The 56137-nt window shown below is 50.9% G+C and carries 59 protein-coding genes (1 of these 59 cut by a window edge); 29 read left to right on the top strand and 30 right to left on the bottom strand.

Annotation, left to right across the window (positions count from 1 at the left end):
- The first annotated feature begins 130 nt into the window (after window positions 1-130).
- Window positions 131-607, top strand: coding sequence for a transposase (locus ABYP33_RS02310; protein WP_373088060.1), 477 nt, complete (start codon window positions 131-133; stop codon window positions 605-607).
- A gap of 207 nt (window positions 608-814) precedes the next feature.
- Here ABYP33_RS02310 and ABYP33_RS02315 read toward each other — a convergent pair whose 3' ends face one another.
- Complete coding sequence (locus ABYP33_RS02315; RefSeq protein ID WP_373087917.1) at window positions 815-1639, bottom strand: alpha/beta fold hydrolase; 825 nt, start codon at window positions 1637-1639, stop codon at window positions 815-817.
- A gap of 169 nt (window positions 1640-1808) precedes the next feature.
- On the opposite strand from ABYP33_RS02315, the gene ABYP33_RS02320 reads away from it, so the two are divergent.
- A complete protein-coding gene (locus tag ABYP33_RS02320) occupies window positions 1809-2036 on the top strand; it encodes a hypothetical protein (protein WP_373087920.1) in 228 nt (75 codons plus the stop codon).
- A 99-nt stretch (window positions 2037-2135) separates the two neighbouring features.
- Here ABYP33_RS02320 and ABYP33_RS02325 read toward each other — a convergent pair whose 3' ends face one another.
- The 3 genes from ABYP33_RS02325 to ABYP33_RS02335 all read right to left on the bottom strand — a co-directional run bounded on the left by ABYP33_RS02325 (window position 2136) and on the right by ABYP33_RS02335 (window position 4365).
- Window positions 2136-2777 carry a DUF2959 domain-containing protein gene (locus ABYP33_RS02325; protein WP_373087922.1) on the bottom strand — a complete coding sequence of 214 codons (642 nt, stop codon included), beginning with the start codon at window positions 2775-2777 and terminating at the stop codon, window positions 2136-2138.
- Window positions 2778-2858: 81 nt separating this feature from the next.
- Window positions 2859-3998, bottom strand: a complete 1140-nt coding sequence (locus ABYP33_RS02330; protein WP_373087924.1) for a CNNM domain-containing protein — start codon at window positions 3996-3998, stop codon at window positions 2859-2861.
- Window positions 3999-4110: 112 nt separating this feature from the next.
- A complete protein-coding gene (locus ABYP33_RS02335) occupies window positions 4111-4365 on the bottom strand; it encodes an EamA family transporter (RefSeq protein WP_373087926.1) in 255 nt (84 codons plus the stop codon).
- Window positions 4366-4405: 40 nt separating this feature from the next.
- Between ABYP33_RS02335 and ABYP33_RS02340 the strand changes: the two genes are divergently transcribed.
- Complete coding sequence (locus ABYP33_RS02340) at window positions 4406-4609, top strand: hypothetical protein (RefSeq protein WP_373087928.1); 204 nt, start codon at window positions 4406-4408, stop codon at window positions 4607-4609.
- On the opposite strand, the gene ABYP33_RS02345 is transcribed toward ABYP33_RS02340, so the two are convergent.
- Window positions 4604-4864, bottom strand: a complete 261-nt coding sequence (locus tag ABYP33_RS02345; protein WP_373087931.1) for a hypothetical protein — start codon at window positions 4862-4864, stop codon at window positions 4604-4606. The genes ABYP33_RS02340 and ABYP33_RS02345 overlap by 6 nt on opposite strands.
- Window positions 4865-5117: 253 nt before the next feature.
- On the opposite strand from ABYP33_RS02345, the gene ABYP33_RS02350 reads away from it, so the two are divergent.
- Window positions 5118-5954: a peroxiredoxin family protein gene (locus ABYP33_RS02350; protein WP_373087934.1), complete on the top strand. Its 837-nt coding sequence runs from the start codon at window positions 5118-5120 to the stop codon at window positions 5952-5954.
- 25 nt (window positions 5955-5979) lie between these two features.
- Here ABYP33_RS02350 and mtgA read toward each other — a convergent pair whose 3' ends face one another.
- From mtgA to ABYP33_RS02375, 5 genes are all read right to left on the bottom strand, one after another.
- Window positions 5980-6675, bottom strand: coding sequence for a monofunctional biosynthetic peptidoglycan transglycosylase (gene mtgA, locus ABYP33_RS02355; RefSeq protein ID WP_373087937.1), 696 nt, complete (start codon window positions 6673-6675; stop codon window positions 5980-5982).
- A gap of 360 nt (window positions 6676-7035) precedes the next feature.
- Window positions 7036-7761: a spermidine synthase gene (locus ABYP33_RS02360; protein ID WP_373087940.1), complete on the bottom strand. Its 726-nt coding sequence runs from the start codon at window positions 7759-7761 to the stop codon at window positions 7036-7038.
- Between the two features lie 89 nt (window positions 7762-7850).
- Window positions 7851-8648: an SDR family oxidoreductase gene (locus tag ABYP33_RS02365; RefSeq protein WP_373087943.1), complete on the bottom strand. Its 798-nt coding sequence runs from the start codon at window positions 8646-8648 to the stop codon at window positions 7851-7853.
- Window positions 8649-8720: 72 nt separating this feature from the next.
- A complete protein-coding gene (locus tag ABYP33_RS02370) occupies window positions 8721-9086 on the bottom strand; it encodes a DUF3703 domain-containing protein (protein ID WP_373087945.1) in 366 nt (121 codons plus the stop codon).
- Window positions 9079-9588: an RNA methyltransferase gene (locus tag ABYP33_RS02375; protein WP_373087947.1), complete on the bottom strand. Its 510-nt coding sequence runs from the start codon at window positions 9586-9588 to the stop codon at window positions 9079-9081. The genes ABYP33_RS02370 and ABYP33_RS02375 overlap by 8 nt, the downstream gene beginning before the upstream one ends.
- Window positions 9589-10102: 514 nt before the next feature.
- On the opposite strand from ABYP33_RS02375, the gene ABYP33_RS02380 reads away from it, so the two are divergent.
- Entirely contained in the window at window positions 10103-11551 is a 1449-nt protein-coding gene (locus ABYP33_RS02380) for a DASS family sodium-coupled anion symporter (RefSeq protein ID WP_373087949.1), read from the top strand.
- A gap of 203 nt (window positions 11552-11754) precedes the next feature.
- On the opposite strand, the gene ABYP33_RS02385 is transcribed toward ABYP33_RS02380, so the two are convergent.
- The 4 genes from ABYP33_RS02385 to ABYP33_RS02400 are packed head-to-tail and all read right to left on the bottom strand — an operon-like array spanning window position 11755 to window position 16877.
- Window positions 11755-13515, bottom strand: a complete 1761-nt coding sequence (locus tag ABYP33_RS02385; RefSeq protein ID WP_373087951.1) for a SulP family inorganic anion transporter — start codon at window positions 13513-13515, stop codon at window positions 11755-11757.
- Window positions 13516-13556: 41 nt separating this feature from the next.
- On the bottom strand, window positions 13557-14450 hold the full coding sequence (locus ABYP33_RS02390) for an MBL fold metallo-hydrolase (RefSeq protein ID WP_373087954.1): 894 nt from the start codon (window positions 14448-14450) through the stop codon (window positions 13557-13559).
- Between the two features lie 60 nt (window positions 14451-14510).
- Window positions 14511-15503 carry a cytochrome d ubiquinol oxidase subunit II gene (locus ABYP33_RS02395; protein WP_373087957.1) on the bottom strand — a complete coding sequence of 331 codons (993 nt, stop codon included), beginning with the start codon at window positions 15501-15503 and terminating at the stop codon, window positions 14511-14513.
- A 3-nt stretch (window positions 15504-15506) separates the two neighbouring features.
- The gene (locus ABYP33_RS02400; RefSeq protein ID WP_373087959.1) at window positions 15507-16877 is read right to left on the bottom strand and encodes a cytochrome ubiquinol oxidase subunit I; all 1371 of its coding nucleotides are present in this window, start codon (window positions 16875-16877) and stop codon (window positions 15507-15509) included.
- Between the two features lie 238 nt (window positions 16878-17115).
- Here ABYP33_RS02400 and ABYP33_RS02405 point away from each other — a divergent pair, with 238 nt between their 5' ends.
- The 4 genes from ABYP33_RS02405 to ABYP33_RS02420 all read left to right on the top strand — a co-directional run bounded on the left by ABYP33_RS02405 (window position 17116) and on the right by ABYP33_RS02420 (window position 19515).
- A complete protein-coding gene (locus ABYP33_RS02405) occupies window positions 17116-18432 on the top strand; it encodes a sigma-54 interaction domain-containing protein (RefSeq protein WP_373087961.1) in 1317 nt (438 codons plus the stop codon).
- Complete coding sequence (locus ABYP33_RS02410) at window positions 18429-18698, top strand: hypothetical protein (protein ID WP_373087964.1); 270 nt, start codon at window positions 18429-18431, stop codon at window positions 18696-18698. Before ABYP33_RS02405 ends, ABYP33_RS02410 begins: the two co-directional genes overlap by 4 nt.
- 223 nt (window positions 18699-18921) lie before the next feature.
- Entirely contained in the window at window positions 18922-19128 is a 207-nt protein-coding gene (locus ABYP33_RS02415) for a hypothetical protein (RefSeq protein WP_373087966.1), read from the top strand.
- A 21-nt stretch (window positions 19129-19149) separates the two neighbouring features.
- The gene (locus ABYP33_RS02420) at window positions 19150-19515 is read left to right on the top strand and encodes an STAS/SEC14 domain-containing protein (protein ID WP_373087969.1); all 366 of its coding nucleotides are present in this window, start codon (window positions 19150-19152) and stop codon (window positions 19513-19515) included.
- A gap of 20 nt (window positions 19516-19535) precedes the next feature.
- On the opposite strand, the gene ABYP33_RS02425 is transcribed toward ABYP33_RS02420, so the two are convergent.
- Both ABYP33_RS02425 and ABYP33_RS02430 read right to left on the bottom strand, forming a co-directional pair.
- Window positions 19536-20036, bottom strand: coding sequence for a trans-aconitate 2-methyltransferase (locus ABYP33_RS02425; RefSeq protein ID WP_373087971.1), 501 nt, complete (start codon window positions 20034-20036; stop codon window positions 19536-19538).
- 93 nt (window positions 20037-20129) lie between these two features.
- Complete coding sequence (locus ABYP33_RS02430; RefSeq protein WP_373087973.1) at window positions 20130-20288, bottom strand: hypothetical protein; 159 nt, start codon at window positions 20286-20288, stop codon at window positions 20130-20132.
- A gap of 369 nt (window positions 20289-20657) precedes the next feature.
- Here ABYP33_RS02430 and katG point away from each other — a divergent pair, with 369 nt between their 5' ends.
- Window positions 20658-22868 (top strand): catalase/peroxidase HPI, encoded by a 2211-nt coding sequence (gene katG, locus ABYP33_RS02435; RefSeq protein WP_373087975.1) that lies wholly within the window; start codon window positions 20658-20660, stop codon window positions 22866-22868.
- A gap of 40 nt (window positions 22869-22908) precedes the next feature.
- On the opposite strand, the gene ABYP33_RS02440 is transcribed toward katG, so the two are convergent.
- The 4 genes from ABYP33_RS02440 to ABYP33_RS02455 form a co-directional block, all read right to left on the bottom strand.
- The gene (locus ABYP33_RS02440; protein ID WP_373087978.1) at window positions 22909-24117 is read right to left on the bottom strand and encodes a CaiB/BaiF CoA transferase family protein; all 1209 of its coding nucleotides are present in this window, start codon (window positions 24115-24117) and stop codon (window positions 22909-22911) included.
- A 15-nt stretch (window positions 24118-24132) separates the two neighbouring features.
- Window positions 24133-24519 (bottom strand): hypothetical protein, encoded by a 387-nt coding sequence (locus ABYP33_RS02445; protein ID WP_373087981.1) that lies wholly within the window; start codon window positions 24517-24519, stop codon window positions 24133-24135.
- A 106-nt stretch (window positions 24520-24625) separates the two neighbouring features.
- Complete coding sequence (locus ABYP33_RS02450; protein ID WP_373087983.1) at window positions 24626-25900, bottom strand: dicarboxylate/amino acid:cation symporter; 1275 nt, start codon at window positions 25898-25900, stop codon at window positions 24626-24628.
- A gap of 156 nt (window positions 25901-26056) precedes the next feature.
- On the bottom strand, window positions 26057-26677 hold the full coding sequence (locus ABYP33_RS02455) for a class I SAM-dependent methyltransferase (RefSeq protein WP_373087985.1): 621 nt from the start codon (window positions 26675-26677) through the stop codon (window positions 26057-26059).
- Between the two features lie 435 nt (window positions 26678-27112).
- Here ABYP33_RS02455 and ABYP33_RS02460 point away from each other — a divergent pair, with 435 nt between their 5' ends.
- The gene (locus tag ABYP33_RS02460; RefSeq protein ID WP_373087987.1) at window positions 27113-27928 is read left to right on the top strand and encodes a Stp1/IreP family PP2C-type Ser/Thr phosphatase; all 816 of its coding nucleotides are present in this window, start codon (window positions 27113-27115) and stop codon (window positions 27926-27928) included.
- Window positions 27929-27956: 28 nt separating this feature from the next.
- Entirely contained in the window at window positions 27957-28601 is a 645-nt protein-coding gene (locus ABYP33_RS02465; protein WP_373087989.1) for an FHA domain-containing protein, read from the top strand.
- 643 nt (window positions 28602-29244) lie between these two features.
- Here ABYP33_RS02465 and ABYP33_RS02470 read toward each other — a convergent pair.
- On the bottom strand, window positions 29245-30615 hold the full coding sequence (locus ABYP33_RS02470) for an FAD-dependent oxidoreductase (RefSeq protein WP_373087991.1): 1371 nt from the start codon (window positions 30613-30615) through the stop codon (window positions 29245-29247).
- 252 nt (window positions 30616-30867) lie between these two features.
- Here ABYP33_RS02470 and ABYP33_RS02475 point away from each other — a divergent pair, with 252 nt between their 5' ends.
- The 3 genes from ABYP33_RS02475 to ABYP33_RS02485 are packed head-to-tail and all read left to right on the top strand — an operon-like array spanning window position 30868 to window position 33478.
- A complete protein-coding gene (locus ABYP33_RS02475) occupies window positions 30868-31380 on the top strand; it encodes a chorismate lyase (protein WP_373087994.1) in 513 nt (170 codons plus the stop codon).
- Between the two features lie 60 nt (window positions 31381-31440).
- The gene (ubiA, locus tag ABYP33_RS02480; RefSeq protein WP_373087997.1) at window positions 31441-32322 is read left to right on the top strand and encodes a 4-hydroxybenzoate octaprenyltransferase; all 882 of its coding nucleotides are present in this window, start codon (window positions 31441-31443) and stop codon (window positions 32320-32322) included.
- Between the two features lie 10 nt (window positions 32323-32332).
- Window positions 32333-33478 (top strand): GNAT family N-acetyltransferase, encoded by a 1146-nt coding sequence (locus ABYP33_RS02485; protein ID WP_373088063.1) that lies wholly within the window; start codon window positions 32333-32335, stop codon window positions 33476-33478.
- A 45-nt stretch (window positions 33479-33523) separates the two neighbouring features.
- Here ABYP33_RS02485 and ABYP33_RS02490 read toward each other — a convergent pair whose 3' ends face one another.
- Together ABYP33_RS02490 and yegQ are read right to left on the bottom strand one after the other, a co-directional pair.
- Window positions 33524-33907 carry a hypothetical protein gene (locus ABYP33_RS02490; RefSeq protein ID WP_008252939.1) on the bottom strand — a complete coding sequence of 128 codons (384 nt, stop codon included), beginning with the start codon at window positions 33905-33907 and terminating at the stop codon, window positions 33524-33526.
- Between the two features lie 49 nt (window positions 33908-33956).
- The gene (yegQ, locus tag ABYP33_RS02495; protein WP_373087999.1) at window positions 33957-35294 is read right to left on the bottom strand and encodes a tRNA 5-hydroxyuridine modification protein YegQ; all 1338 of its coding nucleotides are present in this window, start codon (window positions 35292-35294) and stop codon (window positions 33957-33959) included.
- Window positions 35295-35439: 145 nt separating this feature from the next.
- Between yegQ and ABYP33_RS02500 the strand changes: the two genes are divergently transcribed.
- Window positions 35440-36726, top strand: coding sequence for an OmpA family protein (locus ABYP33_RS02500; RefSeq protein WP_373088001.1), 1287 nt, complete (start codon window positions 35440-35442; stop codon window positions 36724-36726).
- A 207-nt stretch (window positions 36727-36933) separates the two neighbouring features.
- Window positions 36934-38502 (top strand): OmpA family protein, encoded by a 1569-nt coding sequence (locus tag ABYP33_RS02505; RefSeq protein WP_373088003.1) that lies wholly within the window; start codon window positions 36934-36936, stop codon window positions 38500-38502.
- A gap of 77 nt (window positions 38503-38579) precedes the next feature.
- Here ABYP33_RS02505 and ABYP33_RS02510 read toward each other — a convergent pair whose 3' ends face one another.
- Entirely contained in the window at window positions 38580-39185 is a 606-nt protein-coding gene (locus ABYP33_RS02510; RefSeq protein WP_373088005.1) for a DUF938 domain-containing protein, read from the bottom strand.
- Between the two features lie 101 nt (window positions 39186-39286).
- On the opposite strand from ABYP33_RS02510, the gene ABYP33_RS02515 reads away from it, so the two are divergent.
- On the top strand, window positions 39287-39745 hold the full coding sequence (locus tag ABYP33_RS02515; protein WP_373088008.1) for an EVE domain-containing protein: 459 nt from the start codon (window positions 39287-39289) through the stop codon (window positions 39743-39745).
- A 7-nt stretch (window positions 39746-39752) separates the two neighbouring features.
- Here ABYP33_RS02515 and yaaA read toward each other — a convergent pair whose 3' ends face one another.
- From yaaA to ABYP33_RS02530, 3 genes are all read right to left on the bottom strand, one after another.
- Window positions 39753-40529 carry a peroxide stress protein YaaA gene (yaaA, locus tag ABYP33_RS02520; protein ID WP_373088010.1) on the bottom strand — a complete coding sequence of 259 codons (777 nt, stop codon included), beginning with the start codon at window positions 40527-40529 and terminating at the stop codon, window positions 39753-39755.
- Window positions 40530-40551: 22 nt separating this feature from the next.
- On the bottom strand, window positions 40552-41055 hold the full coding sequence (locus ABYP33_RS02525) for a DUF4265 domain-containing protein (protein ID WP_373088012.1): 504 nt from the start codon (window positions 41053-41055) through the stop codon (window positions 40552-40554).
- 90 nt (window positions 41056-41145) lie between these two features.
- Complete coding sequence (locus ABYP33_RS02530; protein ID WP_373088014.1) at window positions 41146-41793, bottom strand: hypothetical protein; 648 nt, start codon at window positions 41791-41793, stop codon at window positions 41146-41148.
- Between the two features lie 76 nt (window positions 41794-41869).
- Here ABYP33_RS02530 and ABYP33_RS02535 point away from each other — a divergent pair, with 76 nt between their 5' ends.
- The 3 genes from ABYP33_RS02535 (at window position 41870) to ABYP33_RS02545 (ending at window position 44258) form a co-directional block, all read left to right on the top strand.
- On the top strand, window positions 41870-42388 hold the full coding sequence (locus ABYP33_RS02535; protein WP_373088016.1) for a TRAP transporter small permease subunit: 519 nt from the start codon (window positions 41870-41872) through the stop codon (window positions 42386-42388).
- On the top strand, window positions 42378-43751 hold the full coding sequence (locus ABYP33_RS02540; protein ID WP_373088018.1) for a TRAP transporter large permease subunit: 1374 nt from the start codon (window positions 42378-42380) through the stop codon (window positions 43749-43751). The genes ABYP33_RS02535 and ABYP33_RS02540 overlap by 11 nt, the downstream gene beginning before the upstream one ends.
- A 117-nt stretch (window positions 43752-43868) precedes the next feature.
- Window positions 43869-44258, top strand: a complete 390-nt coding sequence (locus ABYP33_RS02545; RefSeq protein ID WP_008252927.1) for an acyl-CoA thioesterase — start codon at window positions 43869-43871, stop codon at window positions 44256-44258.
- A gap of 776 nt (window positions 44259-45034) precedes the next feature.
- On the opposite strand, the gene ABYP33_RS02550 is transcribed toward ABYP33_RS02545, so the two are convergent.
- From ABYP33_RS02550 to ABYP33_RS02560, 3 genes are all read right to left on the bottom strand, one after another.
- Window positions 45035-46168 carry a TRAP transporter substrate-binding protein gene (locus ABYP33_RS02550; protein WP_373088020.1) on the bottom strand — a complete coding sequence of 378 codons (1134 nt, stop codon included), beginning with the start codon at window positions 46166-46168 and terminating at the stop codon, window positions 45035-45037.
- Between the two features lie 24 nt (window positions 46169-46192).
- A complete protein-coding gene (uvrD, locus tag ABYP33_RS02555) occupies window positions 46193-48367 on the bottom strand; it encodes a DNA helicase II (protein WP_373088022.1) in 2175 nt (724 codons plus the stop codon).
- Between the two features lie 354 nt (window positions 48368-48721).
- Window positions 48722-50347, bottom strand: a complete 1626-nt coding sequence (locus ABYP33_RS02560; protein ID WP_373088024.1) for a hypothetical protein — start codon at window positions 50345-50347, stop codon at window positions 48722-48724.
- 220 nt (window positions 50348-50567) lie between these two features.
- Here ABYP33_RS02560 and ABYP33_RS02565 point away from each other — a divergent pair, with 220 nt between their 5' ends.
- From ABYP33_RS02565 to ABYP33_RS02600, 8 genes are all read left to right on the top strand, one after another.
- Entirely contained in the window at window positions 50568-51431 is an 864-nt protein-coding gene (locus ABYP33_RS02565) for a MurR/RpiR family transcriptional regulator (RefSeq protein WP_373088027.1), read from the top strand.
- A 48-nt stretch (window positions 51432-51479) separates the two neighbouring features.
- Window positions 51480-52901, top strand: a complete 1422-nt coding sequence (locus tag ABYP33_RS02570) for a hypothetical protein (protein ID WP_373088029.1) — start codon at window positions 51480-51482, stop codon at window positions 52899-52901.
- A gap of 12 nt (window positions 52902-52913) precedes the next feature.
- Window positions 52914-53297, top strand: coding sequence for a YcfL family protein (locus tag ABYP33_RS02575; RefSeq protein ID WP_373088031.1), 384 nt, complete (start codon window positions 52914-52916; stop codon window positions 53295-53297).
- 12 nt (window positions 53298-53309) lie between these two features.
- Window positions 53310-53912, top strand: a complete 603-nt coding sequence (gene lpoB / locus ABYP33_RS02580; RefSeq protein ID WP_373088033.1) for a penicillin-binding protein activator LpoB — start codon at window positions 53310-53312, stop codon at window positions 53910-53912.
- A 385-nt stretch (window positions 53913-54297) separates the two neighbouring features.
- Complete coding sequence (locus tag ABYP33_RS02585) at window positions 54298-54726, top strand: response regulator (protein WP_373088035.1); 429 nt, start codon at window positions 54298-54300, stop codon at window positions 54724-54726.
- A 585-nt stretch (window positions 54727-55311) separates the two neighbouring features.
- Window positions 55312-55677: a YajD family HNH nuclease gene (locus tag ABYP33_RS02590; RefSeq protein ID WP_373088066.1), complete on the top strand. Its 366-nt coding sequence runs from the start codon at window positions 55312-55314 to the stop codon at window positions 55675-55677.
- A gap of 16 nt (window positions 55678-55693) precedes the next feature.
- Window positions 55694-55864, top strand: a complete 171-nt coding sequence (locus ABYP33_RS02595; RefSeq protein WP_373088037.1) for a hypothetical protein — start codon at window positions 55694-55696, stop codon at window positions 55862-55864.
- Between the two features lie 38 nt (window positions 55865-55902).
- Window positions 55903-56137: the 5' portion of a DUF805 domain-containing protein gene (locus ABYP33_RS02600; protein WP_373088039.1), read on the top strand. The gene runs 122 nt beyond the window's last position; only the first 235 of its 357 coding nucleotides appear in the window; its start codon is at window positions 55903-55905; the stop codon falls past the right edge of the window.

Here is a 56137-nt window from a genome sequence, read left to right on the forward strand (position 1 = left end):
ACACCATCCTTGCCGGTGAGGTCTTGACCTTCACGCAGAGCAGCGATGGCGGCATCGATATCGAAAGTCGGTTTTTGCTTGGACATGAGTCATTCCTTTTTGCTACAGGATAAAGAAATGACACAGAAATCTGAACACTACTGCGACGTATGCGTATTGGTTAGGTGAAGGGGCTCAAAAGTATGATGTAGCCATACATGCCTTCGTATTTATGACTAACCATATCCATCTGCTCGTTACGCCTGAGAGTGGAATTCAGATTAGCCGGTTGATGCAATTTATCGGAAGGCGGTATGTACCGTATCTTAATCACAAATATGGCCGGAGCGGCTCGGCGTGGGAAGGGCGATACAAAGCCAGTCTAGTTCAGGACGAGGCGTATGTTTTCACGGTGATGCGGTACATAGAGATAAATCCCGTGAGGGCGGCAATGGTTGTGCGGCCCGGTCAATATCGCTGGTCTAGCTTTTGTCATAATGCGGGTATTAGAGAGATCAGCTTCCTTCGTTTTCATTCTCTATACGAAAAGCTAGGCAAAACCCGCGAAGACCGCCACCGAGCCTATTGTGATATGTTTGAGGGATGGATGAGGGGGATATCAAACTGATTCGAGAATCTTGCCAGTCGGGTACTCCCCTAGGTAACGATTGGTTTAAAGAGAGTGTGCAACAACGTTTACAATGCAAGGTAGGGTACGCGAGGCGAGGGCGCCCAGCGAGGTAAAAGAGTAGTAAAAGGGCTCTGACCCCTTTTACTTCGCTTTGGGAGCTTCACCGCCTTGTGCACAACCGGGTAAGCGTCAGCAATGAAGGGGTTATTTATATTTGCTGAGAAACTCCAATACAACTTGGTTGAACTGTTGGTTGCTGTCTCCGGCAATCATATGGGCCGCGCCATCGACCTGTACGTATTCGGCATGGGGGACTCGCTGTAAAAAATCGGACACTCCGTCGTCGTCAACGACATTGCTTTTTTCTCCACGCACCAGCAAGACGGGAATGCGGATGTTATCTGTTGCGATTTCAAGGTGATTTTCTAAGTTGAGCTGCTTGGTGGATACTAAGAACTGTGGATCCCAGTGCCAGTAGTAACGACCATCTTCACGCAGGCGCAGGTTTTTGCTTAGCCCACTTAAATCTTTGCGACGTTTACGCTGGGGAGTATAGGCAGCGATGGCGTCGGCAGCGTCATCTAAGCTCGCAAATCCGTTGGGGTGGGCAGACATAAATGCCTTAATATGATGAGTGCCCGCGATATTCATTTTGGGAACGATATCGACTAATACCAAGGCGCGGGCGATATCGGTGTCGCGACTACCAATCGCTAATAACGATGAAAGACCGCCGAGTGAGGCGCCCACCAGTATCGGTTTGTGGTCAAACATGGCGCAAAGGTTGATAATGTCGTCGGCAAAATCAGCTAGATGATAATTGCCGTCTTTCGCCCAATCGCTATGCCCGTGACCACGCATGTCTACGGTGGCGGCAAAATATCCTTTGGCGGCGAGTACTTCTAGTGCTTCGCCCCAAGCATGACGAGTTTGTCCACCGCCATGAAAAAAGATAACGGCTTGATCGCTTGAATTTCCCGCAAAATCAATAGCTAATCTCATGTTGTTGCTGATTTGTAGCTTGATCATAGTCAAATACTCTGTCGCTTCATATTTAAGGTGCGTGGCATTGTAGCGCTAAAAGGACCATTTTAAAGTGGCGGATGACGAAGTGGGGCTGTAAATGTGGCATTACACGGCGGTAGACGGTTTTGGGCATGGACAATGCAAAGAAATAACACAGGCGGAGGTGTTTTAAGTGGCCAAGGCATCGGAGCCTCGGGCGCTGCCCACCAGTACCGAGCATGGTCTGCTGCATATTGGGCAAGTGGTTCAGGTTGCACCACTCGACTACGGTGTGGTGCCAATCACTAGAACGCTAGCGGCGGTCACTGAGAATCGTATTATTGTCGCTTGGCAAAGTAGCGAATTTGGAACACTGCATGTTCACTGTCTCTGCGCGGGCTATTTACTGACTGCGGGATGATCGACGGTGACGTGGTTCAGTGGTCTATGGATGCCGGATCAAGTCCGGCATGACGACTTGTGCAGTCATGCCGTGTTTAAGCGTTTACCGTCTCCCGTCTTACTTCAGCTGCTTAATAAAGGCATCCGATTCCCGAATGGCTTTTTTCATCGCGTCAATGAGCTGCTGAACATCGCGGTCTATTCCCGCCAGTTCACCCTTCAGCGCGCCAATCGCCGAGGCGTTTAAATTGTGCTTGAGATACAGCACATTATCCCGCAGGGCGTTGAGTACAGGGTCTATACTCTTTTCGGCGCGACGCATTGATTTAATTAACGCAGTGTACTGGCGTTTGGTGGTTTGTAGCTTATTGGCGCTGTCAGTGCGTAGGCGGGCATTGGTGTATAGCTTGAGCTCCTCTTGCCACTCATCGAACAGCGCCTCGGCAACCGACTCGATTTTATTAATTCTATCCGTCACTTCCTTGGCGGCGGCTTCGCTGTCTTCAAACTCACTGTTTAGGCGATTGTAGTGGGTTTCTAAATTGCCGCCGTCAAAACTCACCACCGATCTAAATTCACTCAGGGCGTCTTTAAATTGCTCTTGTGCTTCCTCTTGGGCTTCTTTAGCTTCACCGACCCGTTCAACTAATATGTCACGTTTGTGAACGCCTACTTTCTCCATGGCGTTGTAATAGGTCGATTCACAACCACTCATCGAGATCATGGCGGTGGTGGCAAGCAGCAGCATTAAAAAACGCATGGGGTGTCCTAAAGCATGATTGGTATAGCGCTTAATGGTAGCCTGCATGCTGGGGTGCGGCAAATTTATGGCTGTTTGATGTTATGGAGATGGTTGCGCTCCCGCTGCAGCGCTGATTTTTTCGTCATCGAGGAACCCTAAACGCCGTGCGCGCTTGGCCCATAATTCCCGTGCCAAGGTTTGCATATGTTCGGTAGTATCGGTTTCATCAACAATTTGCATACCCAGCATGGTTTCAATTAAATCCTCCACGGTCACTAGGCCCATTACGCTGCCGTATTCGTTGACGACTAGCGCCATTTGCGCGCGCATTTCGATCATATTTTGTAGCAACTCCGAGGTGGGCAAGGAATCCGGTACTACAAATAATTCGCGCTTTAGGGTGCTTAGCAGCGCCTCTGGCTCGCGGCTGACGGCGAGCATTAGTTCGTCTTTACGAATATAACCCGTAATATTGTCGGCATCGCCGGCATAGATTGGGATTCGCGAAAACAATATCGCCTTATTATTCTCAACTACCGACTTCACCTTGGCGTCTTCCGCCAAACTAAAAATGACCAGTCGCGGGGTCATTACGTCTCGGGCCTGAAGGGAGCGAAAGCGAATTAAACTAGTGACTGCATCCGCTTCTTCTTGATCTAAAATTCCTTCGCTAACGGCAACTTCGGCGAGCGCAACAAATTCTTCGCGGCTAATGGAATGGGCGCTATCACCGTGCGATAACAAATTGGTGATTCCCTGTGCCATAACCACCAAGGGGTACATAGACCACATTACACCGCGTAGAATAATCGCGCACAACGGCGCGAGCTTACGCCAATATAAGGCGCCAAGTGTTTTAGGAATAATTTCAGAAACAATTAAAATAAGCAGGGTTAACACCGCAGAAATAACACCGAAATAAACTTCACCAAACAAGGTTGTTGCCTGGGCGCCAGCGCCAGCGGCACCGACGGTATGGGCGATGGTGTTCAAACTTAGAATCGCGGCAAGGGGGCGGTCGATATCCGTTTTGTATTCACGCCACAAAACCCCATTTTTATGTCCACGACGTTCATCGGCGGCGATATACGAGGGAGTGACACTTAGTAATACCGCCTCTAATACCGAGCATAAAAAAGACACGCTCAAGGCAATACCAATATAAACCAGTAATAAAATCATGCTAATACCAGTGTGCAGAAAGAACTTGATTGCCGCATTGCTGGCTAGCAAAGTCAAGGCTTAGTGCTAGAGCCAATGCTAAGCTTAACAGGTCTAGAGGAAGCCATTTGCAACAGCGCTACTAATGGATATAGTAGCGCTGTTGCAGGGTATTAGGCGTGCGGTTTGCTCATAATAAAAGTGCCATGCCACCCAGTACGGCAATTGAGGCTAAGCGAAAACGTAGCGTTATTGCCTCGTCCAAGAATAGTACCCCACCGAGTGCGGCAAGTCTTGGTAGGCTTAATTGAATCGTTGCGGCGTGACTCGCGGGCAGGGTGGGTAGGACCGCATACCATAATGTGTCACCCAGCCCTGAGGCCAAGGTGCTAGATGCGGCGGCATAGGCTAAGCTAAGGCTAATCACCGGCTGTGAATCACGCATAAGTAAAAAGGACGATGGCAAAGGGAGTAGCGCGCAGGGAGTGACCGGCAGTCGCGACGCTTGGTTAACGAGCGCTGCGTTCCAGCAGAGAATACGCCCCCCAGCAAACCCCGGCGGTGATCATAATAATCGCGCAGAGCAAGGGTGGCGCTTCGACACCGGCCAGTATCAGCCAAATAAGCCCAGCGCTGGCGGTAATAGTACCACTAATTTGCAGGTGACTAAGGGGTTCGCCGCGTCATAAGCCATAGCCGATCATCGTTGTTTGCACCGCACCAAACAATGCAGCGGCCGTTAGCCAGCTGCCGCCAAGGGTGTAGCGGTGAAATTGGATGAGTAACAGCATGCTGAGTACCAGTGCACCGGCAACGATGCGCACTAAGGTAAAACTAGACGCGTCGATATGGCCTGCAGCCAACGCTGCGCGGCACAGCAGTGAATTAGCCGCAAACGCCATCATGGTAATTGGAGTAAGGGACGCTAAACGCAGGCGCGACATTATTGTGTCCCATTGCATGAGAGTAGACGGCGTCGTTCGCGCCAGACCAACAGTTTACTGAATTCATCGCGGGGGGTAGTTAAATTTTTAGATTAATTTGAGATGGGCACGCCGCACAGCCGCAAATTAAAGCCACGTTATAGGTGGTGATTACGTAATACTGACGCGATATGCGTTACAGTCTTCATCCTGTGTTTAATCGTTTCTATGCTGGCCGACGGCGCCCATCAATAAAAATCTCAAGGACGTGCGTATGGACCGTTTAAAAGCGCTATTTATCTCAACGTGGATGAGCTTGCTCATGGTAGGCGCAGCGCGCAGTGCCTGGGCAATTTACCAGGACCCTAATGCAGTAGCATGGTATTGGGCTTTGCTATGCATGCTAACGCCCCTATCCTTTTTTGCGTGGGTGTTTATCGCTAATGTCGCTCGCACGCAAATCGCTAGCAAAGTGGTTTTAGGAGTGACTCTGCTTACGTTGCTCGGCGCGTTGTTGTCGCCAATAATTTTTGAAACCTTGGCGTGGATACTCGGTGCAGGGCTAATAGGAACCGCTTTGTACGAGTGGTGGTACTCCAGTTTTGGTGGCAGGCACAGTGACATACTGACTGTTGGTCAAACACTGCCAAACTTAGAATTTATTAATGATGCTGGTATGCAGCTTAAACCTCACGAACTGAATAAGCCCTTGCTCATGATTTTTTATCGCGGCAATTGGTGTCCACTGTGTATGGCGCAGATAAAAGAAATTGCCGGGCAATATCGCGTCCTGGCCGACAAAGGCGTGGAGATTCTGCTCATTAGTCCTCAGTCGCAGGGTCATACCGCCGATCTGGCTCAGCGCTTTGACGCGCCAATGCGCTTTTTGGTAGATCGAGATAGCGCGATGGCGAAACGCCTCGGCATTGCCGTCCCCAATGGCTTACCGATGGGCATGGAGGTGCTGGGCTATGATAGCGACACCGTGATGCCCACCGTCATCATGACTGACGCCACGGGTAAACTTTTGTTTGCGGATCTTACCGATAATTATCGGTTAAGACCTGAGCCGGAAACATTTCTTAAGGTGTTCTCTCAGGCGGGAATCTGAGAATACACAATTGTAGGGCGAAAGATTATTCCAACGCGGCGAGCCAAGAGCGGCCCCCGAGTTTGCGTTGCTGACCAAGATTCCAATTGGCGCGCGCAATCAAATGTGGCGCTGGTGCGGCAGGATTGTACTTGCGGGGGCTTGGCAAGCTGGAGGCTAACAGTGCCGACTGCCAGTGGTTTAACTGTGACGCGTTAATGCCAAAGTGATGCCGGCTGGCGGCGCCAACACCAAACACCCCGTCGCCCCATTCGGCGATATTTAAATAAATTTCTAAAATGCGTTGCTTCGGCCAGCACAATTCGACGAGTCCTGTGAACCAAACTTCCAAGCCTTTGCGTAGCCAGCTGCGATCCGTCCACAGGTACATATTGCGGGCGACCTGCTGGCTGATGGTACTGGCGCCGCGCAAACTGCCACGCCTTTCCCGGTCGGCAAAGGCCTTTTGAATTGCCTTTATATCAAAGCCATAATGATTGGGAAAATTCTGGTCTTCAGACACAACTGCGGCTAGTGCGGCATGGCGGGGTATTTCATTCCAGCTTAGCCACCGCTTGTCGAGGTGGTAGTGGGTGCCGCGCTGCTGCCAGCTGCGCTCTAGCATTACCATGCTAATCGGTGGGTCAATCCACCGAAAGGGCAATACTAAGGCAACACTGAACAACACCAATATCAGCAAGCTGCGCCAAAGCAGTCGCGCAAATCTGCTCTTTTTAGCCATCACTTATTCCATAAAGAATTCTGCTTGCCCCATTTATACAGGGAAAGATCGGGGATAATCTAGCGAATGCTCAGACGAATGTTTTGGATATTAGTTTCACCGTCCGTTTCCTTTCAGTGTTAAGTGGACTCTCGAACGTCAACCTCGCCATACCGATGCTTGAGGCAGCTGCCGCGAGCTGTCTTGTTATACCGGCTTCCATGCAGGAATCCTCTACCTCTCTTGTCATACCGGCCCCGAGCAGGTATCCGCTGCGCCCCTCCCGTCATACCGGCCCCAGAGCCGATATCCATGATTGTGGCAGTGGCGTAGTTCAATGGCGAATGGCTGCGGTATTACGTCCGGCCGGGCAAGAAAACGTTATTCGCCCTTCACACAAACATATACGGAGTTTGTCGATTCGCCATTCTGAAACGGATTATAAAAAGAGACCACGTGGGAAGTGACGGTAGCAAATACTGTTTTCAATAAGGCCTCAAAGGGTTCTTCTGGGAGGTTTTGCGACCACATGGCAAATACGCCATTGGACTTAAGTTGATCGGCCATGAGCGAGAGATTTTCGGTGGAATAAAAGCTGGCGTTGGCGGCGTTCAAGAATTCAGTAGGGGAGTGGTCAATGTCTAAGAGAATGGCGTCGAACTTCTTACCGGCATGTTGGGGGTCAAAGCTTGTGCTAGGATCCGTGGCTAGGTCGAAAAAGCTGCCGAGGACATAGCGATTTCGTATGTCGACGTTGAGTATTTTTCCCAGCGGCACCAGCTCGTCTTTATGCCAGCCGACAACAGTCGCGAGTGCGTCGATCACTAGTAGTTCGCTAATGCGTTGGTCTTTGAGCGCTTCTACGGCGGTGTAGCCTAGCCCTAAGCCGCCTACAACCACGCTTAAATTATGGCCCTGAACGGCGGCTAAGCCAAGGCGAGATAAAGCCTCCTCAGCATCGACAAACATGCTCGACATGAGAAACTCATCGCCAAGCTTAACCTCATAAATGTCTCTGTCGCCAAAAGCAGGAATACGCCGTTTCCGTAGGGATATTTCTCCTAGGGGCGAGGCTTGGCTATCAATTTCTTCAAATAATAATGGCATGCTGTTTGTCCTAATGATCTAAGTTGCTCGCGTCGTTCATTTGACAAACGCGTGGTATTGGTAGATATCGCACGATCAGCATGGTGCCGCTAACGGTATTCCATTCCCGCCGAAATACGGTTAAATAAGCGCGGAAAGAAACGCTTAATTGTTGGTGCAAGCGCGCTAATTCCTTTGCCGATGATAATTTCGTCACGGTCTTTAATCATCGCGTGAATAATCTCTTGCGCGCACTGCTCGACAGGCATGCCATTGATGATCGACTCGTCATCTTTATTCTGGGCCTCACCATTACCATTTAATGCATTCACTGCAATATTGGTTTTAATTGAGCCTGGGCATACCGTAAGGCAATAAATACCGTGCTGTGCGGTTTCGGCACGTAAGCAATCCATAAAGCCCACTACCGCATATTTGGAGCCAGAGTAGCCGGTACGCAATTTAGAACCGACCTTGCCAGCAACGCTGCTAATGCTAACAATCATCCCTTCGTGTTGCGCAATCATTGCCGGTAACACCGCTTTAGTCATTGCCACCGTGCCGAGGTAGTTGACCTCCATTAATTGGCGATAAACAGCTAGATCGGTATCAACAAATAGTGAGCGCTGCGAGATACCGCCGTTATTAATTAAAATATGCACAGGGCCAATGGCGCCAAGCTGCGTCTGTACCATGTTAATCAGACTGTCGGCATCCGCTAAATCCAGCGGCACCACCCAATGTCGATCGATACCTCCGGGTAGCGATTCTGCTAATTCAGCTAAGGTCTCCTTACGGCGGGCAGACAACACCAATCTGGCGCCGCGCTGTGCAAGTTGTTTACACAGGGCCATGCCAATGCCAGAGCTAGCACCCGTGACCCAAATGGTTTTACTATCAATATCCATCTCTCTTCCTCAAAGGCTTAGCTGGGGCGTAATTGTTATTTGGCTATAATGAGTAGCAACTAAATGGGTTGCTTAGCTATTGCCCTTAACTTTAGCGATAATGGCTGCAAGCTCTGGGGTTACCGGCATCACTTTAATCGGGCTTACATTACTACCTCCAGTGTTACCTTCTGGGATACGGTTAATCGCGGTCAAAGCTGCTGCACCTACAATTCGCAGCAGTTGACCTAATATTTCGTTACCGTCACGCTGTTTTATTCCCCAGTGCAACATTAATAGGTGCACCTTAACATGCCAATAGGTTGAGGCTTGGCCAAGTACATGGGCGTTCTCTAGATGCGTAAATGCCAATGCATAATCGCCGGATCGCCGTAACTGATCTGCTTGACGCAGTTCAGCCTCAACATAGGGCGCTATACCGTATGCAAACTTACTCATTGCTATTCTTGCTCGCGAGCTGCTTACGCTTATGACTTAAGACATATTGATGGTGAGAGAAGTTGTCGCCCTTGGCGAGCCGGTCATACAGCACCACATTAACTGTGGCGGCTAAATTCATACAACCCTCTGTGGGAATATAGACAATGTCTTGGCAAAGGTCAGTGATTTCCTTTTTAAGGCTGCCGTCTTCTGGGCCAAAAATATAAAAGGCTTGAGCGGGGTGCTTGTAGCTGGTCAGTGACTTAGCACCTTTGACAAGCTCTACGGCGACGGGCACGCAGCCTAGAGGAATAATATCCATTAGGTCTTTAACACCAATCAGCGGAATTTTTTCATAGACCTTTTTGGTGTCGGTGTAAAAGGGCTTGGCGCGATTGTAGCGTACGCCGGTATAAAACACGGAATTAACACCATAGCAACCAGCCGCTCGCATCACCGAGCCGACGTTTTCAACAGATTTTGGATTGAACAAGCCAATGCAGGCGTAGTTATTTTTCATAGGATTTACACAGTCGTGCTAAAGTAAAGTCGATAACATAAGGGAATGCCTTGTTCGTAGCGGCGTCTTAGAGGCAGGTGTAATGATGGCACTTTTTGGGGTGGTTTTGGGGAAAAAGAAGTAAGCAAGAAATTCGCTGCGCTCACATGGTTACCTGCCTACGTAGGTAAGACGAATTTTTAGCCATGATGAAAAACGCCTACATCTTCGCAGCTAAAACGATTGTCTCAGTATATCCACACCGTCTCCCCTGCGAAGGCAGGGGCCCATCGTTACGACGAAGCATTAGCTAGCAGCTGAGATTAAACTCGCTGGCGAAGCGCGCAAGGTTTTGATGAGTTTCGTTGCCATTGACGGCGGAAAAAGGCTAGCAATAATATGCCACAGTCAGCCTGAGGGCGCAGGTTAGCGACTATTTGGTCGGTCACGCCATAAGCAAAAAATTCCCCCCACCGGCATCTGGTCTATACTGTAAATCTGCCTTTGCCATTTATCCTAAAGACCAGAACGCTTCATGACCACTAAGCAATCTCACAAAACTGCCAAGCTCGGGCTACTCGCCTTAATTATCGGCCCAGTCATGCTGGTCGTTACGCTACTCGTCCCAGCACCCGCCGGAATGAACCCCGAAGCATGGTTAGCTCTTGGTGCTGCTCTATGGATGGCGACATGGTGGGCGACAGAGGCGGTGCCAATTCCGGCGACGGCGTTATTGCCCTTAATTCTGGTGCCGGTCTTGGGTATTGCCAAGGTTGGGGATTTGGCGGATGCCTATGCCAACGGCATTATCTTTTTATTTTTGGGTGGTTTTCTTTTGGGTTTGGCAATGCAGCGCTGGAATCTGCACCGCCGTATTGCGCTGAATATTCTACTGGCGGTCGGTCAGCAGGCTGCGCGCCAGATCGCGGGCTTTATGATCGCCACTGCGTTTTTGAGTATGTGGGTGAGTAATACCGCAACCAGTATCATGATGCTGCCAATTGGTTTGTCGGTGATTAGTTTTTTGCCTGCGGGCAATGATGGCGAGCGGCGCCGCTTTGCGGTGGCCTTGTTACTGGCCATTGCCTATAGTGCAAGCATTGGCGGTATTGCGACCTTAATCGGTACACCGCCCAATGCGATGTTGGCGGCGTATTTAAAAGACAACCACGATATTAGCATCGGTTTTGCTCAGTGGATGATGATTGGCCTGCCGGTGGCTGTGGCTATGCTGTTGTTTACTTGGTGGTGGTTGTGTCGCAAGGGCTTTGCGGGCTTGGAAACCGCAGGCAGTCAAGATTTGCTGCGCGTAGAATTGCATCAGCTGGGACCATTGAGTGGGGCTGAGGCGCGGGTCTTGTTGATTTTTGTGGGCACTGCGGCGGCCTGGATTTTTCGACCCCTATTAAACGATTATGTGCCAGGGGTTAGCGACACGGTGATCGCAATGGCGGCGGGCGTGTTGCTGTTTGCGGTGCGTTCCGGCGGCCCCGACTCGCAGGCCTTGCTCGACTGGGACAGCGCCCAAAAATTGCCTTGGGGGGTATTACTGTTGTTTGGCGGCGGCTTGGCCTTGGCGGTAATGATTAAAGATTCCGGTTTGGCCGAGTGGCTGGCGCAGAACTTTGCCTTGCTCCAGGCTTGGCCGTTGTTTGCGGTGGTGCTGGTGATTGTCACGGTAATTATTTTCTTAACCGAGATCACCAGTAATACCGCCACCACGGCCACCTTCTTACCGTTGTTAGGGGCCTTGGCCGTGGCGCAGTCGGTATCGCCTATGTTGTTTGTGATTCCCGCCGCGATTGCCGCGTCGTGCGCGTTTATGATGCCGGTGGCTACGCCGCCAAATGCCGTGGTGTTCGGCAGCGGTGAACTGCGCATTAACGATATGATGCACGCAGGCCTTTTAGTGAATCTATTTGGTATAGGATTGGTAAGTATTTTGGGCTATTACATTGTGCTAGCGGTGTTTATCGCTAGCTAAGCTAGTGCCGTGTTTCTGGTAATTATTTAGTTGGAGACGCTACGATGAATATTGCACGTATATTTTTGGTCTGGCGCTGTGTGTTGCAGTTGTGCAGTTGGCAGCGAGGTAAAACTTAACGGGAGTTGCGAAACCAAAAAGCGCGTCCAAGTTCAGCGCGTCGAATGTCTTTTGTATCTCCCGTCGAGCAAAGAGCGGTTAGCTCAAATATCCCAGCTCGGTGTGGTAGCTAGCTTCTGCTCGGCATTCGCGGCTACAATATTTTGCACTCCGAGATGGTGCGATAAAAACACTTGCCCGCTCAGGTGTTTTATAAACTCGGTATGGGCGAGTACATCCATCACTGGCCCTTTTACTTCAGACAAATGCAGGGTAATGCCACTGTCTTTTAAGCGTAGGTTGATAGATTCCAGTACTTCCAGTGCGCTGAGATCAATTTCATTCACGGCAGTGCACATCAATATCACGTGCTGAATACCCGGGCAGGCGTCGACTAATTCATAAACCTTGTCTTCAATAAAACCGGCATTGGCAAAGTACAGGCTTTCGTCAATGCGCAGCGACAGGATATCGCTGTGGGTAATGACTTTATGGCGATTTATATTGCGATAGTGTTCGGTGCCGGGTACTTCGCCAACCACCGCCATGTGGGGCACCGAGGTTTTGTATAGGTGCAGGGCGAGCGAGGCGAACACGCCACAGGCGACGCCAGTTTCTACCCCCATAATTAAGGTCACAACAAGTGTGGTGACCACGGCGATAAAGTCGCTGCGTGCATAAGCCCAGGATTTTTTGAGTATGGAGAAATCCACTAGCGATAAAACTGCGACGATGATGGTCGCCGCTAAAGTGGCCTTGGGTAAGTAGGCTAAATAGGGGGTGAAATACATGGCGGCGGCGGCAATGCCCACGGCGGTAAATATACCGGCCGCTGGGGTGACGGCACCGGCATCAAAATTAACCACCGAGCGCGCGAAGCCACCAGTAACCGGATAGCCGCCAGAGAATGACGCGGCAATATTGGCGGCGCCGAGACCGATCAGTTCTTGGTTTGGCACAATGCGCTGGCGGCGTTTGGCGGCCAGCGTGTGACCCACCGATACTGACTCAACAAAACCGATAATGGATATAAACACCGCTGACAACATGAGTTCACGCCAGGCGTCGTGACCGAGCTTGGGCATTTGAAAACTGGGCAAGCCGGTGGGAACCTCACCGACCAAGACGACACCCTTGCTGCCGAGGTCAAAATAGTAGGCGGCATAACTGGTGGCAATAATGCCGAGCACGGGGCCGGTCTTCGCTAGCATGGCCGCGGCTTTGTCACTGAGCCCCGTGCGCACTAACAGCGGTTTAAGGCCGCTGCGTACCCAGAATAAAAAGATTAGCGTGGGTAAACCCACCGCCACGGTATAAAAGTTAGTATTGGCCACCGAGGCATAGAGCGAGTGCAGCAGGGCAAACAGGTTTTCGCCATGGGCATTGATGCCCAATATATATTTAAGCTGGCTAAACGCAATGATAATACCCGAGGCAGTGATGAATCCGGCAATGACCGGGTGGGATAAAAAGTTCGCTAAAAAGCCCATGCGTAGCAAGCCCATGCCGAGTAGGAATACACCCGACAAAAAGGCCAGCAATAAGGCGGCTTCGATATAACTCACACTGCCGGCACTGGCAATATGGCCAATGGCCGATGCGGTCATTAGCGAGACCACCGCCACTGGGCCCACCGACAGGGTGCGGCTAGTGCCAAAAATACCGTAGGCGACCAGTGGCAACATACTGGCGTACAAGCCCATTTGCGGTGGCAGCCCGGCGAGCAGAGCATAGGCGAGGGACTGGGGAATTAGCATGATGGTGACGATTAATGCCGCCAGCAGATCGCTAAATAGCACATCGCGGTGGTATTCGCCTGCCCAGCCCAGAATGGGAAAGTAAGATTTAAGCGTCGTTTTTTGCACAGGGATTCCTTGGCCTTATGTCGCTGTTTAGCATAGCTAATTTATAGGGTATCTAAGGGCACTTTGAGGTACACGGTGCCATTGCTGTCGGCTTCGGGCAAATGTCCGGCGCGCATATTGATTTGTAGCGCGGGAATGATGAGCTTGGGCATGCCTAAGGTGGCGTCGCGTTGCTCTCGCATGGCGACAAAGTCGTCTTCGCTTATGCCGCGGTGCACGTGAATATTATTGTCGCGCTGTTGTTTAACGGTGGTCTCAAATTCCACGTCGCGACCATTGGGCATATAGTCGTGGCACATAAACAAACGCAGTTCATCGGGTAGTGACAGTAAGCGCTGAATTGATTGGTAGAGGACCCTGGCGTCGCCGCCGGGGAAGTCGGCGCGGGCGCTGCCGCCGTCGGGCATGAACAAGGTGTCGCCCACAAAGGCAGCATTGCCCATAATATGGGTCATGCACGCCGGCGTGTGACCAGGGGTGTGCAATGCGTGGCACTGCAAATTGCCCACGGTGTATTGGTCGCCGTCTTTAAAGAGTTGATCAAACTGAGAGCCGTCGCGCTGGAACTGATTGCCTTCGTTAAAAATTTTACCGAAGGTTTCTTGTACCGTAATAATGTGTTCGCCAATACCGATTTTGCCGCCAATCTGGCCTTGGATATAGGGCGCTGCCGACAAATGATCGGCGTGCACGTGGGTTTCAATAATCCACTGTAAATCGAGTTGTTGTTCGCGAATATACTGAATAATTTTATCTGCGCCTTGTAAGCCTAAATGTCCTGCGGCGTAGTCTATTTCCATAACCGAATCGATAATTGCGCAGGCCTTGGATGTTGGGTCTTGCACAACATAGGAAAAGGTATTGGTGGCTTCGTCAAAGAAGGGAATGACGGCCGGTATTTGTTTTAGATTGGGTGTAAACGCAATGGTGTTCATTAGGCATCTCCGGTTGTAACGCGTCGCGGATTGTTTATGGTCATCATTATTGTCAAGACACTATTCATAGGAAAGCGCGGTGGCTTTGCCATGAAAAATGCGGTACATAAAAAAGGTATAGAACAAAATCGCGGGCAGGGTGATAACAACACCGACTAAGGTAAATTGCAGCGACTTAACCGAGGCGGCGGCGTCCCAAATTGTCATGTGACCAATAATAATGTCGGGAAAAATACTGTAAGCCAAGCCCAGGCTCGCCATAAGGCAAATTACCGCGGTGGCGGCGTAAATTAGCCAGCCGTAGCCGTGGCGAAGAATATTGGGTTTGCCCAACAAAATAAAAATTGCCACATAACAGATAATACAGCTTAGCGGGATGGGCAGCAGTAAGATGGTGTAGGGGAGGGTAAACCATTTCGCGGCAATAGCTGGGCTGACCATGGGCGTGGCCACCGAGACCATAAATAGGCCAAGCCCCATGGGCCAGATTGCCATGCGGCCCCAGCTGATGGCCTTATCTAATAATGCGCCTTCGGTTTTCATTAGCAGCCAGCCGCAGCCTAATATTAAATACAGGGCGGGTAAGGTCATGGCAATGAGCGCCGAAAATAACAGGCTGGTGATGTTGTCTTGCAAGCCGGTGATGTAGGCGCCGAGCATCCAGCCTTGGGCTGTTGAGGCAATTAAGGACCCAGCAAAAAAAGCCTTATTCCAACGGCCGCGATGGTGGTCGCCCGCTTTTACCCGCAGGTCAAAGGCCACCCCGCGCAGCATTAAACCCATGAGCATGATGGTGACGGGCAAATACAAGCCGCTAAGAATAATGCCGTGGGCAAGCGGGAATGCGATTAATAAAATGCCAACACCCAGTACAATCCAAGTTTCATTGGCGTCCCAGAAGGGGCCAATAGAGGCGATCATCATGTCTTTTTCGTCTTCTTCCGCCAGTGGCAGCAATAAGCCCACGCCGAGATCGTAGCCGTCTAGCATCACGTAAATGAGCAGCGCCAAGCCCATAATGCCCATATAAATAATTGGTAGCCAATATTCCATTGTTCAGTGCCCCCGGTTCTGTGGCGATGTATCGCCAGCGCTGTTGCGGCTCGGTAAATTCATCATTCCTAAGGAGGCCGCAGGCTTGTTCGACATGTGGCGCAGAGCGGCAATATAAGAGCCCAACAGAAACACATAAAGCGCGACATAGCCAAATAAGGTACCGGTGAGGGTGGCGCTGCTGTGATCGGCCGCGACGTCGTTCACTGTTAAAACGCCGGTGACAATCCACGGCTGGCGGCCAATTTCAGTTACATACCAGCCGGCCAGAACTGCGATCCAGCCAGAGAATGCCATAGCCGATAAAACATGGAGCATCGGCTTGTTGGGCTGATGATGGCCGCGAAATTGCCAAGCACAGATCCACGCCGTGAGTAGCATTAGACCACCCATAGCGAGCATTACGCGAAAGGACCAAAATACCATGGCAACCGGTGGATGCTCGCCTTTAAAGTCGTTCAAACCCTGCACTTTGCCATGGGGGTCATGGGTTAAAATTAGGCTGCCAGCGTAGGGTACCTCTACGGCAAACCGGTTGCTGCGACTGGCTTCGTCCGGCAGGGCGAATACCGTAAAAGGCACTGCTTGGTCGGTGTCCCAAATAGCCTCCATTGCAGCGATTTTGGCGGGCTGATGTTCTAAGGTATTAAGGCCGTGAAGATCGCCGATAAAAATTTGCAAAGGCGTTAATACGGCGGCAATGATGACACCGGTTTTCATTACTTTCCACGTAGCTGGGCCATCAACGTTTTTCAGTGCCCGCCAGGCACTGACCCCCGCCACTAAAAAGGTGCTGGTGAGTACCGAGGCAACTAGCATGTGGAAGAAGCGATAAGGGAAGGAGGGGTTGAAAATCACTGCTATCCAGCTGTCGACCACCACCACGCCCTCTTCTAAATGATAGCCGCTTGGGGTTTGCATCCAAGAATTTAGGCTGAGGATCCAGAATGCCGACAAGGTAGTGCCGAAGGCGACTAAAAAGGTGCTAATTAAATGTAGGCGGTTGGATACACGGTCTTTGCCAAACAGCATAATGCCGAGGAAGGAGGCTTCTAAAAAGAAGGCCGTCAGCACTTCGTAACCGAGCAGCGGGCCTGCGACGTTCCCGGCCTTTTCCATAAACCCGGGCCAATTGGTGCCAAACTGAAAGCTCATGGTAATACCAGACACCACGCCCATCGCAAAGGTGAGGGCGAAGACCTTCACCCAAAATAAGTAGGCGTATTCCCAAGCCTTGTCGCCGGTTAGCGTGTAGCGCAAACGAAAAAATAGCAGTATCCACGCAAGACCAATAGATATGGCGGGAAAGAGAATATGAAAACTCATATTGGTGGCAAATTGAATGCGTGCCAGTACAAAGGGGTCGAAATTCATGCCTGCGCTCCCAAAAGAGATGCTATTACCAAGATTGGCGAGTGGATTAAGATTATGGCCCTGTGTGCCTAAACAGCAATAGCTGTGCCACGGCGAGCATGCCGCACTTAGCTGTACTTAAGTTGCTGTTTTATAAGTAGTATCTAATTTTCTTTGAGTGGCTTGTCAAAAATAGGCTCGATAAGCACGCGCTTTGTTGCCATTATTGGCAAACTATTTTGACAAATTTGGCAAGATCATGCAGTTGATTGCAAGTGATACTGATAAAGGCTTGGCGCGGATGCTGGACGGCTACAATGATCCCGCGATTTTAGTGTCGGCAAATTATGAAATTTTGGCGACAAATGAGCGCTACCGCGAAACCTTCGGCGAGATTGAAGTTGATCGTGGCGCCCATTGCTATGAAGTTTCCCACGGCTACCGGGTGCCCTGTGACCAAGCCGGTGAAAGCTGTCCGCTGCTTGCCTGTAAAAGCTCTGGTGCCAAAGAGCGCGTGCTGCATATTCATGGTACACCCCGGGGCAAGGAGCATGTTGATGTTGAAATGTTGCCGATTCGCGGCGACGACGGTGAGTTACGGTATTTTGTCGAAATTTTAAGACCCGTTACGATTGCCAGTGCCGAATTTAGCACCCAGCAAATGGTGGGGCGCAGCCCGGCGTTTAATAGCTTGGTTGATATGATTAACCTCGTTGCCAGACGCGATACCTCGGTGCTTCTTATGGGTGAGTCGGGCACGGGCAAGGAGTTGGCCGCTAAGGCGATTCACGAGGCCAGCCCTCGTCATAAGCATCTTATGGTGACGGTGGAGTGCGCCGGTCTCACCGAAACCTTATTCGAGAGCGAGTTATTTGGTCACGTTAAAGGCGCATTTACCGGCGCGGTCAATAATAAACCAGGCTTGTTGGAGAATGCTGAAGGCGGCACCCTCTTTTTGGACGAAATCGGCGATGTGCCACTGGGTATGCAGGTTAAATTGCTGCGCTTGATCGAAACGGGCAGCTATCGCGCGGTGGGCAGTACCCAGCTTAAGCGCGCCCAGTTCCGTTTAATTTGTGCCACCCACAAAAATTTAAAAGAACAGCTTGCCCGTGGGGCGTTCCGAGAAGATCTCTATTATCGCATTAACGCCTTTCCCATTGTGTTGCCGCCACTGCGCGAGCGCCGCGAAGACGTGGGTATTATTGCTAAATCCATTCTCGGTAAACTCAGTCCAGACGAAAATTATCGTTTAACCGACTCTGGCATTAAACTGCTCAGTGGCTGCCATTTTGCGGGTAATGTGCGGGAATTACGCAATGTGTTAGAGCGGGCAACAATTTTTGCGCACTCGAATATTATTGATGTGAAAATTCTCGGGCAGTGTCTGTTGGATGCAGCGCCATTGCAGGCTGTTGATCAGACCGGGGAGTGGCCCGATTTAAAAACCCAGCAAGCGCGTTATCTCAATGATTTACTTGAGTATTGTCACGGCGATAAAAGTCAGGCGGCAAAAATAGCGGGCATTAGTTTGCGATCATTTTACCGCAAGCTGGGTTTGCTGAAAAAGGAATGACGCTCAGTGTTGTAAGTATTTTACAGGGATGGCAGGGTAATGATGACTTTATTAAAATACTGTTCTTTGGCGGAGCGAGTCTACTAACGCCCAATGCAGTCGATTTGCTGGATACCACCACAGTCATTCAGTTAGTTGAGCCCATAAGCGCGATAACTGAGGGCGCAGCACTTGAGATTGATGTGAGCCAGTATATTCGCGCTGACAACGACGAAGAGGCGGCACGGGTGTTCCCAGAGTTCTGTCAACGCTATGTTGCACTCTAAGTTTGGGGTGTCGGTGTATTTAGACAAGGTTGCGGGCAGGGCCGTAGGCGGCAAAAAATCATTGCGTTTAAGCGCATCGAGCGGAATGGCGACAGGCGTTAATTTTAATCGACTCAAACTACAGGTGTGTAAAGAATTCCGTCATACCGCACTGACTTGGTATAACTATGACAAACCCGCATTTTTGCCCTAAAGTTAAGAAAAGACACAGAGGTGTGTGTTCATGAGCAGCGAGGCGATGCTGTTATGGGGCTTATTGTTTAGCTCTATCGGTTTGGGCTATTTTGTCTATGGTCGCAAACAGAGCAATAAAGTGGTGCTGTATACCGGCATTGCTTTAATGCTCTATCCTTATGTATTTAGTAGTGCTATTACTGTGGTTGTGGTTGGTGTAATGCTAATGTGCGTGCCACGGGTTTTATCTTTATAAGACTATTTCTTTGGAGCCAATATGCTTGAAATTTTTCATGGTGCGGGTAACCGTATCGATATCGTTCTCAATGGAAAAATAGATGCTAAGGTCATGAAAAAAGCGCTAGACGATATGCTGAAAGAATCAGAAAACATTGAAGACGGTGTCATGCTATACCGTATCGAAGATTTTCAGTTTCCGTCACTGGCGGCAATTGCACATGAGCTATCGCGTATGCCAACGCTGCTAAAATTGATGAAAAAATTTAAACGCATTGCCGTATTGAGCGATAAAAAATGGCTTAAAAATATCAGTGAATTAGAAGGTAAATTTTTTCGAAATTTAGAAATAAAGGCTTTTGATTTTAAAGATATTGAACTTGCTGAAAACTGGCTGCAATCTTAAGCCTAGCTGGAGAAATGCGCTTAACGTTTTTGAGAAATGATATAAGCGTGCTTTTCTGGAAACTGATCCAATTCGAGATGAAAAATCGACAGTTCCATATTGAACAGAAATTGGCAGTTTTCGCGCAGGCCAATTGCGCTGCAATAAAAGGTATCGTTATGCCATTGGCCGCTATGCTCACCGTAGTCGTCGCCAAAGCTATAAATAAGTACACCGTGGTGGTTTAGCGTTTGACAAAGCTTTTTGAGCACGGGCTTTTGCATACTAAAAGGCAGGTGAAATAGGCTGTCCCAAGCAAGGATAAAATCAAAATTCTCATCGCTTTTCCAGTTGCAAATATCACTGTGTATAAAACTATGCTGAGGATGATTTGCTTGTGCGAGCGCGATCATTTCCGCAGATATGTTTAGCCGATCACTGAAGAATTTTTCTGGTGAAGAGTACGGATAAACCGCCTCTGGGTCCCCAGCTAACATCCAGCGCCTTGCCGCCAGCAGTGCGAGCGCCAATCGCCGTTTCAAATTGCGTTACGCCGTAGCGTGAATCGCTATGTTGCTTATGCCACCAATGAACGATGTTGTTGTATTTTTCACCAGGTATTATTGGCTCCATCTTTACGCCTCTCCTTGCTGCCAGTAGCCGTCGCACCTACTCGGGTAGCGGGCCGGCGAAAAAGAACTAAATTGAATGTCGCGCACTTGTGTAAGATTAGTCCACAGCAGCTTGTGTGCGCGCAGCTTGCGGGTGACCCGAATGCTTTTTTCTAACTCCATGGTCTATCCTTTAGCGATATCCGTACACTAATTTTTTGAATGGGGCTTGGCTTGTGGCCTGCCGAGCAGGCATTAGTGTCATGCACGCATTTTAGAATGGGATATCTAGACCAGTGACATGGCTACCGGGCTGCTTAGGCGCTATTTGGCACCGACGCTTTGCTCAGCGTAGTCTAGTATAAGGGTGGCTTCGCCGACGGTGACGAATGATTTCTGGACTTCGATACAGTAAAGCTATCGATCTAATCTAAATATATAATTTTAAACTATTTATCGTCATTGCTATGGTGGTGTCATGCACAAGTAAGTACCGAAGATAATTAATGTGATTTATCAATTTAGACCGACACAGTGACATTGGAGAATGTTATGAGCGCGAATAAAAATGAGATTAGCGGCGGCAAATGCCCGGTTATACACGGTTCGCAGACGAAAGTCGGCGGACAAACCACTGCAAACCAAGACTGGTGGCCTAATCAATTAAACCTAAAGATTCTTCATCAGCATTCCACCAAAAGCAATCCGATGGGGGGGGATTTTGATTATGCTGAGGAATTTAATAAGCTCGATTTAGCCGCGTTGAAGCATGACCTCACCGCGCTGATGACGGACTCCCAAGATTGGTGGCCAGCGGATTACGGTCATTACGGCCCATTTTTTATCCGTATGGCGTGGCACAGTGCCGGTACCTATCGCATTGGCGACGGTCGCGGTGGTGCCGGTGCCGGCTCGCAGCGTTTTGCGCCCCTTAATAGTTGGCCAGACAATGGCAATCTTGATAAGGCCCGCAGACTGTTATGGCCGATTAAGCAGAAATACGGCAGCAAAATTTCTTGGGCCGATTTAATGATTTTGGCGGGTAATGTCGCGTTGGAGTCTATGGGCTTTAAAACCTTTGGTTTTGCCGGTGGTCGCGCCGATATCTGGGAGCCCGAGGAAGATATTAGCTGGGGTGCAGAGCGGGAATGGTTGGACGATAAACGCTACAGCGGAGATCGCGAGCTGGATAACCCTTTGGCCGCGGTACAAATGGGTTTGATTTACGTCAACCCAGAAGGCCCCAATGGCGAGCCTGATCCCCTTGGTTCGGCGCGGGATATTCGCGAGACGTTTGCGCGTATGGCCATGGACGACGAAGAAACCGTGGCACTGGTTGCGGGCGGGCATACTTTTGGTAAAACCCACGGCGCAGGTGATACCGCCCATGTTGGCCCAGAACCAGAAGCGGCCAATATTGAAGAACAGGGTTTTGGTTGGATAAATAGCTTTGGTAGCGGCAAAGCGGGCGACACCATTACCAGTGGTTTAGAAGGCGCGTGGACCGCCACACCAATCACTTGGGACAATAGCTATTTTGACACCTTGTTTGGCAACGAATGGGAGCTGACCAAAAGCCCAGCCGGGGCCCAGCAGTGGACACCAAAAGGTGACGCTGCCAAAAATACCGTGCCTGATGCCCACGACCCAAGCAAGCGCCATGCACCCATGATGTCGACCGCCGATTTGGCGCTGCGGGAAGACCCTGAATACAATAGAATTTCTAAGCGTTTCCACGCCAACCCGGCTGAGTTCGCCGATGCTTTTGCACGGGCATGGTTTAAATTAACCCACCGCGACATGGGGCCGGTAGCGCGTTACCTTGGGCCGGAAGTGCCCACCGAGGAGCTGATTTGGCAAGATCCGGTGCCTGCTGTAGATCATGAGCTTATTAATAGCGACGATATTGTCGCCCTCAAAAAGGCCATTCTTGCAACCGGCTTGTCGGTGTCAGAGTTGGTGGCAACGGCTTGGGCCTCGGCGTCAACGTTCCGTGGCTCCGATATGCGCGGCGGCGCCAATGGCGCGCGGATTCGCCTAGCGCCACAAAAGGATTGGGCGGTGAACCAGCCCACGCAATTGGCCAAGGTATTGTCGCAATTAGAAGCTGTGCAGAAGGTGTTTAACGCCGCCCAGCCCGGCAATAAGAAGGTGTCTTTGGCAGATTTGATTGTACTGGGTGGCGCTGCCGCCATTGAGCTTGCGGCCAAGCGTGCGGGCCATGCGATTGAGGTAGATTTTATGCCGGGTCGTACAGATGCAAGCCAGGCGCAAACCGACGTAGAGGCTTTTGCCGCCTTGGAGCCGGTTGCCGATGGCTTCCGCAATTACCTAAAACAGCAGTACAGCGTGAGTGCGGAAGAACTGCTAATCGACAAGGCGCAATTGCTGAACTTGAGCGCGCCTGAAATGACTGTACTTGTTGGTGGTATGCGGGTTTTGAACGCCAATGTTGGGCAAAGTCAGCACGGCGTCTTAAGCAGCGCGGCGGAAACATTGAGCAATGACTTCTTTGTGAATTTGCTGGATATAAACACCAGCTGGAAGCCAACTGGCGAGCCGGATGTGTTTGAAGGACGCGATCGCAATACCGGAAACGTGAAGTGGACGGCGAGCCGGGTGGATTTGGTGTTTGGCTCTAACTCTCAGCTACGCTCTACTGCAGAAGTGTATGCCTGCAGCGACGCCCAAGCGCGGTTTGTGCATGACTTTGTCGCGGCCTGGAATAAAGTGATGAATGCCGATCGCTTTGATCTGAGTTAATCATCCGCAATTGTATTTAAGCGCCGTGTTAGCACGGCGCTTAAATTACCGCGTCTTCTTTAAGCGCTGTTATGCGCTCCTCGTTAAACGCCAATAATTGGCTTAAAACCTCGTTGGTATGCTGGCCTAGGCTTGGGCCTGGCCATTGTGTGCTGCCGGGTGTACCGATTAATTTTGGCACCATGCCGGGAATAGTTAGGGTATCGCCGTTTACCTCCACTTTTTCAAACAAATCTCGGGCTTGAAAATGTGGGTCTTCGGCCATGTCTTGGGCATTGTAAATTGGCCCAGCGGGCACCCGTACCGCTTCTAATTGCTCGATAGTCGATTGAATGGTGTGGGTGGCACACCACTGGGCAATTGCGGTGTCGATTTTCTCTTGGTGAATAACCCGTCCGGCGTTGTCACTCATGGCCGGGTCCTTGGCAAAATCTTCGCGGCCAATGGCATTCATTAGTCGCTTGAAAATAGAGTCGCCATTGCCGCCAATAATCACGTATTTACCGTCGCTACAGCGGTAGGTATTGGTGGGCACAATGCCGGTAAGGGTGGTGCCAGAGGCTTGCCGAATAATACCTTCTTCTGCGTATTCGGGTACGACGGACTCCAGCATATTGAACATGGTTTCATAGAGCGCTACGTCGACGACCTGCCCTTTGTGGAGGCCGCGCTCGCGCGCGTTAAGGGCCATTAAAATACCGATGATGGCGTGCAGTGAGGCGATGCTGTCGCCGAGACTAAGGTTGGGTCTGACCGGGGCTTCACCGGGGAAACCATTCAAATGACGAAAGCCACTGATGCCTTCACATACCGAGGCAAAGCCAGGCTTGTCGGCATAGGGGCCGGTTTGGCCGTAACCGGAAATACGGGTGTAAACCAAATTGGGGTTATCGGCTTTTAAGTCGTCGGGCCCGAGCTGCCAGGCTTCCATCACACCGGGGCGAAAATTCTCCACCAGTACATCGCACTGTTTAGCGAGGTCGCGAACAATGGCTTGGCCCTCGGGGTGGCGCAAATCGAGGGTTACCGACTTTTTATTGCGGCCAATGCTATACCACCACAGCGAGGTTTCGCCCCTCATGCTGCGCCAGCGGCGAATGGGGTCGCCAATACCGGGGGCTTCGATTTTGATTACCTCGGCTCCAAAATAGGCGAGCATGGCGGTAGTGAAAGGCCCCGCGATGAGCTGGCCCAATTCTAATATGCGAATACCCTGTAAAGGGCCGGTGTTGGCTGTGCTTGTGGTCATGGCGTTGCTCTTTGCTTACGGGCGGTTGCGGCCGAGTTGATCGTGGCTCGATACCCATTCGTCAGAGACAATGGCGGCAGTCAGCGAAAGATCGCCAGCGAGTACTGTGGCGCCAATAATTTCGGCCAATTTTCGGGTTTTGCATTGGCCGTAGCAGTGCATCATTTCTAAGCATTCGCGCTGGGTGGGTAGGCCGGTGCCGCCGCCATAACTGGCGCAAATGATGGAGGGCCGTGTCACTGAGTAATACAAATCCCCGGCCGGAGTGAGATCCATAAAGGCGATGCCAGTGTGTTTAAGGCTGGCCCCGGTATCAGCTTCAATAAACTCATGGCACAGTGTGGCGGCGGCTTCGGAATAACTGTCTTCTTTAAGGCCGGGAATTGGCTTACGTAAGCTCATTGTTGTCTCTTATTTTTGTGGGAATGTGTACGGGATAGGCCGGACGAAAAGGTAAAATACCCCGAAGCACAGCGGAGGCTGGAATCTAAGCTGCCGACCTCCGACTTCAAGCCAGCGCAGCAACCTTAGTGGTCTCGCCTTCAGTGCGCGCAATAATGACCGCCGCGCAGGAATCGCTAAACACGTTCACGGCGGTGCGCACCATATCGAGAACGCGGTCAGTAACCAATAATAAGCCAATCCCTTCAAGAGGAAGCCCTATTGCACCGAGAATTACCGAGATGGCAACCAAGCTTGCGGCGGGGATTCCGGCCACACCAATAGAGGTGAGCAGGGCAATAATGACCACGGTAAATTGCTGCACCCAGGTCAGCTCAAGCCCGTAAACCTGGGCGATAAACATGGCGGCAACGCACTCGTACAGGGCTGTGCCATCCATGTTAACAGTGGCGCCGAGGGGCAATACAAAGCCGCTTACCCGTTTCGACACCCCAGATTTTTCTTGAATGCTCTCAAGGGTCAAGGGCAAGGTAGCAGAGCTAGATGCGGTGGAGAAGGCGGTTAGCATTGCTGGGGTCATGGCCGCAAAATGGGCTTTGGGGTTAACTCTGCCCACGTAACGGAGTAAAAGTGGAAGTGCCACAAAGGCGTGAATTAATAAGGCCAACAAGGCCGTAAAGAAAAACAATAGCATGGGTTTGAACGCGGCAAATCCGGTGGCGGCGACGGTCTTGGCCACTAAACCGAATACCCCGAGTGGGGCAAATTTCATCACCCACATGGTGATTTCGGTCATGATGTCCATCACCCCTTGCCAGAAATGCATAAGGGTGGCGGCGTGTTCGGATTTACTGCGCGCCAGAAAAAAGCCAAATAGCAGACTAAAAAAGATCAAGCCTAGCATTTGGCCGTTTGCGGCGGCCGCCACGACATTGGTGGGCACCATGCGCACAAACACTTGCACAACATCGGCCATACCGCGCCCTTCGACCTTGGCCAAGGTGTCGCTCAATTCTGGGTCGCTGCTGCTGATGGTGGCAGCAAGGGCTTGGTTGTCACCGCTGCCCGGCGCGATAATATTCACCACGGCCAAGCCAATGAGTATGGCAATAAGGCTGCTGGAAGCGTAAAAGAGCAGAGTTTTGCCGCCGAGCTTCTCTAATTTATCACCGCCTACGCCCGCCATGCCGCTAATAATGGAGGCCACTACCAGCGGCACGATGAGCATTTTTAAGGCGTTAAGAAAAAGGGTGCCAAGAAACTCATATACCGATATAAAAGCCAGCCCGCCTATACCGCCGTCGGCGCCGCCGAGTATTCCGGCCAATACCGCAAGAAGAATGGCGATGCCAATTTGCCAGTGCAGGGGAATAGTGCGCATGTGCTATTTACTCTTTAATTGTAGTGGCTGAGCGACATAGCGCTTTACTTTAGCACGCCTTCGTCCGACGTCGGAAGTCGGACCGGGCAGTACGCCTCAACTTGGGCGTATGGCTGCGTATGATTTTTCGTCAGACATCAGACGCCGGACTTACGACTAATTTTTGACCGCTATTCCATAATACATATACCCCGCGATTCGCGGTGTGTCGTCTACATAGCATTGTTCAAGGCTGTTAATTTTAAATCCACAGGCGGTGATGAGCTCGGGAATGCGGCGGTTGAGGTGGCATCCCCCCGCTAGCTTTTTCCATACAGGGGTGATGCGGTTTTGCCAGTTTTGAATATTGTGGTCCGGCGCCAGGCCGTGCTCACAAAATAGTAATTTGCCACCTGGCTTTAGTACCCGCCGCATTTGCTGCAGGGCCTGCTGCCAGTCGGGGATGGTGCATAGGGTGTAGGTGAGTAATACGGTGTCGACACTATTGTCGTCTAGGGCGATGTCTTCGCCGTTTAAATTGAGCCACTTTACGTTGAGATTGGTGTTTTTTAGATTTGCGCGGGCCTTTTTACGCATGCCTTCGGAGGGTTCAAGTCCCCAAATAAAGTCGATGTTGTCGGCTTGATACAGCGCTAAGTTAATACCGCTGCCCATGCCGACCTCCAGCACCACCCCGCTTGCCAGTGGCACGATTTTTTCTCGGAGCGCCATAATTGGCGCCATCGAGCAGGCTTTGTCGATAACAAAGGGAAGTATTTTATTTTCGTAAAAGCCCATATTGTTCTTCCTATTAGGGTGTTTTGACGTATCTCATAGCTGATATGCGAGTATTCCACAATACCGGAGATTGGCAAGTGTTGTTTTCAAGGCAAACATGCTACATAAATAGCAATAAATGCCCCCTCACGTTGCCTCTAGTAGGCGACAAATTCTTGGCTGCGGAGTCAGACCGGTTTCTCACGGGTGAATCAATGAAATTCCCTAAGACGCTCGACGGCACCTACAATGAAACCGTGCCTTATTTTGAGTGTGTGGTTGGTCCAAACATCCCGTCTGACAGTTGTCCGGTGGATCAGCTTCAGCTCTAGCTTATTGGATAAAGAGGCGCTGCCTGTTACTCCTTGGTAGCGCGTGTTTAGTATCGACATTGACCGCGTTAAAAAGCAGTGACTATACTCAGTTCTTAATAATGTAGAGCTTTGGCGCAAATTCATGGATGAGAATATACATTTTCGTGCTTTTGGCATCACTGATATAGGTCAAGTGCGCGAACATAATGAAGATGCTATTGGTCTAGCCATAGACCAAGGCTATATGGTGGTGGCCGATGGTATGGGTGGCCACAACGCGGGCGAGGTTGCTAGCACCATTGCCATTGATGAAATTGCTCGTCACCTGTCCTTTAGTGATTGTCCGGCGCCTAGCACCGACAATACGGTGTATTCTCCGCAGACCTTGCATCTTCGCGATGCGGTAGTTGTTGCTAATGCGGCGATCCTCGATGCTGCGAAACAAGATGATACCCGTCAAGGTATGGGCACCACGGTAGTGGCCATGCAATTCACGGCTAACCGCGTGGCTATCGCCCATGTTGGGGACTCGCGCTTATACCGGTTTCGCGAGGGGTTTTTAGATCAGCTCACTACCGATCACACCCTGGTGCAGGAATGGCTGACCCGCAAGTTGTATACCGAAGAAGAAGCCCGCAATGCCAAAAACAAAAATGTCATCACCCGCGCGCTTGGTTTGTTTGAGGAACTTGAGGTAGATTTATTAGAAGAACTGGTTCGCAGTAAGGATCTCTATTTGCTGTGTTCCGATGGCTTGAGCGGTATGCTCGATGATACTGAAATCAGCAAGGTGTTAAGTAAACACGGGCAGGAGCCCGAAGCCGCCGCAATGTTACTGCTGAAACTGGCAAATATGGCCGGTGGTAAAGATAATATTTCTATTATTGTTGTGTGTGTTGATGAGGTGGTCGCCGGACAAGACGATGCGTTAGACGAAACGCTTGACTGGTTCGACTAGGGAAATAGCTCAGTAACGGATTTGAATTATGGCAAAGCTGGTTCTCAGTTTTCAGGGTAGAGTGCTTGAGGATTTTCCCCTCGACAAAGAGCGGGTCACTATTGGCCGGGCGGCCGATAATGATATTTGCATAGAAAACCTTGCTGTGAGTGGTCGTCATGCTGCGGTCGAAACCTTTCAGAATGACAGCTTTCTGATTGATTTAGGCAGTACCAATGGCACCTTGGTTAATGGCAATCCGGTGACCCGCCATGCCTTGCGCAGTGGCGATTACATCACTATTGGTAAGCATTCACTTACCTATCACGGCCTACAGCGCACTGCAGACACAGATGACGAGGTCGAAAAGACCATTGCCATTCGCCCTGCGATGCGCAGTGCCGAAGCCGCGCCAGTAGCCCTGTTAGGGTATTTGCGGGTGCAGAATGGTGGGGCCGCTGGTCGGGAAATGGTATTGAGCAAAGCCCAGACCAAATTAGGTAAAGCGGGCTTGCAAGTGGCGGCAATTAGTCGACGCCAGCAAGATTACTACTTGGAGCATATCGAAGGCCAAGATGGTCGCACTCCGACGATTAACGGCGTACAGATTGGTTTGCAGCCGCGTAAATTAGCGCATGGCGACATCTTGGAGATTGCCAATACGCGCTTGGGTTTTGAATTGCGGCCGGCGTAATACTGAGCGGGTTTTCAATAAAATTGTGAACACATAAAAATGGGGGCGCTTTGTGGGCGTTGATTTTGATTGTGGAAATCGATGTCAACGGCGGGTGCGGGAGCCTATTTGTGGCACTTAACGCAATGAACCGGATAGGCGATGTTTAGAAAAATGCAATTTTCAAGAACAACGGGCTACAGATGATCTTAGTGAGCAAATTGAAGAGTGTATTGATGAGCGGGATTGGGTCAAAGATAAGTTAGAAGACATTGAGTAGATTATAAAAGTGTGCAATCGCGAGTATTGGCCTTATATGACCAATATGGGCAGGTTAACGATGAAATAGTATCAGTTGCCAATAGCAACGAAAGTGCTGTTGCGGAGTTGGATTAGTTCCTAGCTCAATTACTCCCAGCAATATTTTATATACTGAATAGTGAGTTTAGCGCTGACGGTGTGAATTCGGTATCGTAGCGATCAGATTAAGGGCGTCATTTCCCCCCTGAATCTAATAGCGCAGAATTGACTCACTAGGTGAGCTGAGTGGTAATCGACTAAGCACAGTATGGAAACAAAAAAACGGCTGCCTCAGTGGCAGCCGCTTCAATCAAAAATGCCAAGGCGTTTTAGGCCATGGCATTCATACCAACAAGGCATTTCGCTAAGGCATAATCGCCGGCAACTGCTTTTGCAGGGCCATTTTCTGCTTAGTGCCTTCGCCGGTTAAAGCGAAGCCAAGTAATTCGCCATTCGTGCCGACAAAACGCGCTACTACATTGACGCCATCTTGTTCGATTTCCCAGCTGCCTTTAGCATCTCTAGGCGCAGGGCTAACCGTGACGGGGCAAGCCGGTGTTTTAATGGTGACCGGCATGGCGGGGTAGCTGACCTCGGTGGCGTCGCCGGTGAGGGTTTTGGCCAAGGCGCGGGCCTGGGCCATGAGTGGGGCAACATAAACCAGAACGTGGCCAGCGACTTCTGCGCAGTCACCCATGGCGTAGACATTGGGCGCACTGGTTTCGAGTAGGCGGTTGGTTGCGATACCTCGGTTTACTGTGATGCCAGCGTCTTGGGCGAGCTTGATTTGCGGACGCACGCCAACGGCGGACAAGACCAAGTCACAGTGAATAGTTTCGCCATTGTTGAGGCTCACTGCCAGTGCATTACCCGCGTTATTTACCTCAGTTACCAGCGGCCCAAAATGGAATTTTGCGCCCTTGGCTTCGAGGCCTGCTTGCACGGCTTTTCCTGCGGCTTCGGGTAGTAGGGTAGGAATACAGTAACCGAGTGGGTCGACGGTTTCTGTTTCAATGCCACCATTGAGCAGGTCGTTGGTAAATTCGCAGCCGATAAGACCGCCGCCAATAATGCAGACTTTCTTCACGTTGTTTTTTGCCACCGCGGTGCGGAAGTCGTCATAGTCCAGCAAATCATTAACCGAGTAGACGTATTCCAAGGCATTACCTTTGATGGGCGGCCGGATAACATCGGCGCCCAGTGCCAAGACCAGCTTTTTGTAATGTACTTGGGTGGCTTGGTCGCCAATGGTAATGGTTTGGCTGGCGGTGTTGATGGCGGTGACTTTGGTTAGCGTCCACACGCTGGCATTAAGGTCTTCACCCATGCCGCCAGCATCTTTCTGGGCGAGGGCGTCGGCGTCCATATTTTTGGTGAAGCCGGTTGATAGCATTGGCTTGGAATAGGCACGGCCGTCGTCGGCGCTAATCATAATGATGGGGCTGTCTTTATCGTATTTGCGAATCTCGCGAACCAGGCCGTAACCAGCTAAACCGGTGCCAATAACCACAATGGCGGCTTCAGCGCTGGCAGAGGCGGGTTCTTCATGATGGGGTATATCGCTTTCTTCCGACTTTTCAATCATTTCAAAGTCTTCTTTACCCACGCCGCAGTCCGGGCATAGCCAGTCGTCGGGAATGTCCTCCCAGCGCGTGCCTGCGGCGATTCCGGAATCCGGGTCACCCACGGCTTCGTCATAGACCCAACCGCAAACAATACATTCCCATTTACTCATTCGCTTACATCCCCTAAATACAGTGCTTCTATTGGTGAAGCTTAAATTAAAAAACCCCTAGATATCATGGTTCATTCGGCCGATATTGAAACTTGCAAGTCGCAGATGAATAACGCATTCTGCCGCCACACACAGTTAATTAGTGCTGCATATACTGCGGCCGAAGCCAACTATTTTCTTATACATCATTCTGGAAGGCCGCTATTGTACGCTTTTCAAACAAGTCGAATCCAGACCGCTGAGCCATCCTGGTTGAGTGGTAAGCGACGTGCCGTCTCTCATTTACCGGCGAAAGAAGCTCGCTGGCTGCTGGATACCGGCTCTTTAACTGCCCATTTGCGTCGAGCTTCGGAGGGGCATTTCCACGTTGAGGTTTTGTCGCAGCGCTGGCAGTTGCCCCGCTTATCTGAGCGCCGCCTATTGAATATGGGCGATCGGGAATGGGGCTTGGTTCGCGAAGTGTTGCTCTGTTGCCGAAATGAGCCGTGGGTGTTTGCCCGCAGTGTTATGCCTGCCACCTCCCTGGTTGGGCGTTTGGCGCGCTTGCGCCATCTCGATAATCGGCCATTGGGCCATTTATTGTTCACCGACCCCATGATGTCCCGCGATCCTTACGAGATTTGCCAACTGCCCACGGCAGATCTGTCGCTAGGTATAAGTCCTGATTCAGAGAAATTACTGTGGGGACGGCGGTCACGGTTTTTGCTGAGCCAACACCCTATTATGGTGAGTGAGATTTTTCTACCAGCGTTTTGCCCCTGGTAGTCGCTAATAGTGGGGCAATGAGTACTGGTATACTCAATTCAAAGTGCGAGCGAGTGAATTATGCAGCAGTTAATTACCGAGCTTAAAAAGCAATATCCCCATTACCTCGCCTTGATGAGGGTGGCTCGACCCATAGGCACCTATCTGGTGCTTTGGCCAACATTGTGGGCCTTGTGGTTGGCGGCGGAAGGTGTGCCAGATTGGCATTTACTGCTCATTTTTATTTTAGGCACGTTTCTTATGCGTTCGGCGGGCTGTGTTATTAATGATTACGCAGACCGAAAAATTGACGCCCATGTCAGTCGCACCAAACTCCGGCCGTTTGCCCAAGGCCTAGTCAGTGAAAAAGAAGCGTTGATTCTGTTTGCCAGCTTGTGTCTGTTGGCCTTTGCGCTGGTGTTGTTCACTAATCAACTGACCTTATTCTTGTCTTTTGGCGCGGTGCTACTAGCGGCCACCTACCCCTTTATGAAGCGTTATACTCATTTACCCCAGTTGGCTTTGGGCGCTGCTTTTGCGTGGGGTATTCCTATGGCCTTTGCTGCGCAGACCGCTTCGCTGCCGCCTGCGCTGTGGTTGATTTACATTGGGGTGCTGATCTGGACGGTGTGCTACGACACCTTTTACGCGATGGTAGACCGCGACGATGACCTAAAAATTGGCGTTAAATCCACCGCAATACTGTTTGGTGATGACGATATTACGATCACCGCGATGCTCCAGGTGTGCGTGATTATTGTTATGCTCATGGTTGGCGTACGCTTTGGGATGAGCTTCATATATTACGCCAGTCTTATTGCTGCCAGTGGTCTGTTTATTTACCAACAACGCCTTATTCGCTACCGTCTGCCCGATGACTGTTTTAAGGCCTTTTTAAACAATAACTGGGTAGGCGCGGTTATTTTTGCCGGTATTGTACTGCACTTTATGTTGGCCGCTTGAGATCGTATTGATGGTGGATTTAGAGTTTATTAGCGCCATTGCGGATCTCGGCATCGAGAGCTGGAATGCGATAGCGGGCGTTGAGTACCCCTTTACCCGCTATGAGTTTCTATCTGCGCTGGAAACCAGCGGCGCGGTGACGGCTGAAAAAGGTTGGCAGCCCCATCACATGGTCGCGCGGCGTGAGGATCGCGTTATTGGCGTGATGCCGATGTACATTAAAACCCATAGCTACGGCGAATACGTTTTCGACTGGTCTTGGGCCGATGCCTATCAGCGCCATGGGCGCTCTTACTACCCTAAATTATTAGCGGCAATTCCCTTTACGCCAGCAACTGGTCCGCGTTTGTGTGTGAGTGACGAGGCCGATCGCGATGCCGTGATGACGGCCGTAGCGACTGTGCTACCTGCACATGTAAGAGCGCTTGGCGCGTCGTCGGCCCATATCTTGTTTACCAAGCCTGAAGTGTCGACGGCGTGGCAAGCGCAGGGTTTTCTGCAGCGGGTTGGTCCTCAGTACCATTGGTATGATCGAGATTACGGTGATTTTGATGGCTTTTTAGCCAGCTTTAGCTCTCGCAAGCGCAAGACCTTGCGCAAAGAGCGGCGGGTCGTGGCGGAGCAGGGTTTAGATTTGCACGTTGTAGTGGGCGATGAAATCAGCGCCGCGCAGTGGCGTTTCTTTTTCCACTGTTACCAATTAACGTACGCCAAGCGCAGCGGTCACGGTGGTTATTTACCAGAGGTCTTCTTTGCCCAGCTAGCCGCGACCATGTCTGAAAATTTAGTGATGGTGGTGGCAAGTCACGGCAATGAGCCGGTGGCGGTGGCACTGAACTTCCGCGATCAGCACACCCTCTATGGTCGTTACTGGGGGTGCGTGCGAGAGTATGAGTTTCTGCACTTTGAAACCTGTTATTACCAAGGGATTGAATATTGCTTGCGCGAAGGTTTACGCCATTTTGACCCTGGCGCGCAGGGCGAGCATAAAATTCAGCGTGGATTTACGCCAATACTGACTTACTCAAATCACTTCTTAGCCGATGCAGATTTTTCTGAGGCGGTGGCGCGCTTTCTCAATGAGGAAAAGCAGCATATTGCCCAGTATTTGCGCGAGGCCAGCGCCATGCTGCCGTTTCGGCGGGGCGACGAATAGGCCCCTGAATGCAATGTTTCAAGCGGTTCAGGGGCGGGGGTGGCGTTATTGCTGGGCGTTCTTTAGCACCCGCTCAACATAGAGCAAACACAGTATAGGCAGCACATAACTTGTGGCGATTTGGGTGAGCAGAACAATCTCTGAAAGTGACCACTGGGCATCGCTGCTGATCCAATAGATGAAAATCGGCATGGCAACAAAAATTAAGGTTGGAAGATAACGCCACAAATAATAGGCCATGCTGGATGCCGCTTCACTATCGGCGCGGCGGTAACAGTAGAAGGTTATCAGCACCACTAAAAAGCCAATGACGAGCACGTAGTTATTGCCGAGCAGGTCGCCTAGTAAGTTGAGAATAGCGCCAAACACCATGCTTAGCAGACTGATGTTGACTAGTCCCCGCAAATTGCGCAATTTTTGCCGTTCCATATTGTGTCCTGTTATTTATTGTCAGTTTTCTACAGTGTAGCTTGCCACATTAAGCGTTGATGTCTTTGACCAAGAGCCCGTATTTTAGTGCCGCTTCGGGCAGGGACTGATCTAGCGGGATTTGCACGCGGTGACCGGAACCGGGCGCGGCATTAATAACCTTGCCATGCTTGTCGCTAAGGGTTTTCAGTTGGAAGCGAGTATTGCCACCAGGCAGCATTAACTCCAGGGTATCTCCGGTTACAAAGCGGTTTTTTACATCGACGGTGATAACCGAATCGCGGGCATCGACGACTTCACCAACAAACTGCTGCTGTTGGGCATTATTGAGCCCCATTTCGTAGTTCTGGTATTCCTTTGGCGGGTGGCGACGGTAAAAGCCTTCGGTATAACCCCGATTGGCGAGGGTGTCGAGCTCATCCATTAACTGCATGTCAAAGGGCTTGCCGTGGGCGGCATCATCTATGGCGCGGCGGTAGACTTGGGCGGTGCGCGCTACGTAATAATGGGATTTGGTGCGGCCTTCAATTTTTAACGAGTGCACACCCATCGCGGCAAGGCGCTCGACGTGCTGCACCGCCCGTAAATCTTTGGAGTTCATTATATAGGTGCCGTGTTCGTCTTCGTAGGCAGGCATGAACTCGCCGGGGCGCTGAGCCTGCTGTAGTAAGACAGGCTCAGTGACAATGGCGGGCTGCGGTTCTGGCACATAGGTTTGTACTGGTGCGGGTTTATTTACCGCAACAATGTCGCCGGTTTCATCTTCTTTGGCTTCGTGAGCCTGATATTTCCAGCGGCAGGCATTGGTGCAGGCGCCTTGATTGGGGTCGCGGTGGTTCATATAGCCAGACAGCAGGCAGCGGCCGGAATAGGCAATACACAGGGCGCCGTGCACAAAGACTTCAATTTCCATCTCAGGCACACGCTGGCGAATTTCTTCAATTTCGTCAAGAGCCAGCTCGCGAGACAGAATGACTCGTTGAATGCCGTTTTGATGCCAGAATTTTACGGCAGCCCAGTTCACTGCATTGGCCTGCACGGACAGGTGAATAACTTGCTCGGGCCATTTTTCGCGCACCAACATCATGAGGCCGGGGTCGGCCATAATCAGGGCGTCGGGCCCCATCTCAATTACCGGTTCTAAATCCCGCAAATAACTGCGTATTTTGTCGTTGTGTGGGGAAATATTCGAGGCCAGGTAGAATTTTTTGCCCTGGCCATGGGCCTCTTCCATACCGGCGCGCAGGGTATCGAGATCTTTAAATTCATTATTGCGGACGCGCAGGCTGTAGCGGGGTTGTCCGGCGTAGACAGCATCTGCACCATAAGCAAAGGCGTAGCGCATATTGCGGAGGCTGCCGGCGGGGGACAGGAGTTCAGGGATCATGGGCTAGGCTGCCTTGGGGTAAAGAGTGGATACAAGAGGTGTATGGTATCGCAAAGTACTGTTTTCTGCGCTATTGGTGAAAGTGGCCGCCGGGGATACACTCGGTGCTCAGCAGCGAGGTATTGAGTTGTGACGGGATGTGAGCGTGCAAAAGCATAGTTATTGGCAGGGCCTAGCGCTCTTCGCCAGCATTTTGCCATTTGCCTGCGATGCGACTGAGGCAAATGGCCACTATTATTTAAAAGCGGGTCTGGGCGGGTCTTGGCCGTCCGGTACGGCTGAGGCTTATGCCAATGGTGTTAGTGACTCGTCTTCTGTGTTGTTTCCGGCATCGCGCAATCCCAATAATTACCCGCTAGATCAAACCAGAGGGGACAACTACCACATTGCGGCGGGACTGAGCTTTGCCGATGACTGGCGGCTAGAAACCGGGTATTTATCTGAGCGCCGCCGCCTCCGTGGCGGCTCTGCGGCGGAGTCTATAAATGTGGAGCTTGCCCAACACGCATTGAGCGTGTCGCTCTGGCGTGACTTTTCGCTGATGACCCCAGGGTTTCACCCCTATCTGGGTGCCGGGCTGGGTGGTTTACAGCGCCGGCTTGCGGGGGCGTCTCACCAGCAGTGGACGCTATTTACCGGTGCAGGTGTTGGCCTAGCTTTGACGCCGCAGTGGCAGCTTGATATGTCGTATCAGTATGCGATTGGCGAAGATGCGCAACTGAAAACTGCCGAAACTAGGTTTACTATTCCGCAAGGGGGTGGGCGCTGGCAGGTGGGGCTGCGCTATCACTTTACGCTTACGACAGAGCCCTTGATCACGGATAGCGATGGCGACGGGATTGCGGACGAGGATGATCGTTGTCCCGAAACGCTGTGGCGTGCGGTTGTTGATATTTATGGCTGCGCCGACAGCGATGGTGATGGGATCATTGATTCACTTGATCGCTGCCCTAATACTCCAGCAGAGAATGAAGTCGATAGTAATGGTTGTATGGATAGCGACAACGATGGCGTCAAAAACAGTGCAGATCAATGCCCCAATAGTATTCTCGGTGAGCGAGTATTGCGTAATGGCTGTGCGGCGCGACAGAGCGTTGGCTTGGAAAGTATCCGCTTTGCGCTCGGTGGAACGGAACTAAATGCCGATGCGAAAGTCCGTCTAAGCGAGGTAAGCGCAGTGATGTTAGCCTCACCACAATATCGATTAGCGGTTCAAGGCCACAGTGATGATAGCGGCGATGCTGACGCTAATTATCGTTTGTCCCGGGCGCGAGCGCGGGCAGTGGGAAAGGCGCTAGTTGGTCTGGGTGTGGCCGCCGAGCGTATTGAAATTCAAGCATTTGGCGATAATATGCCGGTAGCAGATAACAGCACTAGTGAGGGCCGGGCGCTGAATAGGCGGGTTTCTTTAAAGGTGATACGCCCTAAATAAGTAAATGTGGTTCGCCTTTAAATGGCAATGCTTTACGGCGGTGCTTTGCCGGTTTAGCATGCGGGTTTGCATATTCGTTAATTGTGCACGCATTTTTAATGATAATTTGCACTACTATGGACTAGTATTGCGCAAGTGAAAATGACCTCCGCGTTGAAACTGCTCAGTTTTGATGGGAGGTATAACTTTAATGATCAGGGGATGTTTATGAGTAAGCAATGGAAATCTGCTCTGGCTGCGGGTGTGATATTGGCATCAGCAACCGGCGCGGCAATGGCTGAGGAGCAGGAAACTGGCTTCTATATTGGCGGTAATGCTTTTTATAACGAAGTATTTGACGCTGATGGTACCGCGACGACGACAACTGCGGGCGGCTTTGCCGCTATTCCGCTGCTTGGCGATGTACTCAACGGATTGTTGGGTGGCTCTGCGAGTAGTTCTGCAAATATAGAAACTAGCTATGACAAAGATACCAGCTACGGTTTTAGCATTGGTTATAAATTTGCTAGCCCAGTGCGTATTGAATTTGAATACCGTCAGGGCGAGAACGACGTTGATAAAATTTCAAGTGGCGGTGTGTCAACCGCTGGCGACAGCAGCCTTGAAGTAACGTCGATGATGGGTAATGTGTGGTATGACTTCGCCGCGGGCGAACGTCTGCGTCCTTACATCGGTTTTGGTTTAGGTATGGCTAACCTCGACATGGGCGATGCCGATGACGACGTTACCATTGGCCAATTGGGTGCTGGTATCACTTACTTCCTGACCCCGCGTTTGGCGCTTGATGCAGGCTATCGCTATAGTGTTACAGAAGATGCGACCTTTAAATCAGCGGCAATTGAGCAAGAGAATGAATACAGCGCGCAAAGCGTGCAACTCGGCTTGCGCTATAACTTCTTTGAGGCCCAGTACGGCGTAAAAGACAGTGATGGCGACGGCGTTTCTGATGAAACTGATGAGTGCCCAGGCACCCCGCGCGGTGTTCAAGTAGACAGCGTTGGCTGTCCGCTCGACGGCGATAACGACGGTGTTGCTGACTATCTCGACCAGTGCCCCAATACCCCAGCTGGCGCTAAAGTTAATGCCAGTGGTTGTCCTTTAGACAGTGACAACGATGGTGTAGTTGATGCCGATGATGCATGCCCTGATACCCCGGCTGGTCAAGCGGTTATGTCTAATGGCTGTGCTAAAGACCAAGCGGTTATTCTGCGCGGTGTAAACTTTGAGCTAAACAGTGCTCAGTTAACCATGAATGCGGAAACCATTCTTAACGGTGTTGCTGAAACGCTGGTGAGTTCACCTAGTTTCGATGTTGAGCTACAAGGCCACACTGATAGCACTGGTAGTGACAGCTATAATATGAACCTGTCGCAAAACCGTGCTAAGTCTGTAAAAAGCTACTTGGTTAGTAGGGGTGTTGAAGCGAATCGTTTAACTGCTCGCGGCTACGGCGAAGAGCAGCCTATTGTCAGCAACGACACTAAAGATGGCCGTGCGCAAAACCGTCGTGTAGAGCTGAAGGTTATTGGCGATGGTTCTAGTGATTCAGTAGAGCCAATGCTGTATGACGAGCCAATGGTTGCAGAGCCTGCAGTCGAAGAGCCGATGATGGACGAGCCCATGATTGAAGAAGAGCCGATGATGGACGAGCCAATGGTTGAAGAAGAGCCGATGATGGACGAGCCGATGATGGAAGAAGCCCCTGCAGAAGCTGAGCCATCAGTAGAAGACGAGTACGAGTACGAGTACGATCCTTCTGATGAAACTGACTACTAAGTGCATTGTTTGTGATTAATAGCTCATAAAAAAGCCCGGCCACTGCGCCGGGTTTTTTTATGTCTTTAATACGCCTATTAGTTGCCTTGCGAGCGCCAAATTAACAGGCGATTATTGGCGGGCATAGTATGATCTGCGAACAAGTGTAAGCCAATTTTCTCGGCCAAGGCATTAATAGCCTCAAAGTCCCGGATGCCACTCTGAGGATTGCGCTGTTTTAGCCATTGATCAAAACTTGCGTTGCTGGCGGCGGTGTATTTTCCCTGATAGTTAAACGGGCCATAAATACAGAGCAGGCCGTCGTCTCTGAGGCTTTTGGGTAAATGGCTAAAAAACAATTCCACTTCGTGCCAGCTCATAATATGTAGGGTATTGGCCGAATAAATACCATCAAAAGCAGGCTGTGGCCAATCTACGTCTCTGGCGTCTAGCGCGACTGGGGGGGCTAAATTGGGGAGCTTGGCGTCGTCGATCCAGGCTTGAATACCCTTTAAATTTTCACGCCGATCACTGCACTGCCAATGAAGCTCGGGCAAATTAGTGGCAAAATGCACCGCGTGCTGGCCTGTGCCGCTGCCAACTTCCAATACCCGTTGCCCGGCGGTAAATAGTGGGGCAAGGATCTCTAAAATAAACGGCTGATTGTTTTCACAAGCCTGTGAAAAGGGTTTGGCTTGATTCATGGTTAAATCCCTTTGAATTATGCTTAATTCATTCCTTGGCGAAGGTTGATAGCCTATCCTCGGTTGTCGCCAAGTGTAACGGCTTTTTCAGGAGTACAACAATGGCTTACTGGCTGATGAAATCTGAGCCTGATACGTTTAGTCTCGATGATCTTCGCAAGCGGCCAAAGGGCACTGAACATTGGGACGGGGTCAGAAACTATCAGGCTCGCAATATGATGCGCGACCAAATGAAAGTGGGTGACAAAGTGTTTTTTTATCACTCCTCTTGCCCGCAACCGGGTATTGCAGGTATTGCCGAAGTGGTGCGCGAGGCATACCCCGACAGCAGTGCACAAAACCCAGAGTCTCGCTATTTTGACCCCAAGGCCAGCCCAGAAAACCCGCGCTGGTATATGGTAGATGTGCGCTTTGAGCGAAAATTTAAGCGCCTGATTTCGCTGGCGGAGCTGAAAGCTGAACCCGCGCTGGGGGAAATGACACTCGTCCAAAAAGGCAGTCGCTTGTCGATTATGCCCGTTACTCCAGAGGAGTGGCGGCAGATTTTAGCGATGGAATAAAGTCTGCTTACTCTTGGCTGTCTCTAAGAAAAACCCATTCTCTGGCAGTAGATTGTTCCGGACAAAAATAATAACCATCGCTATTGAATTGCTTAAGGTCATCGACATGTTTAATACGGCTTTTAATTACATAGCAGGCCATTAAGCCCCGGGCTTTTTTGGCGTAAAAGCTAATAATTTTGTATTTGCCGTTTTTAAAGTCTTTGAACGTTGGAGTAATAATGTCAGCAGCCAGCGCCTTGGGTTTGATGGCACTAAAGTATTCGTTGGACGCGAGATTCACCAAAACCTGTGATTTAATCTCGGCGAGTTGGTGATTCACCGCCTCGGTAATTGTGGTATCCCAAAATTGATAGAGGTTTTTGCCTGCCTTATTTTCAAATTTGGTGCCCATTTCGAGCCGGTAGGGCTGGATCAAATCAAGTGGGCGCAGTAGGCCGTAGAGGCCAGAGAGTATGCGCAAATGTTGCTGGGCAAAGGTGAAATCGCTGGCGCTGAAACTGTCGGCATCAAGGCCAGTGTAAACATCTCCGCGAAAGGCGAGTACCGCCGCCTTGGCATTGTCGGGGCTAAAAGGCAGTTGCCAGTTCATAAAACGCTGGTGATTGAGCTCCCCCAGCTTGGGGCTAATTTTCATTAAGCCGGAGATGTCTTCAGGATTGAGCGCTTGTAATTGCTCAATTAAAACCTGCGAGCGGTCGAGGAAGTCGGCTTGGCTAAACTTTTTTGTGTGCGCCGGGTTTTCAAAGTCCAAGGTTTTGGCTGGGGAAATTAGCAGTAACATGGGGAGTCCTGTGACGATTGATTCAAACCTGCAGTAACGCCTGCCACCAATTGAGCGGGTCGCCGGTCTCGGGGTCGTAGACATTGCCGTAAACCCACTTAGCGTGATCGCTATTGGCCCATTGATTGAGTAAGGCTTCAATACTGCTAAAGCCGACGCCAAAATGGATGCTGTAGACCATCGCACGTTCAGTTTTAATGTCCAAGCTGCCGCCGAGTTTTTCTAATTCGGCAGTGAGTTGAACCTCCAAGTTTTCATTGGGCTGACGCAAAAACACGCGCACGCAGAGATTGCCGCTGTGCTCGAGCAGCGTAAAGCGGCCACGGGCATCCTCGTTTATCTTTATGCTATCTAATGCGGCAAGCCCGCGAACAAAGAGAGGGGACTTGAGCAGCCGGTATTCGCTTACGTTGGCGAGCGGCGTGGCGAGCACCTTTTCGAAAATGGGCTGATTATTTGTTGGATGGATACCGGCAAATAACTCTAATAAGGTCTCTTGGTCGGCGAAGGGGGCCTGATCTGTCATAACACTCTTGAATTCACATAAGCATGGGGGAGCAATGATACCGATTTAACGCGCTTAGATCACGGTCTCACTGGCCGCCCCGCGACCGTCTCAACGGCTAGCGGCGGGCATATTGAACTGAATGCCGATGGGTGGCGGTGTGTAGTGCCCGCTCGGGCGCTGCTCGTGGCTAATACTGAGCAGTTTGAAGCCACCTTCCACATAGAGTACGCCGCGCTCAGCTTGGTCTTTAAAGCTGTTTTCGAGGGCGAGCAGTTTTTTGCCGCGATCATTTTTCATGGCACCGGCAAAGCGCCGAAAGAATTGGCGCAGGGCGTCGCTGGCCTCGATAACGGCAGGGCTGTCGGTGAGCACGGTGCGGTAACTGTTGGCGCCATCGCTAGCAATATAAAGCCGCCCCTTGAAACCGGCGATATTGCTAAATTCCTTGGTGGCTTTGAGACTCACGGCGTGGGCGTCAGGAATACTGATGCGCTGATCCTGTTGCGCACTGGCTATGACATCGCCCATATCGTCGACGTTCATGACGATTTGTGCACCGCCTTGGCTAATGATTGCGGTCGCTTGATCGCCGTTAATAATCGAATAGGCCATTTGGCCGCGGTCAACGCGAATATGTTGATTGTCGCGGTAACTTAATACCACGGTTTCTGGCCCCATCGCGTAGCGGGCGATAATATCGGCGGAACCAAAGTTAGCAGATGTCGCCAATAAAATACTTAGGATTACAGAACGCATAGATTCTCCTGGTCTAAACTCGCGGCAGCGGCACTAGAATGGCTATAATGAGGCGCTTACTCAGGGATACCGATCAGTGAAACAGTGTGTATTTTTAATCGATTCGTTTACCGAGCGCTTTGGACGCCTTTTGGCGTATTTAATTCCCTTAATGATGTTAGGCACCGCCACCGTGGTTGTGATGCGCTATGGTTTTGGCCAGGGCATGACTGCTTTGCAGGAGTCGGTGAACTATTTGCACGGCACGGTATTCATGCTGGGCGCGGCCTACACCTTAAGACACGGCGGCCATGTTCGGGTAGATATTTTTTACCATCGTTATTCCGCGCGCGCCAAAGCGTGGATCGATAGCATAGGCTGCATTGTGTTTTTATTGCCCCTCTGCGGACTTATTTTAATCAGCAGCTGGGATTTTGCCGCTGATGCCTGGGCAATACGTGAAACCTCGGTAGAACCGGGGGGGTTGCCCTTTGTTTACTTATTAAAATCCTTGTTGCCGCTCATGGGGATTAACTTAGCTTTGCAGGGCTTGGCTGAGTTACTGCGCAATGCACTGGTGCTAATCAATCAGGAGGCCCCTCGCCATGCTGATTGAGCTGCTACCCATTTTGATGTTTGTTGCGATTTGCCTCGTGCTGATGTTGGGCTATCCGGTGGCCTTTAGCTTGGCGGGCACCGCCATGATCTTTGCCGGTATCGGCATTGTGCTAGGCTATTTCGACGCCTCATTTTTATCGGCGCTGCCAAATCGCCTGTACGGTACCATTAGCAATGTCACCTTAATTGCGGTTCCCCTTTTTGTACTGATGGGGGTGTTATTAGAAAAAAGCCGCTTGGCGGAAGAGCTGCTCGACAATATGGCGGCCTTGTTTGGTCGCAAACGGGGTGGCTTAGGCTTTTCAGTGATACTGGTCGGAATGCTACTCGCCGCCAGTACCGGTATTGTTGGGGCCACGGTTGTCACTATGGGCTTAATGTCACTGCCGACTATGCTCAATCGAGGCTACGACCCCAAGCTCGCGACAGGCACTATTTGCGCTACCGGCACCCTAGGGCAAATTATACCGCCGTCCATCGCCTTGGTGTTGTTGGGCGACACCTTATCTAGCGCCTATCAACAGGCGCAATTAAACATGGGCGTGTTTAGCCCAAAAACCTTGTCTGTTGGTGATTTGTTTATTGGCGCCTTGGTGCCCGGCGTATTACTGGTGTGTTTGTACCTGCTGTATATGGGATTTGTTGCCATCCGTCAGCCAGAGCGGGCGCCCGCCGCTGAAGATTTGAATCCCCCGCCGTTAAGTGCATTGTTAAAGGGGCTGCTGCCACCGATCGGCCTTATTGTGACCGTCTTGGGTTCAATATTGGTCGGCGCAGCAACACCAACCGAAGCGGCTGGGGTGGGTGCATTGGGCGCAGCGCTGATGGCTGTGGTTAAAGGTCAGTTAAGCTGGGCACGGCTGGGTGAAGTGGCGCGGGAAACCTTAAAAGTCACCTGCATGGTGTTTATGATTTTAATCGGCGCAGCCGTGTTTTCATTGGTGTTTCGCGGTTTTGGCGGCGACGAACTCATCCAACATTTTTTCGATGGTTTACCCGGTGGCGTGGTTACTGCGACGCTGATCGTGATGGTGGTGATATTTTTACTGGGCTTTATTCTCGATTTTATCGAAATTACCTTTGTTGTTGTGCCAATCGTGGGCCCGATCCTGCTGGCTATGGGCGTTGATCCTATTTGGCTTGGCATTATGATTGCGCTGAATTTGCAAACCTCATTCTTAACACCGCCTTTTGGTTTTTCGCTATTTTATCTGCGCGGAGTGGCGCCGCTGTCGGTGTCAACCTCAGATATTTATCGCGGGGTGGCACCGTATATTGGGTTGCAATTACTAATGTTATTTTTATTGGCTTGGTGGCCGAGCTTGGCTACCTGGTTACCGGCCTTAGTCCGTGGGCAATAAGGGCTTAGTCTGCTATACCCGCGGCTTTAATAATGCTATACACATCATTGACAATGTCCAATAGTGCACGTTAACTATGCGGCATTTAATTTTACCCTAATTTAGAGAGGCAATTTTATGCGTGACATCGACGACACGCCCAAGCCTGCCGGTGAACTCGCCCTGCTGACCATCGCCATGCCTGCAGATACGAATGCCAGCGGTGATATTTTTGGTGGTTGGCTAATGTCACAAATGGATCTTGCCGGTAGTCAAACCGCCGCGCGTCGCGCGGGCGGTCGGGTGGCTACGGTGGCAGTAGACTCCATGGCATTTATGACGCCAGTCAATGTTGGTGCAGCGGTAAGTTGCTATACCGATATCGTGGATGTGGGGCGTAGCTCTATTCGGGTTCGGGTTGAAGTTTGGGTAACCAATAAGCACCAGTACGAGCCCGCTAAAGTGACTGAAGGTGAATTTGTGTTTGTGGCAATTGATGGTAACGGCCGCACTCGGGTTGTTGATTAAAGCTGAATTATTTAAAGCAACACCACAAAACTATCTCGGCCGATAAGCTTACGACAATACGGGAGAATAATATTGTCGATGCGCCATAAGGCCTGTTTGATCACCGGTGTCAGCAGTGGCATTGGTCAAGAAACTGCGCCGGCTTTAGGCTTTAGCCGCACAGAGCGCTGAATTGTTACTGTTGTGCCGCAATGCGCAACAGGGCGAGGCGGTAGAAGAAGCGTTTGCAGTAAATCATTTAGCCTATTTTGCTTACCAATTTATTGCTTGAACGTATTAAAGACAGTGCACCGGCACGTATAGCAAGCGTGGCATCGGAGGCACATGCCTTTGTGAAAGGCGTGCCATTTAATGATATTGCATATGAAACGACGCCCTACAAAATAATATTTAAAGTGTATGGCCAATTAAAACGATACAATATTCTTTGGACTCGCTCACTTTCCCCAAAATTAGCGGGCACTGGTGTTACGGTGAATTGCGCACATCGCGGAGCGGTGGCCACCTACCTCGGTCATTAGGACAACGCGCTGCTTGGCAGGAGTTTGGGGGGTATTACTAAATTGTTTTTTAAAACCCCAGCCCGCGATATTTGTGGCGACTTTACCAAGCTTAGGCAATGTCGGTGGTGAATATTGTGCTAACTGCTAACTGCTAACTGCTAACTGGAAAAATTAAACGCTGGGCCAAGGCCGATGCTGCTGATGAGTGCCTGTGGAAGATTAGCGAAGAATACTAAAAAGCTGCCTAATCGCAGGTTTGCAACTGCGCGGCGATTAAAGATCCCGCGCATTAATATACGCTTGCTCTGAGATGTGGTGATACTCTTTGGCGTCTTCCATAAACTGTTTCCAGCTATGGTAAACTCGGCCGGTGATGTCATCAGTTTTTGACAGCTCCAGCAAATACTCGTCCGAAACCCGATGAAGTTCACGAATAACGTCGTCGGGTAATTTGCGCAGTTGCACCTTATGTTTGCCGACTAATTCTTTTAGCGCGGCATTATTGCGCGCAGTGTATTCGTCGAGCATATCGGCATTGGCGTAGCGGGCGGCGGCTTCAACAATGGTTTGCAAATCCTTGGGCAGCGCGTCAAAGGCGTCTTTATTAATGATTAATTCTAGGGTTGAACCGGGCTCGTGCCAGCCGGGGTAGTAATAATATTTAGCCACTTCGTGAAAACCAAAGGCCATATCGTTTGATGGTGCCACCCACTCGGTGGCGTCAATAACGCCAGTTTGCAGCGAAGTGTATAGCTCGCCGCCGGGAAGGGTTACTGCGCTGCCGCCGAGGCGATCCCATACTTCTCCTCCCGAGCCGGGAATGCGCATTTTTAGGCCTTTAACATCTCCAATAGAATTGATTTCTTTATTAAACCAGCCCGCCATTTGCACGCCGGTATTACCTCCGGCCATGGGAATTATATTGAAAGGCGCATAGGCTTCGCGCCATAGCTCTATACCGCCGCCGTGATACAGCCAGCCATTCATTTCTTGGGCTGTCATGCCAAAGGGCACCGCCGTAAAGAAAATTGAGGATGCGAGTTTACCCTTCCAGTAATAGGCGGCGCCGTGGCCAGCTTGCGCGCTGCCCGCAGATACTGCGTCAAACACGCCCATGGCGGGCACTAGCTCTCCGGCGCCATACACTTTGATGAGCAGGCGGCCCTGGCTCATGGCGTTGACGATGGTGGCGAATTTTTCCGGTGCAGTGCCTAAACCGGGAAAATTCTTAGGCCAGGTGGTAACCAGCTTCCAGTGAAATACTTGTTGGCCGCTGCTGCTTTTTTGTTGCTCGCTGCGGCTGTGGTCGCGACTGCGCTCGCCAACATAAAGCCAGCTCATGCCGACCAGTGCGGCGAGCAAAAGGAGAATAATGAGCGGCGTATAATTATTTTTACTGGGCGTCATGGTCTTTCCTATTCAAAATCGGTCTTACAAAATTTGAAGATTGGCGTATTGCAGTACCAGCCATTTACTGCCTTCGTCTTCGAAATTCACTTGCACGCGGGCGCTAGCGCCCTGGCCTTCAAAACTGAGTACTACGCCTGCGCCAAAAATGCTGTGTAAAACGTGTTGACCCAAGGCGATGCCCATTGCCGCTGCCGAGGCTTGTTGCGCCGTGGTTGCGCCGCTTTGCGCGTAACTGCTTGGCCGGCTAACGGTATTGTTAAGTCGCACTTCGTCAATTAGCTCATTGGGTATTTCGCGAATAAAGCGCGACAAGCTATTACAGCTTTCTTGGCCGTGCAGGCGACGAGACTCGGCGTAGCTTAAGAACAGCTTTTGCTCGGCGCGGGTTATACCGACATAGGCGAGGCGACGTTCTTCTTCCAAACGCTCGGGATCTTCCATCGACATTTTGTGGGGGAAGAGGTTCTCTTCCACGCCGACAATAAACACCGCCGGAAATTCCAAACCCTTGGCCGAGTGCAAGGTCATTAACTGCACGCTGTCTTCGTGTTCGTCGGCCTGCTGTTCGCCGGCGTCCAGCGCGGCCCGGTCGAGAAAGGCGCGCAGGGGTTCGATGTCTTCGTCTTCCGGTTCAAAGGCGGCGGCGGCCGTAATCAGCTCGTGTAAGTTTTCGACCCGCGCTTGACCCTTTTCGCCTTTTTCTTTTTCGTGAAAGGCCAGTAGCCCCGAACGATCAATGGCGATGTTGATCTGCTCATCGAGGGGTTTATCCTGACACTGCTCGGCTAAATCCTCAATCAGTGCTAAAAATCCGCGCAGGGCGTTACCAGCACGAGCGGGGAGCAGGCCATTTTCGATGATGGCCAGTGCTGCACGCCACAGCGAGGTTTGATGCTCGCGGGCGTATTCGCGCAGAATTTCTACTGTGCGGGTGCCAATGCCACGGGTGGGAGTATTGATCACCCGCTCAATGGCGGTGTCGTCGTCGCGCAGTTCAACAATGCGCATATAGGCCAGCGCGTTTTTAATTTCTAGGCGGTCGTAAAAGCGCTGACCGCCGTAGATGCGGTAGGGCAGACCGGCGCGAATCAGATATTCTTCCAGTATTCGCGACTGCGCATTGCTGCGGTATAGCACGCCAATATCGCTGCGGCGGTAATCGTCGCGGACCAGCTCGGCAATGCGGTCGGTGAGGAAGCGCGCTTCATCTTGTTCGTTAAAGGCGGCAAACAGCGAAATTTTGTCGCCGTCGCTGTCTTCGGTCCACAGTTCTTTACCGAGGCGCTGGCTGTTATTGGCGATCAGCGCATTGGCGGCTTTGAGGATGGTGGCGGTGGAGCGATAGTTTTGTTCAAGGCGCACCACGTGGGTGTTTTCAATGTCTTTAGAAAACTGCTGAATATTCTCAATGCGGGCGCCGCGCCAGCCGTAAATCGATTGATCGTCATCGCCCACCGCGGTCATGGCCATACCTTTGCTGGCGAGTAGGCGCAGCCAAGCGTATTGCACGGCGTTGGTGTCTTGAAACTCGTCAACCAAAACGTGCTTAAAGCGCTGTTGGTAATGGTCGAGAATGGCCGGATTGTCGCGCCACAGTTCGAGGGCTCGCAATAATAGCTCGGCGAAGTCGATCACCCCTTGCTGGCGGCAGATCTCTTCGTAGCGGCGATAAACCTTGAGCATGGTTGTTAGGTAGATATCGCCGCCAAAATCGTCGATGTGGGCGGCGCGGCGACCTTCATCTTTGTGACCATTGATAAAATACTGCGACTGCCTGGGCGGCCAGCGGCTATCGTCGAGCGCTAGCTCGCGATGGATACGCTTGAGCTGGCGGAGTTGGTCGTCGCTGTCCAAAATCTGGAAATTATTGGGGAGTCCTGCTTCATGGGCGTGGGCCTTGAGCAGGCGATGAGCCAAGCCGTGAAAGGTGCCCACCCACATCCCGTGGTTTAAGCTGCTACCCAGCAGGCTTTCGATGCGGCCGCGCATCTCTTTGGCGGCCTTATTGGTAAAGGTTACCGCCATAATACTGTGGGTCGACAGTCCCTCTACCTTGATCTTCCAGGCAATACGGTGCACTAGTACGCGGGTTTTACCGCTGCCAGCACCGGCAAGTACTAAAGTGCCAGGGCTGTCGGCGGTTACCGCGGCACGCTGCGCGTCATTGAGTTCGTCAAGAATATAAGATACGTCCATGGCGCCGTATTCTACTGGGATTATCCGCCGCTGGCACCGCTAAAATGGTGATTAGCGTGAGTGAGCGCCAATATTCGCGATGGGCTCTACCGTGATAGCTGAAAATAAACAAGGCTGAGAGGGTAGCGCACGCTTTATTGCCAAGGTTAAGCGCTAGAGTAAGCTATTGAAAGGATACCCGAACTGAGCAATGCAGAAAGCCCTCGGCATCATGCTCGGATGGGCCGGATACCGAGGGCTTTCATGGACCAGTGTATTGTAATGCGCTTTGTTGCGTCCGCATTTTGCGTTTCATCGTTGCCAACAGCAGCTTCAATACCACAGCTCCAGTCACTTCAAAGTGACGCGGTGTCGTTACTTTTGTAGCTCATTGCTTGTAATAGGCGTAAAACTAGCTTCCACGAGGACATCGGCGAAATCTTCTTGACCGGCCGGGCTCTGGCTACTGATTAACACACTATTTTCTGCACCTTTTACCGGGACGAAGTTGAGGAACCAAGTGTCATCGAATTCGTCTGTTTCAATGTAAGACAAGGTGCCCGCTGAGTTCACCTCCCAAACAAGCGTGGTAACGTCATCTTCTTCAAAGGTCACGGTGCCGGTGCCATCCGCCTCAAGTTGAATACTGAAACTTTCAACAAAGCCCACTTTGTCGTGATAAGACGGCGAGGTAGAAGTGACCTGCCAATTGCCAACTAAGGCGGTTGCATCAAAACCGACGTCACGATTCACGAGAATATCGACTAAATCGTCACCCTCGCCAACGAGGGTGGTGGCAAACTGCCCTACTCGCGCAAAAAACATCTGTTCGCCCTCGTCCACGAACTTTAAGTCGCCCCATCGCTCGGCCGTTAAGCCACTGATGTTGTAACTCAGCTCATCTTTATTGTATAAACCGCCGTCACCGTCGCTATCTACACTGGCAGTGAAGGTATAGCTGCCCCCATCCACCGTAAACGTACCAAACTCACCCGATAAAGCCTGTGGAGGGAGGTCCTCGTAGCTTTCGAGGTTATTGGTGTGCGCGAGAACGTACTCGGAGTTAGACAGGAAGGTGAGGATATTGAGGTTATCTGCGTCGGGCTCATAGAGTTGCCACGCGCCCTGTATTTCATTGTTCAGATTTTTTACGCGGCTAAACGCGACTGTGCCGCTTTCGGTGTCGGTAAAACTGAGTGTCAGGGTGTCGCCGGTGACGCTGGCCGTTGATACTGAGCTTCCTTCATCGTAAAGGCCGCCAGAATTATCAGATTGGGCGATTAGCGAGGTGCTGAACGCACCATCCTCCACGTTCCAGCTGTAGTTGCCAAATTCAACTGAACCGGCAGTTTGATCACCGTCATCGCTGTGTTCATGAATAATGATATAGCGTGATTCGTCAATAAAGGTCAGTACATTGCGTTTGCCGTCCCCTTCACTGTATAGCCAGCTGCCGAGAATTTGCGATTGCTGCGCGCGTTGAAAATGCGCTTCAGCCTGGGCTTCGCTGACAAGCTGAATACCGTCTTTGATGGTATCCAGTATCGTTTGGGCTTCGCTGTCGAAGTCGGCGCTTTCTAAATCTAAGGTGCTGCCTTTAAAGGCGTTTTCTGCTTCCGCTGAGATTTCAATGCCATTGTCGGGGTTACCATCGCTGTCTAGCGATTGCAGTAGCTGCAAGATATTGGTGCGAACCTCGCTGTTATCTTGGGCGAGGTCGGTTGGGGTGATTTGTTCATTAGCACTGATGCTGGGGAACTGTAAGTCGCCAATAGAGAAGACAATTGACTCACCCTCGCGGTAGTTGAATTCGCCGAGGGCATTGGTCAGCCCTTCCAAGCTATCGGTTTGGTATTTAACACCGTACACCGGGCTATCGGTAAAAATGCCTTGCAAGTTATCATCGGCTGCGGGCGAGCCGCCGCCACCGCTAGAGCCACTTCCACCGCCGCAGGCACTGATAAGAAATATACAGTTCAAACCAAGCAATTTTAACTTCATTGTCGCTACTCCAATAGCCGCACTATTTTTTAATAAGATCAAACCCTAAATACACACTTTGTGCAGAGCCTCCCCTAGAGTAAGGCTAGGGCTTATTGCGCGGGGTGACCTCCCCAATATTGGGGGGACGCGCCGTTTAGTGGCGAGTAGGCGCCAATACTTCTAGGCTGAGTTACAATAAAGGGCCTAAATCACTAAAACTGAGCTGTCGGAGTTAAATTTGCGACCGAGAAATATTATCCGCGCCATGGAGACCTGCCGGGAGCAAATGCGTCGCTCCGAGCGCAAGGTGGCCGACTATATTCTTGAAAACCGCAAAGAAGTCATTCATATGCGGATTGTCGATTTAGCTCAAGAGGCCCATGTTAGTGAGCCAACGGTAGTGCGCTTCTGTCGCGCGATAGGCTGTGATGGCTTTCAAAACTTTAAGGTCGCCCTAGCTCAGCATCTCGCTCACAGCCCAGACTACGAAGAATTCAGCTTTGGCGACGAAGACTCTGCCCGCCAGTACACCTTTAAGGTGTTTGATTCCACCATGGAAGCTTTAAAAAAAGTGCGCGACAGCATTGAAGTCAGCGCCATTGAAGAGGCTGTAGCCCTGCTTAGCGCGGCGCGGCGGGTGGAGTTTTACGGTTTTGGTGCTTCGGCGGCGGTGGCAACGGATGCGCAGCACAATCTGTTTCGTCTGCAAATTTCGGCCAGTGTGTATTCCGACCCCCATGTGCAAGCGATGTCGGCCATGTCACTGCAGCAAAACGACGTGGTGGTGGCCATCTCTCAGTCGGGCCGAACCCGCGCCCTACTTGACGCCATCAAGCTGGCCCAGCAAAGTGGCGCACCGGTGATTGCTTTGGCGCCCTCGGGCTCGCCAGTAGCAGCGTTGGCTGATCTTGCCATTGCCATTGATGTCGATAAAGACGACGGCGATTACACACCGCTGCCGTCGCGCCTCGCCCATATGGCGGTATTGGATATTCTTGCGGTGGGTATCTCGCGTAGCAAAGCCGGGGTTCGCGAGCATTTGAACACCATTGCAAAAGGCTTGCAGGCACTGCGCACGGATTCTAAAAACAGCGGTCTATAGTACACCTTAGGGTTATTAAGCGTATTTGTATTGGGAGTGGGCTAATAAGTGATAGATCAAGTAAAAAGGCTTAGTCAATTATGGCCGCTACTTGCTCACGTCTGCTATTTAGTATTGCTGTCGCTATTTCTAAGCGGCTGCGTTAGCTACCAAAGTAGCGATTTTGTCCAAAATATCGACCAGCGCTACCAAGCAGGGCAATACCTCGCGGCGGCCGAGGCTATTGAGCAGCAGCTCGGTTTAATGGACCTTAAAACCCGAGAATTACAGCCGGTTGTGGCCCGCTCTGGCGAAGTATTATTGCATCTTGAGGTGGCCGAAAATTGGCGTTTGGCGGGCAACCCCCGCCGGGCGATTGCCCATTACGATGCCCTAGAGAACCTATTTAAAGACAAAGATGTGCAGGGCGGTGCCCGAAAACTCGGCGAAAATATCGGCGCCGTCTTGGTGAACGACGCGGTGCGCTCCTATGAGCCGCCGCCAGCCGAGCGTATTTTAAGCAATTTTTACAAGGCACTGGCATTTTGGTCATTGGGCGAGAAAGACAATGCCCGGGTGGAATTTAACCGTGCCAATGAGCGGGCACGGATTGCGGTAGAACGCTATCAAGAGATGATTGTCGAAGCGCAACAAGAAAGTGCGGAAGCCAAACGTAACCTGCGCTCACCCGGTGTGCAGAGTGCGCTGCGCCAGAACTTTCCGAATATGGATCAGTGGCAGGTCTACGACAGTTTTGTGAACCCCGCCGTGGCCTATATGAATGCGATGTTTCTCGCGAGTGGTTCGGGTAGCGACATTGGTCAGGCCGAGACCTTATTAGAGCGAGTGAATGGCATGGTTGGTGGTCATCCCATTATCGCTGAGGATTTATTGAACTTGCGGCAGCGGGGGCGCTTGAGTACCGGAGCTGCTCAGCGCTGGATAGTATATGAAAGCGGCTTAAGCCCGGTATATAGCGAAAAGCGTTTTTCGATACCCTGGTTTACCATGAACGCCTTGATTCAGGTAACGGTGGCGCTCCCTGAGCTAGTAAACCGACCTAGCCACAGCGTGAATAGCATAGCGTTGGGCGTACAGCTGGTGGAGCTCCAGCCCTTTGCGCGCATGGACAGAGTCATGCAAACCGAGTTTCAAAAGCGCTGGTCGGCAACGGTAACACGGGCAATTGTGTCGGCGGCGAGCAAGGCCGTGCTCCAAGATCGCATGGCAAAAGAGTTGGGGCCGCTGGGCAATATTGCGGGCATGGTCTATGCCAATGCTAGCGCCTCAGCAGATACCCGTGGCTGGCATGCCATGCCGGAGCAGTGGTCTTTAGCAAAAATGCCCGCTAAACAGGCAGTAGATTTACGAATACCCTATGGTAGTGGTTTGGCGACGACAATGAGTTTGCCTGCAGATAAAGATGTGTTGATCTATATTAAGCAGCCAAGCCCAAATGCCGCGCCCTATGTCGAGTTGTTTTATTTATAAAAGGAATCATCGATGACTATATTAAAGCGGATTATGGTGGTTTTTGGAGTAGCCCTTTTGGTCTCGGCTTGTGCTGGTTTACGGCAGGGAGACAATGCGCCAGCGTGGGCGGCACACGTTAGCTACGACGGAAGGTACCTCGATATTTTGGAACTGCGCGAGTGGCCAGACCGTGAAACCGGTACCAAATTAATGCTGCGGGTTGAGTCCAAGGCCATGAGCACTGTGCGGATTTCTTTCCGTGTACTGTGGTATCGGGCCGATGGCCAGCCAGTACCAACCGTGCTGGGAAAATGGCAGGAGCGCACTATTGAGCCGGGTCAAACCGTGGAAATTGTGCAGAGCGGGCCGGGGCCAGATGCTGTTGATTATCGTTTTGAAATTGCCGAAAAATAAAGGGGTAAACACATGAAAAAATTATTTGCAGCCTGCGCTATGGCGCTGGTCCTCACAGGCTGTGCCAGCGGCGTGAAAATTGTTGACACCAACAACGACACCGCCGATTCGGTAATGGGCTTGGAATACCGCGATTTTGAAAAGGCCGCCGGTGAAGCTGTACAGTCGATGATTGCCAGTGGGGCGGTGAGCAAGCCCGGCGGCGGTCGCTATATTTTGGCGATTGGGCGCATGATTAACGACACCATGCAGCGGATTGATACCGACCAACTCGTGAAAAAAATCCGCATTGAACTGCTTAATTCCGGCAAGGTTATGGTCACTACCGCGGTGGCGTTTAATGGCCCCGAAGACGAAATGAGTTATGTTGCCCGTGAACTGCGTGGTAATAGTGAATTTGACCAGAAAGGTGTTGCCGCAAAGGGGCAGTTGCAAGCACCAGACTTGTCGCTTACGGGTAAAATATTACAGCGCAATCACAGCATGGGTCGTAACAAAACCCAGGTGGAGTATTTCTTTCAGCTAAGCCTAACAGAGATTAAATCTGGCCTAGCGATTTGGGAAGGCGAAACCCCGATTGTAAAGCGTGGCTCCTCTAAGTCGGTAAGCTGGTAAGTTTTGTGGTGCTTGTTTGGCCGGTACCTAGCGAGCGCTAGGCATTCATTTTTCCGAGTGCTGTGTAACGCGGCACTCGGAGAAAAAAATGACGCTTCCGTGTCCGTCGTAACTGCGTGCCATTGACGACGTACGCTTTGTTCGATAGATGAAGGCAGCCACAGTATTGTCGTGGCTGCTCTTTCCCCCTTATTTAAGCAATTCTTAAAATTCGGTTTTTACGTTAGCTGTATTACATTGCGATGTGAGGGCGAAAAGACCTACTCAAAATCGTTTTGATAGAAACTGGATGAAGCAGTAAGACGATGCTCTCTTGCGCTAAAACGGTGCTTGTTAGTATGCCAACACCGAATGCGTTACGCTTGCTAAAAAGTGAGTTTCAATAATGCGTTTACTGCTTGTCGAGAACAATGAAAGTTTAGCCCAAGCTATAACCGCGTTGCGACGAGCGGGGTATGCCGTTGATCACGCGGCGACAGGCGTCAATGCTGTGGGTTTTTATGAAGCAGGACAATTAGATTTAGGAATATTGGATTTGGGCTTGCCAGATATCGACGGTCTCAGCCTGTTACAAGCGCTACGCAAAATTCAAGCCGATTACCTGCCAGACGGTCAGGTTTGGGATAGCGGCAGCTTCTTACCTGAAGACGGCCTGCCGGGGCAATTGCTTGACGCCATGCTGGGCTATGAGGCGACACCCGCACCAGCACAAGTTGCGATTTATGTATTTGCGATTATGGTGAAGCTTGCCACTTTAACTTTGCGTTATCGGGCGGGTATAACAGCGGCATCGTCAGAGCCGTATGGAAAGTAGTGCTGATTACGCCCTTCGCTTAAAGCTTGAGTATGAGTTCTACTAGCTGCTGGTCGACAATCTAGCGCAATTCCTGTATTGAATAACGGTGTGGCTACTTTTATATCAAGGTGGATTTTTGGTCAGTTAAATTTTATAAGCTGGCGCGCAGTATTGGTGTTCTCTCTTGAATAAGTAAGGAATTATTAAATACTAAGAGCAATTTGGCGCTAGACCAAAACGGCGATACAGTGTGGGACCCATCAGTAAAGCAGAGACGGAGTCGTCTTGGCTCGCTGAGCGCAGATCACGCAGAAGCGTGTTTTGCTAAGAGATGATGGCCAGTGGAACAGCCCGGCGTGTCACTCTGGGCTAGTTTGTCTTGACAACGCTGTTACCGGTGAAGGGCCTTGGCATATGGCCGAATTTCCCGTGACCACGATTCTTGATCTGTGGCTATTGCTAGCTGATGGCAGTCTTCAGGAGCTTCGCCAGCTCCCGTGGCTGTACGGAGATGGCTTCTACGTCGCACTGGATTCCTTTTCTGGGCTGTGCTTTTACAGGCTAAGTCATAATCATCAAATATTTACATTTATAGGCAAGCTAATGAGCGGTCAAAAAAAGACACTGGATCAAGTTTTAGCAGAACAGCGCGAGTACAATACTAAGCGGGCCAGCGGTTATCGAGAAAAAGCCTTAAAGCTATACCCTTGGGTTTGCGGGCGCTGCGCGCGTGATTTTGAGCGTAGGAATTTATCTGAGTTAACGGTGCATCACGTCGACCACGATCACGATAATAACCCGCCTGATGGCAGTAATTGGGAGCTGCTATGCATTTATTGCCATGACGAAGAGCATACCAAATACGAAAACTTAGTTCGTTACGGCAGTACCACGGAGAAAAAGTCAAAAGCGGCTACATTTAATCCCTTTACTGATCTCAAGGCAAAGATGGATGGCGATAAAAAATAGATTCGTGGAAAAATGTATGTCAAAGAAAGTTCTTAAATTTGAGCTTGAGAAAGAGACAAAAAACAGTGTTCGCTATAAAGAGATTCCCGACGAAGGAACCGCACCTATTGTCGGTTCCTTGTATATACAAAAGTGGTTTGTGGGTAGTAGCAAAACCATTGCGATTACAATCGACAAAAAGGATTAGTGGCAAATAGCCAGTGACCCATCTTTACAGCAGATGAAATGAATAAAGGGTTAATGATGGAATATTTTACTGACGCGTTTAAAAAGTATGCTGAATTTTCCGGCCGGGCAAGTCGACAAGCGTATTGGATGTTTGTGCTGGTTTACTTCCTTATTTATGTGGCCATTTCAGTTGCCGACTATGTGCTAAACACAGCGTGGTTGGCCCCGCTTTTTTCTTTGGTGGTATTACTGCCAAGTATTAGTATTACCGCGCGGCGGCTTCACGATACGG

Origin of the sequence: Zhongshania sp., assembly GCF_041584495.1 — a bacterium.
In the GTDB taxonomy this organism is placed as follows: Bacteria; Pseudomonadota; Gammaproteobacteria; order Pseudomonadales; family Spongiibacteraceae; genus Spongiibacter.

Excerpts from the sequence above, each read along its gene's own strand:
- ABYP33_RS02315 (WP_373087917.1), bottom strand. The coding sequence starts at position 1,639 with ATGATCAAGCTACAAATCAGCAACAACATGAGATTAGCTATTGATTTT.
- ABYP33_RS02325 (WP_373087922.1), bottom strand. The coding sequence starts at position 2,777 with ATGCGTTTTTTAATGCTGCTGCTTGCCACCACCGCCATGATCTCGATG.
- ABYP33_RS02335 (WP_373087926.1), bottom strand. The coding sequence starts at position 4,365 with ATGCGTGATTCACAGCCGGTGATTAGCCTTAGCTTAGCCTATGCCGCC.
- ABYP33_RS02345 (WP_373087931.1), bottom strand. The coding sequence starts at position 4,864 with ATGTCGCGCCTGCGTTTAGCGTCCCTTACTCCAATTACCATGATGGCG.
- ABYP33_RS02350 (WP_373087934.1), top strand. The coding sequence starts at position 5,118 with ATGGACCGTTTAAAAGCGCTATTTATCTCAACGTGGATGAGCTTGCTC.
- mtgA (WP_373087937.1), bottom strand. The coding sequence starts at position 6,675 with ATGGCTAAAAAGAGCAGATTTGCGCGACTGCTTTGGCGCAGCTTGCTG.
- ABYP33_RS02360 (WP_373087940.1), bottom strand. The coding sequence starts at position 7,761 with ATGCCATTATTATTTGAAGAAATTGATAGCCAAGCCTCGCCCCTAGGA.
- ABYP33_RS02365 (WP_373087943.1), bottom strand. The coding sequence starts at position 8,648 with ATGGATATTGATAGTAAAACCATTTGGGTCACGGGTGCTAGCTCTGGC.
- ABYP33_RS02370 (WP_373087945.1), bottom strand. The coding sequence starts at position 9,086 with ATGAGTAAGTTTGCATACGGTATAGCGCCCTATGTTGAGGCTGAACTG.
- ABYP33_RS02375 (WP_373087947.1), bottom strand. The coding sequence starts at position 9,588 with ATGAAAAATAACTACGCCTGCATTGGCTTGTTCAATCCAAAATCTGTT.
- ABYP33_RS02380 (WP_373087949.1), top strand. The coding sequence starts at position 10,103 with ATGACCACTAAGCAATCTCACAAAACTGCCAAGCTCGGGCTACTCGCC.
- ABYP33_RS02390 (WP_373087954.1), bottom strand. The coding sequence starts at position 14,450 with ATGAACACCATTGCGTTTACACCCAATCTAAAACAAATACCGGCCGTC.
- ABYP33_RS02395 (WP_373087957.1), bottom strand. The coding sequence starts at position 15,503 with ATGGAATATTGGCTACCAATTATTTATATGGGCATTATGGGCTTGGCG.
- ABYP33_RS02400 (WP_373087959.1), bottom strand. The coding sequence starts at position 16,877 with ATGAATTTCGACCCCTTTGTACTGGCACGCATTCAATTTGCCACCAAT.
- ABYP33_RS02405 (WP_373087961.1), top strand. The coding sequence starts at position 17,116 with ATGCAGTTGATTGCAAGTGATACTGATAAAGGCTTGGCGCGGATGCTG.
- ABYP33_RS02410 (WP_373087964.1), top strand. The coding sequence starts at position 18,429 with ATGACGCTCAGTGTTGTAAGTATTTTACAGGGATGGCAGGGTAATGAT.
- ABYP33_RS02415 (WP_373087966.1), top strand. The coding sequence starts at position 18,922 with ATGAGCAGCGAGGCGATGCTGTTATGGGGCTTATTGTTTAGCTCTATC.
- ABYP33_RS02420 (WP_373087969.1), top strand. The coding sequence starts at position 19,150 with ATGCTTGAAATTTTTCATGGTGCGGGTAACCGTATCGATATCGTTCTC.
- ABYP33_RS02430 (WP_373087973.1), bottom strand. The coding sequence starts at position 20,288 with ATGGAGTTAGAAAAAAGCATTCGGGTCACCCGCAAGCTGCGCGCACAC.
- katG (WP_373087975.1), top strand. The coding sequence starts at position 20,658 with ATGAGCGCGAATAAAAATGAGATTAGCGGCGGCAAATGCCCGGTTATA.
- ABYP33_RS02440 (WP_373087978.1), bottom strand. The coding sequence starts at position 24,117 with ATGACCACAAGCACAGCCAACACCGGCCCTTTACAGGGTATTCGCATA.
- ABYP33_RS02445 (WP_373087981.1), bottom strand. The coding sequence starts at position 24,519 with ATGAGCTTACGTAAGCCAATTCCCGGCCTTAAAGAAGACAGTTATTCC.
- ABYP33_RS02450 (WP_373087983.1), bottom strand. The coding sequence starts at position 25,900 with ATGCGCACTATTCCCCTGCACTGGCAAATTGGCATCGCCATTCTTCTT.
- ABYP33_RS02455 (WP_373087985.1), bottom strand. The coding sequence starts at position 26,677 with ATGGGCTTTTACGAAAATAAAATACTTCCCTTTGTTATCGACAAAGCC.
- ABYP33_RS02460 (WP_373087987.1), top strand. The coding sequence starts at position 27,113 with ATGGATGAGAATATACATTTTCGTGCTTTTGGCATCACTGATATAGGT.
- ABYP33_RS02465 (WP_373087989.1), top strand. The coding sequence starts at position 27,957 with ATGGCAAAGCTGGTTCTCAGTTTTCAGGGTAGAGTGCTTGAGGATTTT.
- ABYP33_RS02470 (WP_373087991.1), bottom strand. The coding sequence starts at position 30,615 with ATGAGTAAATGGGAATGTATTGTTTGCGGTTGGGTCTATGACGAAGCC.
- ubiA (WP_373087997.1), top strand. The coding sequence starts at position 31,441 with ATGCAGCAGTTAATTACCGAGCTTAAAAAGCAATATCCCCATTACCTC.
- ABYP33_RS02485 (WP_373088063.1), top strand. The coding sequence starts at position 32,333 with ATGGTGGATTTAGAGTTTATTAGCGCCATTGCGGATCTCGGCATCGAG.
- ABYP33_RS02490 (WP_008252939.1), bottom strand. The coding sequence starts at position 33,907 with ATGGAACGGCAAAAATTGCGCAATTTGCGGGGACTAGTCAACATCAGT.
- yegQ (WP_373087999.1), bottom strand. The coding sequence starts at position 35,294 with ATGATCCCTGAACTCCTGTCCCCCGCCGGCAGCCTCCGCAATATGCGC.
- ABYP33_RS02505 (WP_373088003.1), top strand. The coding sequence starts at position 36,934 with ATGAGTAAGCAATGGAAATCTGCTCTGGCTGCGGGTGTGATATTGGCA.
- ABYP33_RS02510 (WP_373088005.1), bottom strand. The coding sequence starts at position 39,185 with ATGAATCAAGCCAAACCCTTTTCACAGGCTTGTGAAAACAATCAGCCG.
- ABYP33_RS02515 (WP_373088008.1), top strand. The coding sequence starts at position 39,287 with ATGGCTTACTGGCTGATGAAATCTGAGCCTGATACGTTTAGTCTCGAT.
- yaaA (WP_373088010.1), bottom strand. The coding sequence starts at position 40,529 with ATGTTACTGCTAATTTCCCCAGCCAAAACCTTGGACTTTGAAAACCCG.
- ABYP33_RS02525 (WP_373088012.1), bottom strand. The coding sequence starts at position 41,055 with ATGACAGATCAGGCCCCCTTCGCCGACCAAGAGACCTTATTAGAGTTA.
- ABYP33_RS02530 (WP_373088014.1), bottom strand. The coding sequence starts at position 41,793 with ATGCGTTCTGTAATCCTAAGTATTTTATTGGCGACATCTGCTAACTTT.
- ABYP33_RS02540 (WP_373088018.1), top strand. The coding sequence starts at position 42,378 with ATGCTGATTGAGCTGCTACCCATTTTGATGTTTGTTGCGATTTGCCTC.
- ABYP33_RS02545 (WP_008252927.1), top strand. The coding sequence starts at position 43,869 with ATGCGTGACATCGACGACACGCCCAAGCCTGCCGGTGAACTCGCCCTG.
- ABYP33_RS02550 (WP_373088020.1), bottom strand. The coding sequence starts at position 46,168 with ATGACGCCCAGTAAAAATAATTATACGCCGCTCATTATTCTCCTTTTG.
- uvrD (WP_373088022.1), bottom strand. The coding sequence starts at position 48,367 with ATGGACGTATCTTATATTCTTGACGAACTCAATGACGCGCAGCGTGCC.
- ABYP33_RS02560 (WP_373088024.1), bottom strand. The coding sequence starts at position 50,347 with ATGAAGTTAAAATTGCTTGGTTTGAACTGTATATTTCTTATCAGTGCC.
- ABYP33_RS02575 (WP_373088031.1), top strand. The coding sequence starts at position 52,914 with ATGACTATATTAAAGCGGATTATGGTGGTTTTTGGAGTAGCCCTTTTG.
- lpoB (WP_373088033.1), top strand. The coding sequence starts at position 53,310 with ATGAAAAAATTATTTGCAGCCTGCGCTATGGCGCTGGTCCTCACAGGC.
- ABYP33_RS02585 (WP_373088035.1), top strand. The coding sequence starts at position 54,298 with ATGCGTTTACTGCTTGTCGAGAACAATGAAAGTTTAGCCCAAGCTATA.
- ABYP33_RS02590 (WP_373088066.1), top strand. The coding sequence starts at position 55,312 with ATGAGCGGTCAAAAAAAGACACTGGATCAAGTTTTAGCAGAACAGCGC.
- ABYP33_RS02595 (WP_373088037.1), top strand. The coding sequence starts at position 55,694 with ATGTCAAAGAAAGTTCTTAAATTTGAGCTTGAGAAAGAGACAAAAAAC.